Annotated in this window: 60 protein-coding genes (1 of these 60 only partly in view); 36 read left to right on the forward strand and 24 right to left on the reverse strand. The window is 53.6% G+C overall.

From position 1 onward, the window contains the following. The 7 genes from pdhA to FKW19_RS06690 all read left to right on the forward strand — a co-directional run. Positions 1-841, forward strand: an 841-nt coding sequence (gene pdhA, locus FKW19_RS06660) for a pyruvate dehydrogenase (acetyl-transferring) E1 component subunit alpha (RefSeq protein WP_150395941.1), incomplete at its 5' end; no start/stop codon positions are given. 8 nt (positions 842-849) lie between these two features. Then, positions 850-2,199, forward strand: a complete 1,350-nt coding sequence (locus FKW19_RS06665; protein ID WP_089178949.1) for a pyruvate dehydrogenase complex E1 component subunit beta — start codon at positions 850-852, stop codon at positions 2,197-2,199. 11 nt (positions 2,200-2,210) lie between these two features. Further along, positions 2,211-3,458: a pyruvate dehydrogenase complex dihydrolipoamide acetyltransferase gene (locus tag FKW19_RS06670; protein WP_006115285.1), complete on the forward strand. Its 1,248-nt coding sequence runs from the start codon at positions 2,211-2,213 to the stop codon at positions 3,456-3,458. A 30-nt stretch (positions 3,459-3,488) separates the two neighbouring features. Beyond that, the gene (gene lpdA, locus FKW19_RS06675) at positions 3,489-4,901 is read left to right on the forward strand and encodes a dihydrolipoyl dehydrogenase (protein ID WP_089178948.1); all 1,413 of its coding nucleotides are present in this window, start codon (positions 3,489-3,491) and stop codon (positions 4,899-4,901) included. A 121-nt stretch (positions 4,902-5,022) separates the two neighbouring features. Continuing rightward, positions 5,023-6,003: a lipoyl synthase gene (gene lipA, locus FKW19_RS06680; RefSeq protein ID WP_089179914.1), complete on the forward strand. Its 981-nt coding sequence runs from the start codon at positions 5,023-5,025 to the stop codon at positions 6,001-6,003. Next, a complete protein-coding gene (locus FKW19_RS06685) occupies positions 6,003-6,491 on the forward strand; it encodes a type II toxin-antitoxin system RatA family toxin (protein ID WP_006115282.1) in 489 nt (162 codons plus the stop codon). Before lipA ends, FKW19_RS06685 begins: the two co-directional genes overlap by 1 nt. 149 nt (positions 6,492-6,640) lie before the next feature. Then, positions 6,641-7,066 carry a hypothetical protein gene (locus FKW19_RS06690; protein WP_035351380.1) on the forward strand — a complete coding sequence of 142 codons (426 nt, stop codon included), beginning with the start codon at positions 6,641-6,643 and terminating at the stop codon, positions 7,064-7,066. Positions 7,067-7,124: 58 nt separating this feature from the next. Here the strand turns inward: FKW19_RS06690 and FKW19_RS06695 are convergent, their stop codons facing one another. From FKW19_RS06695 to FKW19_RS06710, 4 genes are read right to left on the reverse strand one after another with little or no spacing between them, the layout of a single operon-like run. Then, the gene (locus FKW19_RS06695; protein WP_089178947.1) at positions 7,125-7,637 is read right to left on the reverse strand and encodes a CinA family protein; all 513 of its coding nucleotides are present in this window, start codon (positions 7,635-7,637) and stop codon (positions 7,125-7,127) included. Positions 7,638-7,655: 18 nt separating this feature from the next. Further along, positions 7,656-8,132: a phosphatidylglycerophosphatase A gene (locus tag FKW19_RS06700; protein WP_089178946.1), complete on the reverse strand. Its 477-nt coding sequence runs from the start codon at positions 8,130-8,132 to the stop codon at positions 7,656-7,658. Position 8,133: 1 nt separating this feature from the next. Further along, entirely contained in the window at positions 8,134-10,110 is a 1,977-nt protein-coding gene (locus FKW19_RS06705; RefSeq protein ID WP_089178945.1) for a lytic transglycosylase domain-containing protein, read from the reverse strand. 58 nt (positions 10,111-10,168) lie between these two features. Then, positions 10,169-10,780: a TerC family protein gene (locus FKW19_RS06710; RefSeq protein WP_089179913.1), complete on the reverse strand. Its 612-nt coding sequence runs from the start codon at positions 10,778-10,780 to the stop codon at positions 10,169-10,171. Positions 10,781-10,951: 171 nt separating this feature from the next. Here FKW19_RS06710 and purB point away from each other — a divergent pair, with 171 nt between their 5' ends. From purB to FKW19_RS06755, 9 genes are all read left to right on the forward strand, one after another. Next, entirely contained in the window at positions 10,952-12,301 is a 1,350-nt protein-coding gene (purB, locus tag FKW19_RS06715) for an adenylosuccinate lyase (protein ID WP_089178944.1), read from the forward strand. A gap of 153 nt (positions 12,302-12,454) precedes the next feature. After that, positions 12,455-13,222 carry a phosphoribosylaminoimidazolesuccinocarboxamide synthase gene (gene purC, locus FKW19_RS06720; RefSeq protein WP_089178943.1) on the forward strand — a complete coding sequence of 256 codons (768 nt, stop codon included), beginning with the start codon at positions 12,455-12,457 and terminating at the stop codon, positions 13,220-13,222. Positions 13,223-13,250: 28 nt separating this feature from the next. Beyond that, on the forward strand, positions 13,251-13,493 hold the full coding sequence (gene purS, locus FKW19_RS06725; RefSeq protein WP_063354001.1) for a phosphoribosylformylglycinamidine synthase subunit PurS: 243 nt from the start codon (positions 13,251-13,253) through the stop codon (positions 13,491-13,493). Continuing rightward, positions 13,490-13,861, forward strand: a complete 372-nt coding sequence (locus FKW19_RS06730; RefSeq protein ID WP_035351396.1) for a Rap1a/Tai family immunity protein — start codon at positions 13,490-13,492, stop codon at positions 13,859-13,861. The genes purS and FKW19_RS06730 overlap by 4 nt, the downstream gene beginning before the upstream one ends. Beyond that, entirely contained in the window at positions 13,858-14,559 is a 702-nt protein-coding gene (gene purQ / locus FKW19_RS06735; RefSeq protein ID WP_035351398.1) for a phosphoribosylformylglycinamidine synthase subunit PurQ, read from the forward strand. The genes FKW19_RS06730 and purQ overlap by 4 nt, the downstream gene beginning before the upstream one ends. Then, the gene (gene purL / locus FKW19_RS06740) at positions 14,556-16,760 is read left to right on the forward strand and encodes a phosphoribosylformylglycinamidine synthase subunit PurL (RefSeq protein WP_089178942.1); all 2,205 of its coding nucleotides are present in this window, start codon (positions 14,556-14,558) and stop codon (positions 16,758-16,760) included. The genes purQ and purL overlap by 4 nt, the downstream gene beginning before the upstream one ends. A 27-nt stretch (positions 16,761-16,787) precedes the next feature. Further along, positions 16,788-17,018, forward strand: coding sequence for a BolA/IbaG family iron-sulfur metabolism protein (locus FKW19_RS06745; RefSeq protein WP_006115272.1), 231 nt, complete (start codon positions 16,788-16,790; stop codon positions 17,016-17,018). A gap of 27 nt (positions 17,019-17,045) precedes the next feature. Beyond that, positions 17,046-17,384 (forward strand): Grx4 family monothiol glutaredoxin, encoded by a 339-nt coding sequence (gene grxD / locus FKW19_RS06750; RefSeq protein ID WP_006115271.1) that lies wholly within the window; start codon positions 17,046-17,048, stop codon positions 17,382-17,384. A gap of 72 nt (positions 17,385-17,456) precedes the next feature. Then, entirely contained in the window at positions 17,457-17,774 is a 318-nt protein-coding gene (locus FKW19_RS06755; RefSeq protein ID WP_089178941.1) for a hypothetical protein, read from the forward strand. 59 nt (positions 17,775-17,833) lie between these two features. On the opposite strand, the gene FKW19_RS06760 is transcribed toward FKW19_RS06755, so the two are convergent. Then, positions 17,834-18,283, reverse strand: coding sequence for a YraN family protein (locus FKW19_RS06760; RefSeq protein ID WP_193561075.1), 450 nt, complete (start codon positions 18,281-18,283; stop codon positions 17,834-17,836). Between FKW19_RS06760 and cls the strand changes: the two genes are divergently transcribed. Further along, positions 18,282-19,709: a cardiolipin synthase gene (gene cls / locus FKW19_RS06765; RefSeq protein ID WP_035351401.1), complete on the forward strand. Its 1,428-nt coding sequence runs from the start codon at positions 18,282-18,284 to the stop codon at positions 19,707-19,709. The genes FKW19_RS06760 and cls overlap by 2 nt on opposite strands. Before the next feature lie 3 nt (positions 19,710-19,712). Here cls and FKW19_RS06770 read toward each other — a convergent pair whose 3' ends face one another. After that, positions 19,713-20,396, reverse strand: a complete 684-nt coding sequence (locus FKW19_RS06770; RefSeq protein ID WP_006115267.1) for an endonuclease/exonuclease/phosphatase family protein — start codon at positions 20,394-20,396, stop codon at positions 19,713-19,715. Continuing rightward, positions 20,393-21,484: an AI-2E family transporter gene (locus FKW19_RS06775; RefSeq protein ID WP_006115266.1), complete on the reverse strand. Its 1,092-nt coding sequence runs from the start codon at positions 21,482-21,484 to the stop codon at positions 20,393-20,395. Before FKW19_RS06775 ends, FKW19_RS06770 begins: the two co-directional genes overlap by 4 nt. A 69-nt stretch (positions 21,485-21,553) precedes the next feature. On the opposite strand from FKW19_RS06775, the gene FKW19_RS06780 reads away from it, so the two are divergent. Together FKW19_RS06780 and metC are read left to right on the forward strand one after the other, a co-directional pair. Next, the gene (locus tag FKW19_RS06780; protein ID WP_089178939.1) at positions 21,554-22,495 is read left to right on the forward strand and encodes a sulfurtransferase; all 942 of its coding nucleotides are present in this window, start codon (positions 21,554-21,556) and stop codon (positions 22,493-22,495) included. Then, on the forward strand, positions 22,492-23,700 hold the full coding sequence (metC, locus tag FKW19_RS06785) for a cystathionine beta-lyase (protein ID WP_035351405.1): 1,209 nt from the start codon (positions 22,492-22,494) through the stop codon (positions 23,698-23,700). The genes FKW19_RS06780 and metC overlap by 4 nt, the downstream gene beginning before the upstream one ends. Before the next feature lie 30 nt (positions 23,701-23,730). Here metC and FKW19_RS06790 read toward each other — a convergent pair whose 3' ends face one another. From FKW19_RS06790 to FKW19_RS06805, 4 genes are all read right to left on the reverse strand, one after another. Then, entirely contained in the window at positions 23,731-25,242 is a 1,512-nt protein-coding gene (locus FKW19_RS06790) for a YifB family Mg chelatase-like AAA ATPase (RefSeq protein ID WP_089178938.1), read from the reverse strand. A 2-nt stretch (positions 25,243-25,244) separates the two neighbouring features. After that, positions 25,245-26,504 carry a phosphoglycerate dehydrogenase gene (gene serA, locus FKW19_RS06795; RefSeq protein ID WP_006115262.1) on the reverse strand — a complete coding sequence of 420 codons (1,260 nt, stop codon included), beginning with the start codon at positions 26,502-26,504 and terminating at the stop codon, positions 25,245-25,247. Between the two features lie 103 nt (positions 26,505-26,607). Continuing rightward, entirely contained in the window at positions 26,608-27,405 is a 798-nt protein-coding gene (locus FKW19_RS06800; protein WP_193561074.1) for an inositol monophosphatase family protein, read from the reverse strand. Continuing rightward, the gene (locus FKW19_RS06805; RefSeq protein WP_089178937.1) at positions 27,402-27,920 is read right to left on the reverse strand and encodes a cytochrome c family protein; all 519 of its coding nucleotides are present in this window, start codon (positions 27,918-27,920) and stop codon (positions 27,402-27,404) included. The genes FKW19_RS06800 and FKW19_RS06805 overlap by 4 nt, the downstream gene beginning before the upstream one ends. 107 nt (positions 27,921-28,027) lie before the next feature. Between FKW19_RS06805 and FKW19_RS06810 the strand changes: the two genes are divergently transcribed. Genes FKW19_RS06810 through smpB form a run of 4 tightly spaced genes read left to right on the forward strand, consistent with a single transcriptional unit; the run spans position 28,028 to position 31,073 of the window. Continuing rightward, positions 28,028-28,762: a 3-deoxy-manno-octulosonate cytidylyltransferase gene (locus FKW19_RS06810; protein WP_089178936.1), complete on the forward strand. Its 735-nt coding sequence runs from the start codon at positions 28,028-28,030 to the stop codon at positions 28,760-28,762. A gap of 7 nt (positions 28,763-28,769) precedes the next feature. Continuing rightward, on the forward strand, positions 28,770-29,666 hold the full coding sequence (locus tag FKW19_RS06815; RefSeq protein ID WP_089178935.1) for a prephenate dehydratase: 897 nt from the start codon (positions 28,770-28,772) through the stop codon (positions 29,664-29,666). A 10-nt stretch (positions 29,667-29,676) separates the two neighbouring features. Further along, on the forward strand, positions 29,677-30,567 hold the full coding sequence (dapA, locus tag FKW19_RS06820; protein ID WP_006115257.1) for a 4-hydroxy-tetrahydrodipicolinate synthase: 891 nt from the start codon (positions 29,677-29,679) through the stop codon (positions 30,565-30,567). Then, the gene (smpB, locus tag FKW19_RS06825; protein WP_006115256.1) at positions 30,567-31,073 is read left to right on the forward strand and encodes an SsrA-binding protein SmpB; all 507 of its coding nucleotides are present in this window, start codon (positions 30,567-30,569) and stop codon (positions 31,071-31,073) included. Before dapA ends, smpB begins: the two co-directional genes overlap by 1 nt. Before the next feature lie 107 nt (positions 31,074-31,180). Here smpB and FKW19_RS15945 read toward each other — a convergent pair whose 3' ends face one another. Then, positions 31,181-31,858 (reverse strand): cold-shock protein, encoded by a 678-nt coding sequence (locus tag FKW19_RS15945; protein ID WP_006115255.1) that lies wholly within the window; start codon positions 31,856-31,858, stop codon positions 31,181-31,183. Between the two features lie 379 nt (positions 31,859-32,237). On the opposite strand from FKW19_RS15945, the gene FKW19_RS06835 reads away from it, so the two are divergent. The 10 genes from FKW19_RS06835 to mltG all read left to right on the forward strand — a co-directional run bounded on the left by FKW19_RS06835 (position 32,238) and on the right by mltG (position 41,472). Next, the gene (locus tag FKW19_RS06835) at positions 32,238-33,299 is read left to right on the forward strand and encodes a lipid A deacylase LpxR family protein (RefSeq protein ID WP_004449120.1); all 1,062 of its coding nucleotides are present in this window, start codon (positions 32,238-32,240) and stop codon (positions 33,297-33,299) included. 213 nt (positions 33,300-33,512) lie between these two features. Further along, positions 33,513-33,875, forward strand: coding sequence for a hypothetical protein (locus FKW19_RS06840; protein WP_006115252.1), 363 nt, complete (start codon positions 33,513-33,515; stop codon positions 33,873-33,875). A 201-nt stretch (positions 33,876-34,076) separates the two neighbouring features. Then, complete coding sequence (locus tag FKW19_RS06845; RefSeq protein ID WP_089178933.1) at positions 34,077-34,826, forward strand: glycine betaine ABC transporter substrate-binding protein; 750 nt, start codon at positions 34,077-34,079, stop codon at positions 34,824-34,826. A 17-nt stretch (positions 34,827-34,843) separates the two neighbouring features. Beyond that, positions 34,844-36,103 (forward strand): bifunctional 2-polyprenyl-6-hydroxyphenol methylase/3-demethylubiquinol 3-O-methyltransferase UbiG, encoded by a 1,260-nt coding sequence (locus FKW19_RS06850; protein WP_006115249.1) that lies wholly within the window; start codon positions 34,844-34,846, stop codon positions 36,101-36,103. A 29-nt stretch (positions 36,104-36,132) separates the two neighbouring features. Further along, positions 36,133-36,648 (forward strand): YdcF family protein, encoded by a 516-nt coding sequence (locus FKW19_RS06855; RefSeq protein ID WP_089178932.1) that lies wholly within the window; start codon positions 36,133-36,135, stop codon positions 36,646-36,648. A gap of 172 nt (positions 36,649-36,820) precedes the next feature. Further along, the gene (gene fabD, locus FKW19_RS06860) at positions 36,821-37,765 is read left to right on the forward strand and encodes an ACP S-malonyltransferase (RefSeq protein ID WP_089178931.1); all 945 of its coding nucleotides are present in this window, start codon (positions 36,821-36,823) and stop codon (positions 37,763-37,765) included. A 22-nt stretch (positions 37,766-37,787) separates the two neighbouring features. Continuing rightward, complete coding sequence (fabG, locus tag FKW19_RS06865) at positions 37,788-38,531, forward strand: 3-oxoacyl-[acyl-carrier-protein] reductase (RefSeq protein ID WP_089178930.1); 744 nt, start codon at positions 37,788-37,790, stop codon at positions 38,529-38,531. A gap of 303 nt (positions 38,532-38,834) precedes the next feature. Beyond that, positions 38,835-39,074, forward strand: a complete 240-nt coding sequence (locus tag FKW19_RS06870; protein ID WP_003628807.1) for an acyl carrier protein — start codon at positions 38,835-38,837, stop codon at positions 39,072-39,074. 63 nt (positions 39,075-39,137) lie between these two features. Continuing rightward, a complete protein-coding gene (gene fabF, locus FKW19_RS06875) occupies positions 39,138-40,448 on the forward strand; it encodes a beta-ketoacyl-ACP synthase II (protein WP_006115244.1) in 1,311 nt (436 codons plus the stop codon). Next, a complete protein-coding gene (gene mltG, locus FKW19_RS06880) occupies positions 40,438-41,472 on the forward strand; it encodes an endolytic transglycosylase MltG (RefSeq protein WP_089178929.1) in 1,035 nt (344 codons plus the stop codon). The genes fabF and mltG overlap by 11 nt, the downstream gene beginning before the upstream one ends. Before the next feature lie 55 nt (positions 41,473-41,527). Here the strand turns inward: mltG and FKW19_RS06885 are convergent, their stop codons facing one another. The 12 genes from FKW19_RS06885 to FKW19_RS06940 all read right to left on the reverse strand — a co-directional run bounded on the left by FKW19_RS06885 (position 41,528) and on the right by FKW19_RS06940 (position 54,200). After that, positions 41,528-42,373, reverse strand: coding sequence for a lipid-binding SYLF domain-containing protein (locus FKW19_RS06885; RefSeq protein WP_035351421.1), 846 nt, complete (start codon positions 42,371-42,373; stop codon positions 41,528-41,530). 91 nt (positions 42,374-42,464) lie between these two features. After that, positions 42,465-43,292, reverse strand: a complete 828-nt coding sequence (locus FKW19_RS06890; RefSeq protein WP_006115241.1) for an inositol monophosphatase family protein — start codon at positions 43,290-43,292, stop codon at positions 42,465-42,467. 93 nt (positions 43,293-43,385) lie between these two features. Next, positions 43,386-44,309 carry a lysophospholipid acyltransferase family protein gene (locus tag FKW19_RS06895; protein WP_089178928.1) on the reverse strand — a complete coding sequence of 308 codons (924 nt, stop codon included), beginning with the start codon at positions 44,307-44,309 and terminating at the stop codon, positions 43,386-43,388. Continuing rightward, positions 44,306-45,301, reverse strand: a complete 996-nt coding sequence (gene lpxK / locus FKW19_RS06900; RefSeq protein ID WP_089178927.1) for a tetraacyldisaccharide 4'-kinase — start codon at positions 45,299-45,301, stop codon at positions 44,306-44,308. The genes FKW19_RS06895 and lpxK overlap by 4 nt, the downstream gene beginning before the upstream one ends. Further along, complete coding sequence (locus tag FKW19_RS06905; protein WP_193561073.1) at positions 45,295-47,319, reverse strand: glycosyltransferase N-terminal domain-containing protein; 2,025 nt, start codon at positions 47,317-47,319, stop codon at positions 45,295-45,297. Before FKW19_RS06905 ends, lpxK begins: the two co-directional genes overlap by 7 nt. Positions 47,320-47,334: 15 nt before the next feature. Next, on the reverse strand, positions 47,335-47,823 hold the full coding sequence (locus tag FKW19_RS06910; RefSeq protein ID WP_035351716.1) for a DUF934 domain-containing protein: 489 nt from the start codon (positions 47,821-47,823) through the stop codon (positions 47,335-47,337). After that, entirely contained in the window at positions 47,810-49,501 is a 1,692-nt protein-coding gene (locus FKW19_RS06915; protein ID WP_006115237.1) for a nitrite/sulfite reductase, read from the reverse strand. The genes FKW19_RS06910 and FKW19_RS06915 overlap by 14 nt, the downstream gene beginning before the upstream one ends. A gap of 33 nt (positions 49,502-49,534) precedes the next feature. Next, on the reverse strand, positions 49,535-49,876 hold the full coding sequence (locus tag FKW19_RS06920) for a DUF2849 domain-containing protein (protein WP_006115236.1): 342 nt from the start codon (positions 49,874-49,876) through the stop codon (positions 49,535-49,537). 193 nt (positions 49,877-50,069) lie between these two features. Continuing rightward, a complete protein-coding gene (gene cysC / locus FKW19_RS06925) occupies positions 50,070-51,950 on the reverse strand; it encodes an adenylyl-sulfate kinase (RefSeq protein ID WP_089178925.1) in 1,881 nt (626 codons plus the stop codon). A gap of 28 nt (positions 51,951-51,978) precedes the next feature. Beyond that, entirely contained in the window at positions 51,979-52,773 is a 795-nt protein-coding gene (cysD, locus tag FKW19_RS06930; RefSeq protein ID WP_089178924.1) for a sulfate adenylyltransferase subunit CysD, read from the reverse strand. A gap of 64 nt (positions 52,774-52,837) precedes the next feature. Next, positions 52,838-53,602 (reverse strand): phosphoadenylyl-sulfate reductase, encoded by a 765-nt coding sequence (locus FKW19_RS06935; protein ID WP_089178923.1) that lies wholly within the window; start codon positions 53,600-53,602, stop codon positions 52,838-52,840. 322 nt (positions 53,603-53,924) lie between these two features. Beyond that, complete coding sequence (locus FKW19_RS06940) at positions 53,925-54,200, reverse strand: DUF333 domain-containing protein (protein WP_081461399.1); 276 nt, start codon at positions 54,198-54,200, stop codon at positions 53,925-53,927. 224 nt (positions 54,201-54,424) lie between these two features. Between FKW19_RS06940 and bioB the strand changes: the two genes are divergently transcribed. The 3 genes in view from bioB to queC are tightly spaced (at most 3 nt apart) and all read left to right on the forward strand, a layout consistent with a single transcriptional unit that may run on beyond the window. Then, positions 54,425-55,435, forward strand: a complete 1,011-nt coding sequence (gene bioB, locus FKW19_RS06945; RefSeq protein WP_035351428.1) for a biotin synthase BioB — start codon at positions 54,425-54,427, stop codon at positions 55,433-55,435. A gap of 3 nt (positions 55,436-55,438) precedes the next feature. Then, on the forward strand, positions 55,439-56,089 hold the full coding sequence (gene queE, locus FKW19_RS06950) for a 7-carboxy-7-deazaguanine synthase (protein WP_089178922.1): 651 nt from the start codon (positions 55,439-55,441) through the stop codon (positions 56,087-56,089). A 2-nt stretch (positions 56,090-56,091) separates the two neighbouring features. After that, on the forward strand, positions 56,092-56,574 hold the 5' portion of the coding sequence (queC, locus tag FKW19_RS06955; RefSeq protein ID WP_089178921.1) for a 7-cyano-7-deazaguanine synthase QueC. 258 nt of this gene lie beyond the right edge of the window; the window shows 483 of its 741 coding nt (coding positions 1-483); it begins with the start codon at positions 56,092-56,094; the stop codon falls past the right edge of the window.

Raw genomic sequence — 56,574 nt, forward strand, 5'->3', positions numbered from 1 at the left:
CGGGCAAGAAGCTGTGGTGGTTGGTATCCAGATGAGCCTGCATGAAGGCGATAAGCTGATTACATCCTACCGAGACCACGGCCAGATGCTGGTGGCGGGCATGACCCCCCGTGGCGTGATGGCAGAACTTACGGGCCGTTCTACCGGGTATTCTCACGGTAAAGGGGGCTCCATGCATATGTTCTCCCGCGAGAAGAATTTTTACGGGGGGCATGGCATTGTCGGTGCTCAGGTTTCTTTGGGTATCGGGCTGGCGTTTGCCAACAAATATCGCAACACAGATGAAGTTTCCGTAGCTTATTTTGGTGACGGCGCCGCCAATCAGGGGCAGGTTTACGAAAGCTTTAACCTGGCCGCTCTGCTCAAACTTCCCTGTATTTTTGTAATTGAAAACAACCGTTACGGCATGGGCACCGCTGTTGAGCGGGCATCTGCATCGCACGAACTCTACAAAAATGGCGAACCATGGGGCATTCCCGGCAAACGGGTAGATGGCATGGATGTTGCCGCCGTATATGCCGCAGCAGAAGAAGCCGTAAAACATTGTCGTGAAGGCAAGGGGCCTTACCTGCTGGAAATGATGACATACCGCTACCGCGGCCATTCCATGTCAGATCCTGCCAAATACCGCACGCGGGATGAGGTGGATGAAGTCCGCAAAACGCGAGATCCCATTGAACACGTCAAACACATCCTGCTGGATTCTGGCGTGACAGAAGCAGAATTGAAAACAATGGAAACCGAGATCAAGAGCATTGTAAACGACTCTGCAGAATTTGCGCAGACCAGCCCGGAACCCGATCCGGCCGAACTTTATACGGATGTTGTTCTGGAGGCTTGAGCATAAACATGGCGACTGAAATTTTAATGCCCGCCCTTTCTCCTACCATGACAGAAGGCAAACTTGCCCGCTGGTTGAAGAAGGAAGGAGATGCCGTAAATAGCGGTGACGTTCTGGCCGAGATTGAAACCGACAAAGCCACAATGGAAGTAGAAGCCATTGAGGAAGGTATTCTGGGCCGTATTCTAACACCGGAAGGTGCAGAAGGCGTTGCCGTCAACACACCTATCGCCATTCTGGTGGAAGAAGGTGAAGCGGTGCCCGATAATATCGATACACCTAAAAACGTAGCTGTTACAGAGCCCGCCTCTGCGCCACAGCCTTCACCCTCTGTTGCCGCACCAGTTTCCACGCCGGTTGAAGAAGAAAAAGACTGGGGTGAAACGCAGGAAATCACTGTGCGTGAAGCCCTGCGTGATGCACTGGCCGCCGAATTACGGCATGATCCAGATGTCTTCCTGATGGGTGAAGAAGTAGCCCAGTATCAGGGGGCTTACAAAATCTCCCAAGGCCTGTTGCAGGAATTTGGCGATAAGCGCGTAATTGACATGCCAATTGCCGAACATGGCTTTACAGGCATGGCCGTGGGCGCAGCCCTTACTGGCCTAAAGCCTGTTGTTGAGTTCATGACCATGAACTTTTCCATGCAGGCTATTGACCATATCATCAATTCCGCAGCCAAAACGCTGTATATGTCTGGCGGCCAGATGGGGTGCCCCATTGTGTTCCGTGGGCCAAACGGCCCGGCATCTCGCGTGGGTGCGCAGCATTCTCAGTGTTACGGTAGCTGGTATGCCCATGTGCCGGGCCTGAAAGTGGTTGTGCCTTGGTCTTCCGCAGATGCCAAAGGCCTGTTGCGCGCTGCCATTCGTGACCCTAACCCCGTTGTGGTGCTGGAAAACGAAATTCTTTACGGGCGCAAATTCCCATGCCCGATTGATGAAGATTTCATTGTACCCATCGGTAAAGCCAAGATCGAACGCGCTGGTTCTGATGTCACCATCGTTGCGTTCTCTATAGCTGTCACCACAGCGCTGGATGCTGCTGCCGAGCTGGCCAAGCAGGGGATTGAGGCAGAAGTTATCAACCTGCGCAGCCTGCGTCCGCTGGATACAGACACAATTGTAGAAAGCGTTAAAAAAACCAGCCGCTTGGTAACGGTGGAAGAAGGCTGGCCATTTGCAGGTATTGGCGCAGAAGTTGCCATGCAGGTGATCGAGCATGCGTTTGATTGGCTGGATGCTCCACCAGCCCGTGTAACGGGTGTGGATGTGCCGATGCCATTTGCCGCCAATCTGGAAAAATTGGCCCTGCCACAGCCTGAAGATGTGGTTAAAGCCGCACTCGGCCTGATGTGAGGGAATGACAGATGGCGACTGAAATTTTAATGCCCGCCCTTTCTCCTACCATGACAGAAGGCAAACTCGCCCGCTGGTTGAAGAAGGAAGGAGATGCCGTAAATAGCGGCGATGTTCTGGCCGAGATTGAAACCGACAAAGCCACAATGGAAGTAGAAGCCATTGAGGAAGGTATTCTGGGCCGTATTCTTGTTCAAGAAGGTGCAGAAGGTGTTGCCGTCAACACACCTATCGCCATTCTGGTAGAAGAAGGCGAGGCGGTACCAGACAATATCGACACGCCTAATAACGTGGCATCTGCCGCCCCCGCAACGGCATCACAGCCTGCGGCTGCTTCTGCTCCTATAGCAACACAGGCAGCACCAGCACAGCGGGCAGACAAGCCTGTTGGCCGGGTTGTGGCCTCTCCGCTTGCGCGCCGCATTGCGCGCCAGAAAAACATTGATTTGGCAGCCCTTAAAGGCACGGGGCCAAATGGCCGTATTGTCAAACGGGATGTAGAAGCGGCTCTTAACAAAGCCCCAGACGCAGGGCAGGTGGCTTCTGCCCCGACAGCATCTGGTGGTAGCCGTGCTGTGCCGCACACTACCATGCGCAAGGTTATTGCGCGCCGCCTGAGTGAATCCAAATCCACTATTCCGCACTTCTATGTCTCCATAGATGTGGAGCTAGATGCGCTGTTGGCTTTGCGTTCACAGCTTAATGCCATGTCTCCGGCAGAAGGGGCTGATGCCTTTAAGCTATCTGTGAATGACATGCTCATTAAGGCTTCTGCTGTTGCCCTTAAGCAGGTACCGGAAGTGAATGCTTCCTACACCGAAGATGCTATGATCCTGCATGAAGATGCAGATATCTCGGTTGCGGTTTCTCTGGATGATGGGTTGATCACGCCTATCGTCAAACAAGCAGACCGCAAGAGCCTGAAAGACATCAGCCAAGAAGCCAAGGATCTGATTTCCCGCGCCCGCGCAGGCAAATTGAAGCCAGAAGAATTTCAGGGCGGTACATTCTCCATCTCCAACATGGGTATGTATGGCGTGAAAGACTTTGCCGCCATTGTTAACCCGCCGCAGGCTGCCATTCTGGCTATTGCAGCGGGTAAAAAACAGGCCGTGGTAAAAGGAAATGAACTGGCTATTGCCACTGTTATGACCGTTACCCTCTCGGTTGATCATCGCGTGGTGGATGGTGCTGCGGCAGCCCGCTGGCTTTCTGCTTTCCGTGCAGCGGTTGAATCTCCGCTCTCACTCGTTCTCTAACCGCATGGCTTTCTGAGGATCAGGCATATTATGAGCCAGACTGATTTTGATATCATCGTTGTTGGCGGTGGGCCGGGTGGTTATGTGGCGGCACTTCGGGCAGCGCAGCTTAAGCTTTCTGTTGCTGTGGTGGAAGCCAACCACCTTGGGGGTATCTGCCTGAACTGGGGCTGTATCCCCACCAAGGCATTGCTGCGTGCTTCCGAGATCAACCATCTATTGCATGACCTTGGCACATATGGGTTTAAGGCGGATGGTGTAAGCTTTGATTTTAAAGCAATTGTTGCCCGTTCACGCGCCGTTTCCAAACAGCTTGCCTCTGGTGTTCAGCACCTGCTCAAAAAAGCCAACGTTCCTGTTTTTAAAGGATTTGGTAAGCTGGATGGCGTTGCTGCCGGTAGTAAACGCAAAGTATTGGTGCAGCCAGAAAGTGGTGCGCCGCTAACCCTCACAGCCAAACACGTTATTCTGGCCACAGGAGCACGCGCACGTGCGCTGCCGGGGCTGGAAGCAGACGGCAAACTTGTCTGGTCTTATCGGGAAGCCTTGGTGCCAGATGAACTGCCCAAACGGCTACTGGTCATTGGGTCTGGCGCTATCGGCACAGAATTTGCCTCGTTCTACCGCAATATGGGTTCTGAAGTTACGCTGGTGGAGGTTGCGCCGCGCATTCTGCCCGTAGAAGATGAAGAAATCAGCGCCTTGGCGCGTAAGGAGTTTGAAAAACAGGGCATGCGTGTTCTTACCAGCGCCAAGGTTGGAGCGCTGAAAAAGGGCAAGAACGATGTTACTGTGCCAGTAGAGGTGGGCGGCAAAACGGAAACCATTACCGTGGACCGCGTTATTTCTGCTGTAGGCATTGTGGGCAATGTTGAAAACATCGGGCTGGAAGGCACCAAGATCAAAGTAGACCGCACACATGTGGTAACGGATGATCTGTGCCGCACGGGTGAGCCCGGTGTTTACGCCATTGGTGACTTGGCAGGTGCCCCGTGGCTTGCGCACAAAGCCAGCCATGAAGCTGTTATGTGCGTTGAAGCTATTGCTGGCAAAACCGTGCATCCTATTGATATTACAAAAATTCCCGGCTGCACATACTGCCGCCCACAGGTGGCTTCTGTTGGTTATACGGAAGCACGCGCAAAGGAAGCGGGCTATAAAGTGCGGGTTGGCAAGTTCCCGCTTATGGCAAACGGAAAAGCACTTGCTATGGGTGAACCAGAAGGCATGGTGAAAACTGTATTTGATGCCCAGACAGGTGAGCTGCTGGGTGCACATATGATTGGTGCGGAAGTTACGGAAATGATCCAAGGCTTTGTTATTGCCCGCACAGCAGAGCTGACCGAAGCCGAGCTGATGGAAACCATTTTCCCACATCCCACCATTTCTGAATCCATGCACGAAGCTGTTCTGGCCGCTTATGATGGAGCGCTTCACTTCTAGTTTTGGTGTATCATCTCAAGGGTTTGATGTTGCCAGAACACTATATGGCGCGTTCCTGCCTTGACGCCACGGCAGGAGCGTTCCAGTTCTGTGGTAACCCTTGGCAAAAGCGGGCAAAGATATGTCTATTCGCGTTGTGATTGATCATCGAACAGGAGGCAGCAGCCCCAACAAGCTGCGTCATCCAGAAAAAGCACATCGGCCAGACAACCCCATAGCCCGCAAACCGGACTGGATACGCGTTAAGGCGCCCAATCACCCCATTTACCACGAAACACGTGCTCTTATGCGCAGCAACAAACTGGTAACTGTGTGTGAGGAAGCCGCATGCCCCAACATTGGGGAATGCTGGTCTCAACGCCATGCCACCATGATGATCATGGGGGAAATCTGCACCCGGGCCTGTGCATTTTGCAATGTTACTACCGGCCTGCCGCATGCGTTGGATGCGGATGAACCCGCCCGTGTGGCAGAAGCGGTGGCACGCCTTGGGTTGCGGCATGTGGTTATTACATCGGTAGATCGGGATGATTTGGAAGATGGGGGCGCGCACCATTTTGCCCGCGTTATTCATGCTATTCGTGCGGCGGCGCCAGATACAACCATCGAAATCCTGACACCTGATTTTTTGCGTAAAAAGAATGCCTTAGAAGTGGTTGTTGAAGCACGGCCTGATGTTTTCAACCACAATTTGGAAACTGTGCCACGCTTGTATCCGACCATTCGGCCGGGGGCGCGTTACTACCAATCTTTGCGCTTATTGGATCGGGTTAAACAGCTTGATGCGTCCATCTTTACCAAATCTGGGCTCATGCTTGGTTTGGGGGAAGAAAAGATGGAACTCGCTCAGGTCATGGATGATCTGCGCGTGGCAGATGTAGATTTTATTACAATGGGCCAGTATCTCCAACCAACAGCCAAACATGCCCCAGTTGCACGTTTTGTTACCCCGGCAGAGTTTGAGGACTACGGCACAATGGCACGCGTAAAAGGCTTTTTGCAGGTAAGTTCCAGCCCACTTACGCGCTCCTCCTACCATGCCGATGCCGACTTTGCCGCACTGCGTGAAACACGCAATGCCCGCCTGAAGGAGGATCAGTAATGCCACAGCACGCAGAAAAGCGTGTTTTACCTTATCGCCCGGATCAGATTTTTGATCTTGTTGCCGATGTTGGTCATTATCCCAAGTTTCTGCCTTGGTGCGTTGCAGCCAAAGTGCGCACGCGCACCGCTACAGAATTGGTTGCGGACTTAACCATTGGTTTTGGCCCATTCCGGGAAAGTTTTACATCGCGCGTTACGCTAGACCGCCCATCATCCATTACTGTTCGGTATGAGCGCGGGCCTTTTAGGTATTTGCGCAATATCTGGAAATTCACTGCAACGCCCGAAGGTTGCCTTGTAGAATTTTTTGTAGATTTTGAATTCCGTTCGCGCATTTTGCAGGCCGCTATTGGCGTGGTGTTTACAGAAGCCACACGGTTGATGGTTTCTGCCTTTATCAAACGCGCGCGCGAAGTATATGGGCCGCCACAAACGCCCATCACCAACACAACAACAACCTGTACCAGTGAACACCCTGCCACCTGAAAGCAGAGTGGATATTTTCTTTGGTTTATATCCTTTGTTTCGGTTGAAACCCTGCTTATGATGCACGCAGGCAATTTTCTGTAACCTATTGTGGAATATGGGAATTGCCTGTGAAAAGGCGATTCAACCTTATTAAGGAATATATCCATATGAAAAAACTTTTCGCAGCAGCTCTGCTGGCCTCTTCTGCAACTCTGGCTGTTGCGCCAGCTCTGGCTGCTGAAACCGCAACGCATCACGGCATGCATGCACATCACCATCATGAACATTGCCTAAAAGGCAAATGTGCCGCGGGTGAAAAATCTGCACAGAACAATGGTGATGCTGAAACAGCTGATCTAAATGCCAAAAGCCTGGCTGCGGCACAAAATAATCAGGTTCCGGCCATTGCTGGCGCAGCACCTGCCGTAACGGCGCCATCCGCACCTGTGCTTACAGCACCTAGTGTGTCTGCTCCTGGTATTCCGGCTCCGGTGGCTGCTGGCACAGGCGTCAAAGCACCAGCTCTGCCTACAGCTCCTACAGCTACGGTTCCAACAAATGCCCCACTACCGGCACCTGTTCCGGTTCAGTAATGTGAACATAGATACTGCTGCCGACATCTGTTTCGGCAGCAGTATTTTTTTGCAAATTTCAGCTCAAACGCTGCAAAATCAACTCAAACGCATGCTGTGCCGCTTGCGCTCTGACATCTTCCCGGCTGCCAGAAAAAACCTGCTTATCCGAGATAACAGCGCCATTTTTCATGGCCGTTGCAAACCATACAAGCCCTACGGGTTTTTCTGCTGATCCCCCATCTGGCCCAGCTATACCGGAAATAGCAACCGAGATAGAAGCAATAGGTGAAGCCTTTAAGGCGCCTTCGGCCATTTTTTCCACAGTTTGCGCGCTTACGGCTCCGTGCTTTTCCAATACTTTGGCCGGAACCCCCAGCACCTTTTGCTTCATGGCGTTGGAATACGTTACAAACCCACCTTCCGTTACATCGGAAGAACCGGGAAAATGCGTCAACATTGCTGCAACCAAACCGCCAGTGCAGCTTTCCGCTGTAACCATATGCCCATCTACCTGCCGCAAGCGAAAGAGGGTGCGCTCAGCAGCCGCCAGTACAGAAAACTCTGAAAAAGAAGCATTAGTCGCAGACATTACCAAAAAACCTTCCGCTTAGTATGATGCGCGCCCCACAACTGCACGCACGCCTCTTACACATAACGCGGCCATGGCGCCTGCAATCACGTCATCCCCCATCACACCTATGGCATCATGCCGTCTATCCAGCACGCCAACCGGGCCGGGCTTTGTAATGTCAAACAAGCGGAAAAAGGCAAACGCCAGCAAAGGATACATCCAGAACCATTTTTCACGGGCCTGTTCCTCTGTTTTTGGCAGGCAGGCTAGCAAGGCTATCCACATTCCGGCCACTTCATCAATTACAATCCAACTGTGATCTTCGCCTTTGCCGCTGCGTTTTGTGGCGCACCAGCCCACCACAGTTACCGCAACAATACCTGCCACCAAAAGGCGAGGGCGCTTTAGCAAAGGCAACCCCACCACTAATGCCGCCAAGGAACCAACCGTACCCGGCGCCCGGGGTGAAAGCCCGCAACCACCAAATGTTGCAATCAGCCGTGCGATGTCCATTTTACTTGTTCCCCAATGCCACATAGATGGTCATGTTTTCCCACACACGCTGCACGTAATTCCGTGTTTCGGAATAGGGAATGCTCTCAATCCAATCGATCATCTCTTCGGCAGAAGCGCCGTTCTGGACTGGGTTACCGGCTGTGTTTAACCAACGCGCCAAACGGGTAGGCCCACCATTATAGGCTGCGGCCATATACGGCACCACCGCCCCAAAACGAGACTGAATGTGCTCCAGATAAGCTGTGCCCAACTTCATGTTGTTTTCTGGGTCATGCAGCCCGGCAGCCGTTGCTGCAGAGGCAGGTAGGCCCGTTACGCGCAGCATATCTCCCGCAGTGGACGGTTTAAGCTGCATAAGCCCAATAGCATTGGAAGGGCTAATGGCATCAGGATTAAAGTTACTTTCCTGCCGCATCAGACCGAGCGCCACACCGGCGGGCAAAGTGCTGGATGGCGGCGTATAAGGAAGTGGCCAACCAGAGCGCAGCAGAAAGACACCATCGCGCCCCGCATGGCGGGAGACTGTTACAGCGATATCCGGCAATCCCAACTGAGCAGATAAAGAGGAAAGCGCCAGACGCTGCGGCGTGCTTGTAACCTGCTGTTCAAGCATGTTCATGAAGTCTCGCGCATGTGGGCGATCTCCCCATGAAACAAGGATTTGTGCAGCCTGCGCCAGTTCACTGCCAGAAACGTAAACATCTTCCGATGTGGTTGTTTCTGGGTCACGCTCCGCTTTAAGGCGTGTGCGCGTTTCCTCTGGCACATTGGCTGGGTCTAGCAGCACGTTATTGCGGCCTTCCAACGCAGCCGCAGCCATTTGCCCATAAAATGTTCCGGGCAGGGCAGCCGCCTGCTGCCAATTTGCATGGGCTGAAGTGGAATCCCCCGCTGCGGCACGTGCACGCCCAAGCCAGTAAAAGCCACGGCTCCGTGTAATAAGCGCAGTGGACTGAGCCAGTGGACGGAAAAAAGTTTCTGCCGTTGCAGGATCATGCTGAAGGCGCAGGGCAATCCACCCGGCAAGAAACTGTGCATCTAGCCTGTTTGTTGGTGTTGTGGCTGTATCATTTGCTACAGCAAAAGCATCTGCGGCACGCCCAGCCTGAATCAATTCACGCGCCAGCGTATCCCGCTCTCGCCAGAATGAGGCACCATGTGTGCTGCGTTCAGCCTCTGCCCCAGCGCTTTTCCATAGTGCCACGGCTTCATCATAACGCTGTTGTTTGCGCAGCCAGCGCGCATGATCGAGAATAAGGTACGGATCAGACCGCTGGTTAGCGGGTAGGGCAGCGGCCAGTGTTTCTGCTGCCGGGTCATCTGCACGGAAAGCTAAGCGGGCCTGTGCCAGTGGCTGTTTTTGGGCAGAAAGATAGGGCAAGGTTTGCTTGGCAGCCGCTACCAGCCCATTTTTTTCTTCACGATCAAACCGCAACCAAGAACGTTCTGGCGTGATGGCAGATGCAAAATTGCTTTGCAAAGCGGTGGCTGCGGAACTGGCATCGTTGCCATTTGCCCATGCCTGTGCGGCTTCTGTATTCAAACGTTTGCTTAAATCTGCCGAAGCCGGAACCTGTGTGGCACATTGCGCAAGCGCTGGGCCGTATGTCAGATTTTGCGAAGCGCATAGCCGGGCCAGCACTGCCGGATCTGCTTCCTTGGCCAAAGCAAGTTGCATGCGCGATGTCAACAACTGCCAGCGGGGCCATACTGGACGCGTTTGCAGAAAATCAGCATAAGCCTGCACACTGTTCTGCGAGGATTTCACCAACCCCAGCCAAACAGTCAACCGGCTGGCAACATCACTTGTAGGGGGCGTGCCTTGGGCGGCCTGCTGCTCCGTTGGCCATGCCAAACGGTTTTCAGAAGCTCCTTGCTGTTCTGACGAGGGAGACGAGCAGGCGCTCAGCCCCACACACGCCAGAGAAACAGCCGCCACAAGGCGGTATCGGTAAGAAATCGCAAAACGTCTCATACCGCAGAATCAGCGCGTTTCCCGCACGTTGGCAAGTGCTTTCCGCACTGCCCAAAAATCAGTGGGGCAAATGCCCCCAAACTTCGCCACCACCTTTAACTATCAGTTCTATGGCAACAGCCAGAACAATCAGCAGGCCAACCCAGGAAATCCACTTATATTTATCCAGCAAGCGCGCAATAACAGAAGCCGCCAACCCCATAAGCAGTACGGAAAGTGCAAGACCGGCTATCAAAATAGCCGGATGCTCTCGCGCAGCACCGGCAACAGCAAGCACGTTATCCAAGCTCATGGATAAATCTGCTATCAGGATACGGAAAATAGCCTTCCCCAAACTTCCTGGGGGTGCGGGGCCTGTATCGTCATTCGCATGGTTTTCCCGCATTTCGCGGTACATGCGCCAGCATACCCAAAGCAGCAAAAAGCCACCGGCCAGCGTAAGGCCCACAATCTCCAACAGCCGCACAGCCACCAGAGCCAGCAAAATACGGATAATGGCCGCCAGCCCCACACCGGCAAGAATAGCTTTCCGCCGCTGTGCGCCAGAAAGAGACCGCACCGCCATACCAATAACAACGGCGTTATCCCCCGCCAGTGTCACATCAATCAGCACAACCTGCAAAAAGGCGACAAATGCTGTCAGGCTGAAGGAATCTAGAAAGCCGTTCACGTAAGCTCCGATTCGAAAAACAAGGGGCAAAATACGCCCGAAAAGGCGGCAGTTTCGGGAAGGAACACAAAAAGTCAAAGTTTTCCGCTTTGCGGGCAGACGAAAGGCACGAAATCCGCTAGAGAGACGCCACCTGTTGGCTTTATTTTTTTGGTTAAGGAATTCTGCGTTATGGTGCCGCGTTATACTCGCCCCGTCATGGCCGCCATCTGGTCTCCCACAAACCGCTATCGCATCTGGTTTGAAATTGAAGCGCTGGCGTGTGAAGCCATGGCTGAATATGGCACCGTGCCCAAGGAAGCCGCCAAGGTGGTGCGCGAAAAGGGCGATGCCGCAATGGCCGCTTTTTCTGATGCCGATCTGGCCCGCATTGATGAAATTGAAGCCGAAACCCGGCATGATGTTATTGCCTTTCTGACATGGCTGGCAGAAAAGGTTGGCCCCGAAAGCCGCTTTGTGCACTTGGGCATGACATCATCCGATGTGCTGGATACTTGCCTTGCCGTGCAGCTTGTGCAGGCAACAGACCTGCTGCTGAAAGATCTGGATGGTGTTTTGGACGCGTTGAAAACACGCGCTTTCGAACACAAACACACTCTCACCATTGGCCGCAGCCACGGCATTCATGCCGAACCCACATCTTTCGGGCTAAAGCTGGCTGGCCATTACGCAGAATTTGCCCGTAACAAAGAACGGCTTGAAACCGCACGCGCTGAAATTGCCACCTGTGCTATTTCTGGCGCTGTTGGCACCTATGCACATCTAGACCCGCGCGTTGAATCCTACGTGGCAGAACGCTTGGGCCTGAAACCGGAAACCGTTTCTACGCAGGTTATCCCGCGTGATCGGCATGCTGCTTATTTCTGTGCTCTGGCTGTTATTGCCAGCGGTATTGAACGTCTGGCAATTGAAGTACGCCACCTCCAGCGTTCTGAAGTGCGTGAAGCAGAAGAATTCTTCCATAAGGGCCAAAAAGGCTCTTCCGCCATGCCGCACAAGCGCAACCCGGTGCTGACCGAAAATCTTACGGGGCTGGCTCGTCTGGTACGGGCCGCCGTTATTCCGGCACTGGAAGACGTAGCACTGTGGCATGAACGCGATATCAGCCATTCTTCTGTAGAACGAAACATCTGCCCAGATGCCACAATCGGGCTGGATTTTGCCCTTGTGCGCCTGTCCGGCATGATCTCCAAAATGCTGGTGTATCCAGACCGCATGGCCGCTAACATTGAAAGCCTTGGCGGTGTGGTACATTCCGGCGAAGTGCTTCTGGCACTGGCCAAAGCTGGCCTCTCGCGGGAAGATGCCTACCGGATCGTGCAGCGTAACGCCATGGAAACATGGACCAAACTGGGCACGCCAGAATGCAAAACTTTCCGTGAAAATCTGGATGCAGATCCGGAAATTTCTGGCCGTATCTCTCCAGACGTTCTGGACGCGGCAATGGATAGCCGCCAGCACCTGAAGGCGCTGGATACCCATTACGAAAAAATCTTTGGTGAAACAGGGCCCCGCCAGTAAGCAGGCTCCCTTGTCATAGCAGGATATATCTTCCTACCCGGAAGCCTGCTATGAACCATATTTAGCATATAAGGGGCCATACTGGCTGGCCCCTTGAATAATAGCCAGTTCTGCCCGAACTGGCTTACCCTTTTTCGACAGGTAAGGATCATCATGGCCCGTCGGCGTCAGCTTTATGAAGGTAAAGCCAAAATCCTTTTTGAAGGCCCCGAACCTGGCACCCTTGTGCAATATTTCAAGGATGATGCCACAGCAGGGAACGGCGCAAAAAGCGGCGTAATTACCGGGAAAGGCGTTCTGAACAACCGTATCAGTGAATTTCTGATGCTGCGGTTGCAGGAGATTGGCATTCCCACGCACTTTATCCGCCGCATCAACATGCGTGAGCAGTTGGTGAAGGAAGTGGAAATCATTCCGCTGGAAGTGGTTGTGCGCAATATTGCCGCTGGCAGCATTTCCAAGCGCTTTGATATTCCCGAAGGTGAGCGCCTGCCACGCCCGATTGTGGAATTCTATTACAAGAATGATGCGCTGGGTGATCCTCTGGTTTCAGAAGACCACATCATCGCCTTCGGCTGGGCCTGCCCGCACGATGTGGAAGAAATTACCGGCATGGCCATGCGGGTAAATGACTTTCTGTGCGGCCTGTTCAGCGGCATTGGCATCCAGTTGGTAGACTTTAAACTGGAGTTTGGCCGTATCTGGGAAGGCGAAGATATGCAGATTGTGCTGGCGGATGAAATCTCGCCCGATAACTGCCGCCTGTGGGATATGCACACAAACGAAAAACTGGATAAAGACCGGTTCCGCCGCGATATGGGCAACGTAAAAGAAGCCTATCAGGAAGTGGCGCGCCGCATGGGTATCCTGCCAGAAAACGGGGCAGGCGGAGATATGAAAGGGCCGGAAACGGTTCAGTAACCACGCTGGTGGCAACGGGAGCTTGAAAATGAAGGTACGTGTAACCGTCATGCTAAAGGACGGTGTTCTGGATCCGCAGGGCAAGGCCATCAGCCACGCATTGCAAACACTTGGCTTTGAAGGCGTGCAGGATGTGCGCGTGGGCAAGGTGATTGAACTGGATCTGCCCGGCGCTAAAGCCGAAGAAGCCCAGAAAAAAGCCGATGCCATGGCGCGTGACCTGCTGGCCAATCTGGTGATTGAAGATTACGCTGTAGAGGTGGTGGAATGAAGCGCACCCTCCTTGTAGCACTGGCCTTGGCATGTGCGGCACCGGGCTTTGCCCATGCCCAGCGCATTGCGCCCATGAAGGCAGGTAACTTTGCCCGCCTGTGCACACGCCCCACCAGCGCTGGCATTTGCGATGCCTATATTGGTGGCCTGACGGATGGTGTCTCTCTTTCCAAAATCAATGATCGGAACGAGGGTGATCCATCCGCGCCTGCTGGTTTTTGTGTGCCTACTACAGAAACCATGCCCGTAATGCGCTCCAAGGTTCTTGCTTGGCTGAAAGCGCATTCCGAAACGCTGGACAAGCCGGTTGGTGAAAGTGTTTTTGCCGCCCTGCATGCCTCTTATCCGTGCAGTGTGAAAAAATGAAAGCAGCAATTATCGTATTCCCCGGTACGAACCGGGAGCGCGATATGGCCATTGCCCTTAAGCGTGTTACAGGGCAGGCCCCGCGCATGATCTGGCACCATGAAACAGATCTGGGAGATACCGATCTGGTCGTGTTGCCAGGTGGTTTTAGCTATGGCGATTATCTGCGCTGTGGCGCTATGGCCGCGCATTCTCCCATCATGGGGGCTATCAAAGCCCACGCCCAGAAGGGTGGCCATATTTTGGGCGTTTGCAACGGCTTCCAGATTTTAACAGAAACAGGGCTGCTGCCCGGTGCGCTGTTGCGCAACGCCAATTTGCGCTTTCTGTCTCAGGACTGCTACCTGAAGGTTGAGGCCGAAAATACGCCTTTCACCCATAAGTGGAAAAAGGGCGATGTCTTCCGCACTCCGCTGGCGCATGGTGATGGCAATTACACGGCAGATATCGCCACGCTGGAACGGCTTGAAGGCGAAGGCCTTGTGGCTTTCCGCTACGCCGATGCCAAAGGCAACGTGCAGGCTGATGATGCCGATAGTAACCCTAATGGCAGCGTTAACAGCATTGCGGGCATTCTTAGCGAAAACAAACGCATTTGCGGCATGATGCCTCATCCAGAAGATCTGGTTGATCCTCTGATGGGCGGTGAAGATGGTCTGCCGCTATTCCAAGGTCTGGTGGAGGCTGTAGTCCGGTGAATAAGCCTGTAACCGTTGATGAATCTCTTGCCCGTGAATTCGGGCTGACATCCGAGGAATACGGTCGTGTGCTGTCCATTATGGGCCGCACCCCCAGCCTGACAGAGCTGGGCGTGTTCTCCGTGATGTGGTCAGAACACTGCTCCTACAAATCCTCCCGCAAATGGCTGCGCACGCTGCCAACCAAAGCGCCGTGGGTTATTCATGGCCCCGGTGAAAATGCAGGTGTGGTAGATATTGGGCAAGGCTATGCCGCCATCTTTAAGATGGAAAGCCATAACCACCCATCCTTTATCGAGCCCTATCAGGGTGCGGCTACAGGTGTTGGTGGTATTCTGCGCGATGTGTTCACCATGGGTGCACGCCCCATTGCCAACCTGAATGCCCTGCGTTTTGGCAGCCCTGAAAACCCCGTTACCCGCCGCGTTATTGATGGTGTGGTGCGTGGTATTGGCGGCTATGGCAACTGTGTTGGCGTACCCACGGTAGGCGGGGAAATTAACTTCCATCCGGCCTATGATGGCAACCCGCTGGTAAACGCCATGACGGTTGGCTTGGCCCGTAAGGACCGCATCTTCCTTTCGGCTGCGGCTGGTGTTGGCAACCCGGTTGTTTACGTGGGCTCCCGCACAGGGCGTGATGGTATTCATGGCGCCACCATGTCTTCCGCTGAGTTTGATGAAGATGCACTTTCCAAACGCCCCACAGTGCAGGTGGGTGACCCCTTCATTGAAAAGCTGCTGATTGAAGCCTGTCTGGAACTGATGGCAACAGATGCCATTGTAGCTATTCAGGACATGGGCGCTGCTGGTCTGACATCTTCTTCCGTAGAAATGGCAGGCAAGGGCGGCGTGGGTATCGAGCTTGATCTGGATGCCGTACCGCAGCGTGAGCCGAACATGACGGCTTATGAAATGATGCTGTCTGAAAGCCAGGAACGCATGCTGATGGTGCTGCGCCCTGATCGGACAGACGTGGCACGCAAGATCTTTGAAAAATGGGAACTGGATTTTGCCATTATCGGGCATCTGACAGACACCGGCCACATCGTCGTTAAACACAAAGGGGAGCTGGAAGCTGATATTCCGCTAGACCCATTGGCAGAACAGGCCCCCATTTACGATCGCCCAGCAACACCGCCCAAGGCACCAGCTCCGCTGGAAGGCGTGCATGCACCTCTTTCTTTGGATGCCACGCTGCTCAAGCTGGTGGGTTCGCCAGATCTGGCCTCCCGCGCATGGGTATGGAACCAGTATGACAGCACCGTAGGGGGGCAAACAGTCCGCCGTCCGGGCGCTGCTGATGCAGCTATTGTAAAGGTGGAAGAGACAGACATTGGTCTGGCCATTACCACCGATTGCACGCCGCGCTACTGTCAGGCAGACCCTAAAACAGGTGGTGCACAGGCTGTTGCAGAAGCATGGCGTAACCTTACAGCCACCGGCGCACGCCCCTTGGCCGTAACGGATAACCTAAACTTTGCTAACCCAGAAAAACCCGAAATCATGGGCCAGTTTGTGGCTGCGGTTGAAGGTATGGGGGAAGCCTGCTCAGCGCTGGACTTCCCGGTCGTCAGCGGTAACGTGTCTCTTTATAACGAAACACGTAACCCAGATGGCTCCACCACCGCCATTCTGCCCACACCCGCCATTGGTGCGTTGGGCGTTCTGGATGATGTGAACAAGGCTGTTGGCCTTGGTATGCAACCAGAATCTGATGTGGTGCTAATTGGTGAAACCAAAGGTGAACTCGGCCAGACCATCTGGCTGCGTGAAATCCTTGGGCAGGAAGCTGGCGCGCCGCCGCCGGTCGATCTGGCTGCTGAAAAACGCAATGGTGACTTTGTGCGCAGCGCCATTCTGGATGGCACCATTACCGCATGCCATGACATTGCTGATGGTGGCATTATGGTTGCCGCCGCAGAAATGGTGATGGCAAGCGGCATTGGGTGTGAACTGGAAAGCCCAGATTCCGGCATCCGGCCAGAAGCTTTCTGGTTTGGGGAAGATCAGGCCCGTTATCTGGCATGTGTGGCAGATGGCAAAGCCCTGTGTGAACGCGCCAAGGCTGCCGGGGTGCCTGCACGTATTATTGCGCGCTCAGGCGGAAATGATTTGATTCTGCCAAGCGGCGTCACCATATCCGCAGCACGCCTAAAAACAGCCCATGAAGCGTTTTTCCCGACGCTGATGAGCAACTAACAAAACAAGCGGGAAGGAAGCAGACCGATGGCAATGTCCGCCACAGAACTCGAAACCTATATCCGGCAGGCTTTTCCGGATGCCCAGATCAAGATTGATGATCTGGCAGGGGATGGTGACCATTATGCCTGTTCCGTGGTGAGCGAAGCCTTCCGGGGTCTTTCACGCGTGCGGCAGCATCAGCTTGTCTATCAGGCCCTGCAGGGCCACATGGGCGGCAAGCTGCATGCGCTGGCGCTTACAACTTCTGCTCCCTAATCACTTAGCTTTTAAGGATATCAGACCATGACAGACACAGCACAGCAGCGCATCAAGCAGGATATTGAAGCCAACCCCGTCATGCTGTTCATGAAAGGGGATGCTGATTTCCCTCAGTGTGGTTTTTCTGCGCGCGTAGTGCAGATTCTCCAGCACCTTGGCGTTCCCTTCAAAACCGAAAATGTTCTGGCTGATCCGGGCATCCGTCAGGGTATTAAAGATTTCTCAAACTGGCCGACAATTCCGCAGCTTTACGTAAAAGGGGAATTCATTGGCGGGTGTGATATTGTTACCGAAATGTATCAGTCCGGCGAACTCCAAAACCTGTTCAAGGAAAAAAACATTCCTTGTAACGCCCCAGCCTGATTTTTAGGTTGTCAAGTGGGGAAGGGGCTGTATAGTTCCTGAAGAAAAGAGAAACAGGTTGGGATCAGATTAATGAAACGAGTTGCGGTTGTACGTGGCGCTCTTGCTCTTACAGCACTTGGCGTAGGGTTAGTCACCACATCTTCCTCTGCTCGGGCAGAACGCATTATTTCTGATCTGGAAGCCAGTAAGCTGACTTTTGCGGCGCTTACAGCAGCGCCGCCGCCAGTTGTGCATCATGTGCGGCACGTTGCTGCAGCCAAGTCTTCACACCGTGTTGTTCTGGCCGCTGCGCAGCATGGTAAAGCCCATAGCATGGTGCGCCTTGTAAGCTACCATCCTGCGCATGCCGTTTCTGCACATAGTGTAAAGCGCCGCCACCGCACCTAATCTTTTCTCTTTTACACCCACTTACGTTTTAAAGGCGTTCCTATTTCAGGAGCGCCTTTTTACATTTGGCGGATAATATCTTCCAACCGTTCCATTCTGCCTGCATCATCCAATACAAAAAGATCAAAACGCATTTCTTCGTATTGCCAATACGGATGTTTTTGCAGCAGGCATTCCGCAGCGCGGAACAAACGCCGCTGTTGCGCTGGTTGTAAACTTACCAACGCGTCTTCTATAGAACGCCGTTTTTTTACTTCCACAAAACACAGAACTGCTGCTTTACTGGCCACAATATCAATTTCGCCGCGGTGGGTGCGGGCTCTGCGCAAAAGCACAGTCCATCCGTCCTGCTCTAGCCAGTCGCAGGCTTGCTGTTCAGCAGCTACGCCTTGCATGTAAGCAACACTGCCGCTTCTTTGTTTCTGTAAAAATGCTGGTCCCTGTTTTGCAGCTACTTTGTTCGGTATCTTATAGCCCAGCCCATTTTGTGTGAGCATTTTACCTATCATGTTGCCAGACTTGTCCATTTCACCCTTTACGCTTGCGCTTACAGTTATCAGGTTTGTGCTGGTTGTTTCTGTCGGGTTGCACATTCTACTTACAAAACGCAACACGGCATCCGCTATTGGGTGGATAGGTGCATGTGTTTTTATGCCGCTGTTGGGCACAACACTTTATCTAATGTTCGGCATCAACCGCGTTACCCGCTTGGCCAAAAAACTGGTAGGAGATCGCTCCCCCCGGCGGTTGGAAACAGAGCAACCTTCATCTTGGAACAGAGAGCTGGAAGGGCAGTTTGCCCCATTGGCGCTTATGGTGGGCAAGCTCAGCAGTCGCGCTTTGGTAGGGGGCAACTCCATTATTCCGCTACATGATGGAGATGGCGCATACCCGCATATGCTGGATGCCATAGAACACGCCAGCAAGAGCATACTGCTGTGTTCCTATATTTTCAGAGATGACAAAGTGGGCGGCCTGTTTGCAGATAAACTGGTTGCAGCCCATAAACGCGGCGTACAGGTGCGTGTGCTGGTTGATGGCATCGGCAGCGGCTATTTTCTTTCACCGCTTTATCATCGGTTACGCCGGGCAGGGGTACCGTGCGCACGCTTTATGCATTCTCTGCTGCCGTGGCGGATGCCTTTTATCAATTTGCGAGATCACCGCAAAATTCTGGTGGTAGATGGGCGTATTGGCTTTCTGGGCGGCCTAAATATTGCCGATGAAAACATGGTCTCCCGCAAACCCAAGCACCCAGTATCAGACACGCATTTTAAAGTAGAAGGCCCGGTTGTGCGCCAGTTGGCCGAAGCTGCCGCATGGGATTGGTATTTTACCACGCAGGAGCGCCTACATGGCGATCTATATTTTCAGGAGCATAAAAGTACGGGCGAATCACTGGCGCGTATTGTAACGGCCGGGCCAGATACGGATCTGGAAAAAATAGAATACACCATGTTGCAGGCCATTACGCTGGCCCGCAAAAACGTAAGGTTGATGACCCCTTATTTTCTACCGGGCCAACGCCTGATGTCCGAACTGGGCCTAGCGGCCCTACGGGGCGTGCAGGTTGATTTGGTTATACCCCGCCAGAGCAATCATCTCCCGCTGGACTGGGCCTGTGCAGCCAATATTGCACCTTTGCTGAACGCAGGGGTGCGGGTATGGCTGGCAAATCCGCCTTTCAATCACTCCAAACTGATGGTGGTGGATAGAGCATGGTCTTTTGTAGGCAGTTCCAACCTTGATATTCGCAGCCTGAGGCTGAATTTTGAAATCAATATGGAAATATACGATACCATATTGGCTGAAATGCTGGATGACTTCATTACCAAGCACCGCAACAAACGGCTTACACATTATGATCTGGATAACCGCAACAAAATCATCCAGATCCGCGATGCGTTTGCCAGATTGTTCATGCCTTATCTGTAAAAGTTACAACCCGATCAAAGGTCGCAAAGTAACTGCAATAGGCCGATGATCCGAGGCAAAAACCGGCAGAACACGCGCGCTTAAACACTGCATGCCTTCCACCAAACACCGGTCAATTCTGATAGGCAGAAGATCTACCATCCGATGCGTAGGAGCCTTTGGGCCTACATCCTTAAAGCCCGGCACCAATGTTGGGCCTAACAGGTTGAAGTCCCCCAGAATGGCACATGGGGGAGAAAGCAGTGTGGCCAAGCGCCGCAACTGCTTACGGTTCAACATCTGCCCATGAGACAGATGTACATTGGCCAAAGAAAAATTTTCATACTCAATAATCTGGGCATGGCGCTTAAACAGTGGGCCAGAAGGAATGGTGCAAGCTCTGGGCGCACGCGCAAACGGAATACGGCTCCAGCACGCCACACCATGAATACGCCCCGGTTGCGGATTACGCGCATAGTGGCCACCAATAACATCTGGCAGCACATCTATTTCTATTGTGGCCTCTTGCATAAGCAGCACATCGGGCTTTTCGGCCTCAATAAGGGCGGCAATGTCATGCACTGTTGCCCCGGTACGCCGCAACAGATTCCAACTGATAATCCGCACGCCCTCCATATCACAGGACACAAAGGAATGGGCTGACTTGCGACGCGCAAACTCAACCAGCCGAGAGAGTGGACGCCTCATGATGTCAGAGTCCTTTTTTCATCCTGCGCAAGAGGTTGCGCGGCTTCATCCGCTGCAAATTCTGTTGTGAGTGTAAAGCCTATAGCCAGCAGAATTGGCCCCAGAAAAATGCCTACACCACCAAAGGCCAGTAGGCCGCCAATAACGCCCAGCACTGTCAGCAAATAAGGAAGCTTACTGCCGCGTGCAATAAACAGCGGGCGAATAAGGTGATCTGCCCCTGATATAATCAAAACACCATAAAGCAGCAGTAAAATGCCTTTTCCTGGGTGGTGCATACCAAACAGCCATAGCGCGGCAGGTATCCACACCAAAGGAGCACCTATGGGAAAAACCGCCAGAAATGCCGCCAGCACACCCAAAATAACGGCTTCTCCAACTCCTAGCAGCCACAGGCCCAAACCTGTGAGAATACCCTGTATGATCGCGGTGCCTAAAATGCCATACACTGTTCCGCGTACTGTGCTGCCCACTATATGCAGATGCCGCCCAGCTTGATGCCCTGCAATACGCACCATAACGGCTTGCACCGTATCCCATAACATGGGGCCGCTCAGCCAGAAAAAGAAGGCAATAAACAGCGCCATAACCAGATGCAGGGCTCCATTGGCCATGCGCATCAACACTTCAAGGAGAGATTGAATAATCTCACCCGCATAAGGGCGCAGCTCATCCCCCACAGAGCTGATGTTGCGGCTCCAGCGTTCCCAATGATGGCTGATATCAGGCCCAAATGCGGGCAGCGATGTTATCCAATGGGGGAGGGGGGGCAGTTCATGAATAGTGCCAACAAACGCCATAACCTGCCGCGCCCAGCGCGGGCCAGATGATACGCAGGCAGATGCCAAAAATGCCAACGGCAACACTACGCCTACAGCGCACAGCACTGTCATAGTCAGGCTGGCCGCATTTGGCCCCATGCGCCGCCGCAAATGCTGGAACAATGGCCACGTTGTATAGGCCAGCACGCCCGCCCATAACAGGGCGGAAGAAAAGGGTGCAAGCACCAGCACGCACCCATACGTAATGCCGCCCAAAAGCAGCAGCCGCATGATGCGTTCGGTAGAAGCGGGCTGACCAGTTGCCATTCCGCCATTAAATCATGAAATCCGGTTTTTGTCTGGTGTGAAAACAAAACTTCTTTATGCACAGCCAACATAACGCACCATGATGTTTTGTTTGCCAGCCAGACAGGGCTGTGTGATCTTGACCGTAGAATATTCAAAATCACAATGGGTCAGGCAGCCGATATGTCACCTCTTATTTCCACACAAAAACTGGCAGAAATGCTTGGTACGCCCGGTGTGCATCTGCTGGATGCCACAGCTCTGTTGCCCGGAGAAACCATTAACCCGCAGCAAAGCTTTGCTTCAGCGCATATTCCCGGCAGCCGGTATTTTGATATCGAGCTGTTTTCTGACCCAGAAAGCGCATTGCCGCATACAGCCCCTTCTGCTGCGCGGTTTAGCCACCTGTTCGGCAGGCTGGGCGTAACCGCGCAAGATACAGTGGTTTTTTATGATCAGGGCAATGTTGCATCGGCTTGCCGCGGGTGGTGGCTCACACGCCTGTTTGGGCATGAACGCAGCTTTATTCTTGATGGTGGGTTGCCAGCATGGGTACGTGGTGGGCACCCAACAGAAGCAGCAGCCCCTAGCGCAGCGTTGCCTGCGCCCTATCAGCCACGCACATGCTATACGCGTATTGTAGGGTTAGGAGACGTGCTGAATGTTGTAAAACACAATACACGTCCTATTCTGGATGCCCGCAGCGCTGCCCGTTTTTATGGTGAAACCCCAGAACCACGGCCCAATGTTGCCTCTGGCCACATGCCAGGCGCACGCAGCCTGCCGTATAAAAACCTGCTGAATACAAAAGGGCAGTTTTTGCCCCCAGAACAGTTGCACGCTCTATTTGCGCAAGCAGGTATTACGGAATCTGATGCCCCCATAACCACCTGTGGCTCTGGTATGACAGCAGCAGTGCTCACGGCAGGTCTGGCTATCGCCGGGCTTAATATGGGCGCCTTGTATGATGGATCTTGGGCAGAATGGGGCAGCTTCCCCAATGCGCCCGTAACAGTGGAACGCACAGCATGACAGACGAAAACAGGGTTTCCGCCGGTTGGCTGAAATTGGCATCCTCCCTCAGCCATGTTGCCCGCCCACAAGCGGCAGAGGCAGGAACTTATGTAAACCTGCCGCTGGAACGTGGCTCTACCGTTGTGTTTCCGTCCTTGGACGCCATGCAGCAAACAGGCCGCAAACGGTATGAGCATGTGAGTATTTATGGGGCTATGGGCTCTCCCACCCAGCACGCGTTGGAAAAGGCTATTGCAACCATAGAAGGCGGTACAGATACACAAATTGTCTGCTCTGGCTTGGCTGCCTGCACCACACCGCTTCTGGCTTTTCTAAAAGCAGGAGATCACTGCCTGCTGGCCGATAACGTATATGGCCCAACCCGACGCTTTGCAGAAAACATGCTCAAGCGCTTTGGTGTGGAAATTTCCTATTTTCCACCTTGCGCGGATGCCGCAACCATAACCGCCCTGATGCGCCCCAATACACGCGTGGTGTTTACAGAAAGCCCCGGCAGCCACACGTTTGAGGTGCAGGACGTTGCCATGTTGGCAGAAATTGCCCATGCGCATGGGGCCTTGCTATTTTTTGATAATACATGGGGCTTTGGCATTTTTGCGCCATTCAAGCATGGTGTAGATGTTTCCATTCAGGCGCTTACAAAATACCCGGCAGGCCATTCAGATGTCATTGCAGGGGCCATTACCGTTGCGGACACGCGCCTGTGGCATACCTTGCGCGATGCGGCCATTCAGATGGGGCAAGTGGCCGGGCCAGATGAATGTTGGCTTACGCTACGCGGCCTTCGCACTATGGGCGTGCGGTTGGCCCAGCAGGCAAAATCTGCCTTGCAGATTGCCAAATGGCTGCAAACCCGGCCGGAAGTGGCCCGCGTGCTGCACCCCGCATTACCAGAATGCCCCGGCCATACATATTGGAAACGCGATTTTACCGGAGCAGGCAGCCTATTTGGCGTTGTGCTGAAAGCCGATTACACAGCACAGGATATGCAGCGCATGATTGATGCCTTGAATATGTATGGCATTGGCGCCTCTTGGGGCGGGTATGAAAGCCTGATTCTGCCGACTACTGGCGGCATTACCCGAAGCAGTGAATCCCCCGTGCAGGACGGCCCCGCCTTCCGCCTTCAGATTGGATTGGAAAGCCCGGATGATCTGATTGCTGATCTGGAACAAGGCCTGCAAGTGCTACCCGGTAAGTAACCAAGAAAACCATAGCCATCACAGCCGGGGTTAATGAGCAGAACTCCGGCTGCGATAGGTAGCTGCTTCTGCCACATGCTGAGGCTGAATATCTGCTTCAGCAGCAAGATCAGCAATGCTGCGCGCCACGCGTAACATGCGCGTATAGCCGCGTGCTGAAAAACGAAATCTGGCCGCTATAGCTTGCGCCATATTCTGCGCTTCTGCCGATACGCACAAATCTTCCAAAGCGGCTTCTGCGTTTTTGCGCGCACCTTGCCGCTCTGCCTGCATCTGGCGGGCACACCGCACTCGCTCTGCTACTGTTGCGCTGTTTTCTCCCGGAGGACCGGCCATATATCCCAACGGTTCATAGGGCTGCATAGCAAGATGCATGTCTATTCTGTCCAACAATGGGCCAGAAAGACGGTTCATGTAATCCTCACCACAGCGCGGGGCTTTTCTGCATTCCCGGCTGGCATCACCCAGATAACCGCAACGGCAGGGGTTCATGGCCGCAATAAGCTGAAAGCGGGCAGGGTAGGTGACATGCACGGCAGCACGTGCAATGCTGATCTGGCCAGTTTCCAACGGTTGCCGCAGTGCTTCCAAAGCAGAACGAGAAAACTCTGGCAATTCGTCCAGAAACAGCACACCCCGATGCGCCAAACTAATTTCGCCCGGCCGCGCACGCGCCCCTCCGCCTACCAAAGCAGGCAGGCTGGCTGAATGATGCGGATCACGAAATGGAGGACGTCTGATAGGCCGACCGCCTATCAGCAAGCCCGCCGCGCTATAAATACGCGAGACATCCAAACTTTCCGCCACAGAAATATCTGGCAACAGGCTAGGCAAACGCGCTGCCAGCATGGATTTACCCGCACCCGGCGGCCCGCTTAACAAGAGGGAATGTCCGCCTGCCGCTGCAATTTCCAGCGCGCGACGGCCTGTTTCCATCCCACGTATATCTGACAGATCGGGTTCAGATACTGGCTCATCTTCCTGCGCGGAAAATATTGGGGGAGATAAAACCTGTAGCCCGTTAAAATGGTTGATAAGCGCCAGCAAATCTGGTGCGGCCAGAATGGAAATATCTCCACCACACAGGGCTTCCTGCCCCTGCGCCGCAGGGCACACCAAACCCAGATTCATGGAAGATGCTTCCAGAGAAGCAGAAAGCACACCCGCAACAGGGTTAAGCCGTCCATCTAGGGAAAGTTCACCTAAAGCGGCATAACGCGCCACTTCCTCACCCGGTATCACACCCATGGCGGTAAGCAATGCCAACGCAATGGGAAGATCGAAATGAGATCCTTCCTTGGGAATATCCGCTGGAACCAGATTAACCAGAATACGCTTGGCGGGCAGCGCAAGCCCAATGGAAGTAAGTGCCGCACGCACACGCTCGCGCGCTTCTGCCACGGCTTTATCCGGCAGACCAACCATTAAAAAGGCTGGCAAACCGCTGGAAATTTGCACTTCCACCCAAACGGGGCGGGCTTCTATGCCGCAAAAAGCAAAGCTTCGGATGCGGGAATTGAGTATTCCCGCCCCGATAGACACGCTTATTTACCTTTGTAAATCAAGCGTGCGCGGATTGTGCCTTCCAGCCCACGCAATGCCTGCAAAAGACGATCATCCAGTTCCGTGCTGCCGCCGGTATCGGCTTCAATCACCACGTAACCGATTTCTCCATCCGTCTGCAAAAACTGCGCCGTAACGTTGCAATCTGCATTCATGAAGATTTCGTTCAGGCGCATCATCATACCCGGCACGTTGCGATGCGCATGCATAAAGCGGGTGCCACGTGGGCTTTGCGGCAACTGTACGCCGGGGAAATTCACGGAACCAAAGGTGGATCCCACATCGGAATATTCCACCAGCTTACGCGCCACTTCCACGCCAATGCGTTCCTGCGCTTCCACGGTGGAACCACCAACATGCGGGGAAAGAATAACGTTATCCAGCCCCTGCAATGGTGTTTCCAGCTTGTCGTTCGGGCCTTTGGGTTCCTTGGGGTACACATCAATAGCGGCACCCAGCAGATGGCCGCTTTTCAGCGCTTCTGCCAAGGCATCCAGATCAACCACGTTGCCGCGTGCATTGTTGATGAGGAAAGATCCTTTCTTCATCGCCTTGATCTGGGCTTCACCCATCAGGTTCTTGGTTGTGGGCAACTGTGGCACGTGCAGGCTCACCACATCGCTCTGCCCCAGCAGGTCTTCCAGCGTTTCTACTGGTAGCGCATTGCCGTGGCCCAATTTGTCCACCACATCGTAATACACCACGCGCATGCCAAAGGCTTCTGCCAGCACAGAAAGCTGGGAGCCAATGGAGCCATAACCGACAATACCCAGCGTTTTGCCGCGCACTTCCCAGCTATTATGAGCGGATTTAGACCATTTACCCTCATGGCATTCCACAGAGCGGGGGAAAATGCGGCGCATGAGCATAACAATTTCGCCCATCACCAGTTCCGCCACGGAACGTGTGTTGCTGTAAGGTGCGTTAAAAACGGGAATACCGTTCATACGCGCGGCTTCAAGATCAACCTGATTGGTGCCGATACAGAAGCAGCCAATGGCCATAAGCCGGTCTGCGCCATCCAGCACGTCCTTTGTCAGCTGCGTACGGGAACGAATGCCGACAATATGCACACCTTCCAGCGCTTCTTTGAGGGCATCCCCCTCCAGCGCGCCTTTATGACGCACAACGTTTTCATAACCGCTGGCCTTAAGAAGGGCGACGGCACTGTCGTGGATACCCTCCAGCAGCAGAATGCGGATCTTGTCCTTGGGGAGAGACAGGTGCGTGCTTGTGCTCATGTAGAACCGACCAAATAGCTGTTGTGCCGAGCCGCAGACCTATCTCAAAAACCACAAAATTGATAGGGCTGCCGCATGAGAGATAAAGAAATGACGCCGAAATCTAGCGATCTGCCTGCAAAGTTGCCACGGCTTGCTGATGCAGGGGGGCCGAACCCGCAGCTAGAACTGTACGGTCTCCATCCATCCGCAAGGGCGTACCATCCCACGCCGTTATGGTGCCACCGGCACCTTCAATAACAGGTACAAGGGCGGCCCAATCCCACGGATTCATGTCACATTCGGCTATCAGGTCAATCTGCCCTAAAGCCAGAAGACCATAGGCGTAGCAATCCCCCCCCCATGTCATGCGTTTGGCGCAGGCTTTTAGGGTTTTCCAACCTGTATGCGGGGCCAGTTCCAGCATTTCGGGGGAGGTGCAGGACATTTCTGCTGCTTCTAACGCCACGTTCTGACGTGTAGCAGGGCGTCCGCCCAGAGGTGAAAAAAACTGCGTAGGCTGGCCCTTCACGCCTAACCAGCGCTCATCCAGCACCGGCTGATCCAATAGCCCAAGCACCGGCACGCCATGATGGCAAAGGGCAATAAGCGTACCAAACATGGGCCGCCCCGTTACAAAGGATCGCGTACCATCAACTGGGTCCAGCAGCCATTGCCACGGAGCCGCTGCGTTTTCATGGCCAAACTCCTCACCAAACACGCCATGATCTGGCAAGCGCTCGGCCAGAATGGCGCGCATCACCCGTTCCGCACTGCGATCCGCAATGGTTACGGGGCTTTCATCCTTTTTATCGTCCACCGCCACATCCCGTCGGAACCACGGGCGAACAACCGTGCGGGCGGCATCTGCCATCATGGTTGCTACATCTGTAAAAAGGCCGAGTTCTTCCGAATGTATCATGGTGTGCATCCTGCCTGTGCGGGCGCAGCCTGCCCGCCGAGAGTATGAAGAAATGCAATAACATCTGCCCGCTGGGCGGGATCAGGTATGCCGGTGAGTGACATACGTGTACCGGGCGCAAAGCGGGCAGGGGCCATAAGCCAATCTGCCAGCATCTGGTCTGTCCAGTGTTGGCCTGCATGCTGCTGCAAAGCCGTAGAATAGGTGTAGCCAGCGCAGGATGCCACAGCACGCCCTGCAACACTGGCCAGAGGTGGTCCGGCGTTTTCCGCAGATCCACCAGCCAAAGCATGGCACTGTGCGCAAACCTGCCTTACGGTTGCGCCACCACGTTGCACATTGGCCTGCGCCATAAACGGAGCGATAGGTACAGGCTCCAACCCCGGCAAGGAAAAAGCAGGGCGGGCAGGGGTTGTATCTGGCACAGTACTGCGAGCGGCAAACACACATGTTGCCAACACTCCCGCACTTAATAAGGCGGAAACCGCTATTCTGTTCAGAAACCTACCATCCATGCCGGGAGGCACCTCACTTTCTGCCGGTTGCGTTTACCGTGCAGCTTTCATAAACTGCGCGCCGCTTTCAACCGGCTATAAGACGAGCCGCTTTTCGGAGCAAGCTGATGGTTTCTTCTCTTGTTGTCATACCTGCTCGGCTTGCTTCCACACGCCTGCCGGGAAAGCCGCTGGCAGACATTGCTGGCCGCCCCATGGTTCTGCGTGTGTGGGATGCCGCCATGGCCGCCAATATTGGCCCGGTTGTGGTGGCCGCAGCGGATCAGGAAATTTATGATGCCGTCACCGCAGCAGGTGGCACCGCGATTCTAACAGATCCTGACCTCCCCTCCGGGTCAGACAGAGTATGGCAGGCCACTCAGGCCTTTGACCCCGATGGCAAATATGATGTGCTGCTGAACCTGCAAGGTGATCTGCCGACATTTGAACCGCAAGCCCTACACGCCGTTATGAGCGTTATGGCCAACCCGATGTACGATGTTGGCACATTGGTCGCACCTGTAACATCGGATGCAGAAAAAAACGCGGCTTCTGTGGTAAAGGTCGCCTGTGATTTTTCAGGGGATGCACAAATAGCGCCCGCTCTTTATTTTTCCCGCCAACCAATTCCATGGGGTGATGGGCCGCTATGGCACCATATTGGTGTTTATGGGTGGCGCAGAGCAGCTTTGGCACAATTTGTAGCCCTCCCACCATCCGGTTTGGAAAAGCGGGAAAGTCTGGAACAGCTCCGTGCATTGGAAGCTGGCATGCGTATTGGCTGCACACGCCTTGCATCAGCACCATTTGGGGTGGATACACCAGAAGATCTGGAACGTGCACGCCGTGCATTTGGAGCATAATTGAGGCATGACACAAAAGGTTATCGCCTTTCAGGGCACACCGGGCGCGTATTCTGATCTGGCCTGCCGTAATGCCAAGCCGGGATGGAAAACCCTGCCATGCCGTACCTTTGCCGATACTATTGATGCCGTGCATCAGGGCCGGGCAGAACTGGCCATGCTGGCGTGCGAAAACAGCTTGGCCGGACGTGTGCCTGATATTCATTCCCTATTGCCTGCTTCTGGCCTGCAAATTGTGGGAGAGCACTTTCAAAGGGTAGAACACTGCCTGCTGGTTGTGCCTGGCACGCGTATGGAGCAGGTGCGGCGTGTACATACCCACCCGGTAGCTTTAGGACAAATCCGAAACCTGATTCGTGATTACAATTTGGAACCTGTGGCCGAGTTTGATACGGCAGGAGCTGCGGAACTGGTAGCCCTATGGAAAAAACCGGAAGAAGCTGCTGTGGCATCTGCTCTGGCAGCAGAACTCTACGGGCTGGACATTCTTAAAAAGAATGTAGAAGACGCAGACCACAACACCACCCGTTTTTACATTACCTCCCGCACGGCAGATCGTCCGCCGGTTGAAACCCCTAATGTGATGACGACACTCATCTTCAGTGTCAAAAACCAGCCCGGCGCGTTGTATAAAGTACTGGGCGGTTTTGCCACCAACGGCGTTAACATGACCCGGCTGGAAAGCTACATGTCTGGTGAAACCTTTGCCGCCTCCCGCTTTTTGTTGGATGTTGATGGACATCCAGATGATATACGCTTGAGTAAAGCACTGGCTGAGCTTGATTTTTTTGCACAGAACACCACAATTCTAGGTGTCTACCCTCAATCGCCCTTCCGCCAGCATACCTCTGCCGAAGGGCAGGACACGCCGCGCAGTATGCCGGTACATGCCATTTCAGGATAAGTGACTGCCCATGTCTGATACCTTTTTCTCCGGGTCTATTACCGCGCTGATTACCCCCATGAACCGGGACGGCAGTCTGGATTTTGCCTCGTTCGAAAAACTGGTGGACTGGCAGATCCGTGAGGGAACATCTGCCTTATGCGCCGTTGGCACAACGGGAGAAAGCCCAACCCTTTCTCATGCTGAACACCACGCGGTTGTAGAACGCACCATTAAAGTATCAGCGGGCCGCGTTCCTGTTATTGCGGGTGCGGGATCAAACAGCACATCCGAAGCCGTAGATCTGGCTCAGTACGCAGAAAAAGCTGGAGCAAGCGCTGTATTGGTAGTGGCGCCTTATTATAACAAACCCACGCAGGAAGGGCTTTACCGGCATTACATGGCTATTGCGGATGCCATTTCTATTCCGGTTATTCTTTACAATATTCCGGGCCGTTCCATTGTTGATATCAGCGTAGAAACAATGGCGCGTCTGGCACGGCACCCAAATATTATTGGTGTAAAAGATGCCACAGCCAACCTTCTGCGCCCATTGCAGGTGCGCCGCGCCGTAGAAAAGCGCTTTAACCAGCTTTCTGGGGAAGATGGTACCGCTGTGGCGTTTTTGGCTGCCGGGGGCGATGGCTGCATTAGTGTAACCGCCAATGTTGCGCCTGCTTTGTGTGCCAATGTGCAAAAAGCATGGCAGGAAGGCCGCGTGCAGGATGCCATTGCTATTCAGGATAAGCTTTTGCCTTTGCATGATACGCTTTTTTGTGAAAGCAATCCGGCTCCGGCCAAATACGCCGCCAGCCTGTTAGGGCTGGCTGGTGAAACCTGCCGCCTACCGCTTGCCCCCCTCACCGAACCTTCTCGCGAGAAGGTTCGTGCGGCCCTTGTTGATATCGGGCTACTAAACTGATGAGTTCAAAATCGGGAAAATCTGCCAAAAGTTCCATGATCTCTCATGGCATGGTGGCGCAAAACCGTAAGGCGCGCTTCAATTATAATATTCTGGAAACCATTGAAGCTGGGCTTGTACTAAGAGGTGCCGAGGTTAAAAGCCTGCGCCTTGGCCGTGCCACCATTAACGAAGCCTTTGCTGGTGAACGGGATGGATCACTATGGCTGTTTAACAGCTATATTCCTGAATATCAGGGGGGCGTTCTTTCCCGTTTTGATACGCGTGCACCACGTAAATTACTGATGCACCGGAAGGAAATGCGCAAGTTTATAGGCGCCATTGCCAAACAGGGCGCAACTTTGGTGCCATTGAATGTGCATTTTAATGAGAGAGGCTTGGCTAAAGTTACGCTTGGCTTAGGCGTTGGCAAAAAAACCCACGACAAGCGGCAGAGCATTGCAGACAGAGATTGGCAGCGTGATAAAGCGCGCTTAATCCGAAATAAGGGGAAAGGGGACTACTAAACGTTCCCGTCCACTTTATAAAAACGGACACAATCTCAAGCTAGAACCCATAAAAAAACCCCGGCATAACCGGGGTTTTTTCTTGAAACCTAATTCTAAAATCAGGATCAGGCCGGAGAAACTTCAGCAGCTTCTGGGCCTTTCTGGCCCTGAACCACCTTTACGTTTACACCCTGACCTTCGTTCAGTGCGCTCAGGCCAGACCGTTCAAGAGCAGAAGCGTGAACAAAAATGTCCTTACCGCCGCTTTCCGGTGTGATGAAGCCAAAACCTTTGACAGAGTTGTACCATTTTACGGTACCACGTGTGTCTTCAGCCATGGACAGATCCGGGGCAGGGCGGCCAGCCGGACGGCTGCCAAAACCGGGGCGCGGTGCACGGGGGCGTTCTGGCTGGGCGGTGCTTTCGTCAACGGAAATAACTTCCGCAACCTGGCGACCTTTTGGGCCCTGGCCAATCCGTACAACCAGTGTCGCACCCGGGCTTACACCCTGATGGCCTGCCTGAGAGAGTGCATTGGCGTGCAGGAATACATCACCGGTGCCATCTGCCAGTTCAACAAAGCCGAAGCCTTTTTCGCTGTTGAACCATTTAACAGTTGCACCAACTTCCGGCCCGGAAGCCACAACCTGCGGACCACCAGCGCCACGGCGCGGTGCAAATCCACCACGGTCACCGCCACCAAAAGCAGGGCGCTCACCAAAGGAAGGCATGGACATGTAATCGTCATCAAATCCGCCGCGGCGAGGAAAACGAGAGCTGCGGTCGGTCCTGTTACTTTTCAACGGTCTTGATCCTGGAGTACGGAGAAGGCTGAAGCTTCTCCCGATATTGAAAAACGGGCAGTTTGCCGGAATGGGTTGACAGGTTTACGTAATTTGAAGAAAACGCCACCGTTCCCGTTCCTGAAAGCTGCAAATGCGCCCACTGTTTCCGTAGCACAGCCAACAGCGTGCGACTATAGGAAAGCATGAAATTGGCGGGAGTTTCACACACTTTTCTTGATCTCACAGTTATGTGATACCTCTGCGCCCATAGAGGTCTGACGTTGGCATGATAGCCACAGCCAGACAGGATAAGGGGAAACGGGCTTTCTTGTGCGGGTATTATCCATTAAGAACAGCCTAGACTCATGCCCGCACATGGCCAAATGGAAGAAAAAGCATGCCCGTAGTTTTAAAACGGCTTCGCGCACGGCGCCTTGCCCTTGCGTCTCTTATGCTGGCAGGGGCATCCGTGTGTTCTCTTTCTTCCGCCAAAGCGACTCCTGCCTCTGACAACAAAGGCACATGGACCCTTCAGGGTGAGAACGATGCCATCACCACCCTAAAGGGCACATCGGACCAATATTATACCAGTGGCCTGCGTTTTAACTGGACATCTGGCACCAATACGCTGCCCACCCCCATTGCCGCCATTAACAAGGCCATTTGGGGGGAAGGCGTGCAGCGTATTAGCATTGGCCTGCAACAGCTTATCTTCACGCCACGCAATACACAGGTTTCCAGCCCGTGGGCTCCGGGGCAGGCGCAAACTGCACGTATTAATGACAGGCCTTATTCCAGCCTGCTGCTGGGCACCGTAAATCTTATTAATGATACGGACAGAACCCGCAGCGTATTTGGCATTCAGTTTGGTATTATGGGGCCGGGCGGCTTGGGCGAGCAGCTCCAGAATGGATTCCACGGCCTGATTGGTGATACCAAAAACCAGGGCTGGTCTCATCAGCTTAAAAATCAGCCCATCTTTCAGGTGCAAGGCGGGCGTATCTGGCGTTTGCCTCTGGCGCATGTGTTTGGCGTGGAGTTTGACATGCTGCCATCTGCCGCCGCCGCCATTGGTGATTATCAGATTTATGGCCGCATTGGTGATGTGTTCCGGATCGGGCAGGGGCTGGATAGTGATTTCGGCACCCCCACCATTCAGGCTTCCGGCACAGATGGTACGGATGCCTATAAATCGCGGCGTCCCTTTTCATGGTACATCTTTGGTGGCGTAACGGGTGAAGCCGTTGGGTATGATGCCTCATTGCAAGGCAACACCATGCGCAGCAATTCCCTACACGTGATTAAAAAGTGGGATGTGGGTGAAATTCATGCCGGTTTGGCCTTCATGTTCTGCGGTTTGCGCATTTCCTACAGCCAGGTTTGGCAGACGCAGCAGTTCACCACAGCCAAGTCTGGCCTGTTTAACTATGGTTCATTAATGGTTTCGGCAAAGTTCTGATTCTTTTTCCTGCACCACAGAAAGTCATTTGCACAAAAAACAGGCATAAAAATTGTGCGCTTTGTGTGCGTTTGTGTTTTTTTCGTCACGAAGCCTCAAACCTGCCTGCTTTTAAGGCGTTAATATTCGTTTTCTCATAGCGTAGCGCGCTGCAGCTCTTTTACACTCCAAACATCAAGACCGAACCGGGATTGTCAGGGGATAAAAGAAACCATGCCGCGCACAACAGCATCTTCTCAGCAACACACCTGCCAGATCATTCCATTCCAGATGGAAATCACATCCCGCCAGCAGGCTTACCTTACCCGTTGGGTGCAGGCTGCTCAGCCCATGGGCATTTGCGATGCAGATGTTTTTGTGTCTGAACAGAAGCAGGCCGGCATTTCTGCTGGTTACGTTGTGGTATGGGTGCGCGAAACTCCAGATCCTGCTTACCAGATTTACTGCCACGGCAACCGCTGGATTGTTATGGATGCTATCCGTGATAATAAACTGGGCAGCTTCAACACTTTTGCAGATGCCTTGAACATGATCCGCCCCGTCATGCCGCGCGAACAGGGCATTGTTGCTGCTTAAACACCCCTGTTTAAGTTATGCATTCCGGTTGGCCGCCTTCTTCCCTTCCAAGGGAAGGGCGGCTTTTTTTTGCCCTCAGCCTTGCACCAAATCATTAAGAAATCCTGTTATTTCCATTTCAGGGATTGCCTCATGGGTTTCTCCTGCTGCAAGGACTACGCAGACCATCACCAGTTCGAGTAGATCTGAAAGGATCCTGAGATGACAAGCCTGACCCTCGCATACCCCGAAACCACCGTGCATGAGGCTACGGCAGCAGCAATCATCCGCGTTCTGGAAGCCAATGATGTAGAGCCGGATATTGTAACCGGCCCCAAAGACGTGCTGACAGACATGCTCAAAAAGGGTGAGGTTGATTTTTACGTTTCTGCATGGCTGCCGGATGAAGATGCGGGCATGCTGGCCCCCGGTATTCTTCCGCTTGGCAATCTGTTTCGTCCCGCAGCTCATTGCTGCATTTCTGCAGAAGATACGCCGCTGACATCTTTGGATGATGTGGCACAGGCTGGGCCAGAACTTTCCCGCACGATTATCACGCCTGTATCTTTGCAAAAACACATGGAAAAAGTGTTGCAGCAGTATGGGCTGGATACCGCCGGCTTCAGCCTGAAAGTGTTACCGGATGAAGAAGCACTGGCAGAACTGAACGCTGCCCTCAAGCGGGAAGAACTGGTGCTGATGCCACTGTTTCAGCCTTGCTTTCTGTTCCACATTGGCGGTTTCCGTATTCTGAACGATCCCAAAAATGCATTGGGGGGCGAACAGGACGCGCGCATTCTGATCCGTGCAGAAATCAAGGATGAAATGGAGCAGGATCTTCTGGACGAATTGGATGAGCTGATGCTCAGCGCCAAAATTATCAGCGCCATGGATTACGCCATGCGTGTTGAAGGCATGACAGCCGATGAAGCAGCAGAAGCCTGGCAGCGCGGCAAACTACTGCCCCGCTAAGGAAAGGCCGCGCCAGCATGACAGATCAATCCCCCGCCGATACGCGCGATTCCAGCCTAGCCGCCCAATATGAGGTGTATCCATACCCAGAAAGAAACCCGCAGGATGAGGCCAAGCGCCTTTTAATAGGCAGCCCCAGCCATTTGCGGGAAATTGACTACTGGGTTTTTGGCGCCAAACGGCCGCAAAGCCAGCCTTTGCGGGCACTGGTGGCAGGGTGCGGCACCGGGGATGGTGCCATTATGCTGGCAACACACCTGCAACGTGCCGGACGCCCCGGTGAGGTTGTATGTGTAGATCGCTCCCAAAAGGCGCTTTCCATTGCGCAAGCGCGGGCGCAAACGCGGGAGCTGGCAAATATCCGCTTCATTCAGGGCTCTCTGACAGAACTGGATGCGCTGGATCTGGGCCTTTTTGATTATATTGATTGCTGTGGCGTACTGCATCATCTCCCAGATCCTGATGCCGCATTAGCCATGTTAGAAAAACACCTCGCACCCGGTGGTGGCATGGGGCTGATGGTCTATGCACCTTATGGGCGCACAGGTGTTTACATGGTGCAGGATGCGCTGGAAAAAATTGCGCCTCATTCCGAATCTCCTCAAACACGGCTCGATATGGCACGCCGCGTGATGCGCACGCTGCCTGCCACTGCGTGGTTGCGGCAGAACGGCAACTTTGGAGATCACCTTTCTGGCGGTGATGCAGGCTTATACGATCTGCTGCTAAACCCCAGAGACCGCGCTTATACCGTTACAGAGTTTTTAGATTTTCTGGGCAAAGCCGGGCTGGAACCTTCCTGCTTAATGGAACCGGCACGATATGATCCAACCCTGTTTTTGCCAGATCCACGCCTGCGCGCGCGCATAAGCAGCCTGCCGTGGCAACAGCAGGCTGCCATAGCGGAAGACCTTGCAGGTAATATGCCCACTCATGTTGCTTATGTTGTCCGCAAGGGCGCACGCATTACGCCGCCAGACCCCATGGATTTTTCTGCCGTGCCAATCATGCGTGAAATACCGGGGGTAGAATTGGCCAAGCAGATGCAGCCAGACCACACGCTGCCTTTTGCTTTTGGCACATTGGTTGTGCCCATTCCCTTGCCACCACAAATGCGCGGCATCCTGCCCCTGATTGATGGTGAACGTACTGTTGGTGCTTTGGCAGAAGCCGTGGCACCTCGCGGTATTTCAGAAAACAAATTTCGCAAAGTGTGGGCAGAAGGTTTTACTACCTTGGAACGGCTGAACCGCGTGCTCTTACGTCCACCGGCTTAAAAACATTCTCTGCGGGAAAGAGATTTGAAATGTCAGCACTGCCCGTCATTATTTTTGGTGCAGCCCTCAACCCGGATGGCAGCCCGTCTGTTGCGCTGTTAAACAGAGTGCATTCTGCGCTTATGTTTGGCGCTACGCATGGGCCTGTTATGTATATTCCTACAGGTGGCGTGCCACAAAATGGCCAGACGGAAGCAGACGTTATGGCCGCCTGCCTGTTAAAGGCTGGTATTGCTCCAAAATATATTCTGCCCGAGCCCACGGCAGGAGATACGTTTGATTCCGCTGTTGCTTGCACGCATCTGCTACGCCGGGCAGGCTATCTTACGGCTCAGCCCATAGCGGTTGTTTCCAGCCCTTTGCACCTACCGCGCTGTGTTTTGCTCATGCGTCTTGCGGGGTGGAAAGTGCAGCCCGTGCCATTTTTACGTGCTCAGCCGCATGTTCCCAACATGCGCAAAAAACTCCTACGTATCGCGCATGAATGCCTTGCCCTGCCTTGGGATGCACTGCTTGTTCTGGGCTGGCGTATTGTGCGGCGTTAAACTGCGCCGTATTCTGCCCCCGATTTCCTGCCGGTCTGCGTTTTGCGTGGCTTCCTTTTTATGGGCCGCCATATTGCGCAAAGCATAGAAAGCAGCCCGTGCAGTTCATGATCTTGCCAAAGCAGGTGGCTTCCATCCGTTTGGCAAGGAAAAATTTGGAACAGTGAGTATCATGGCCGTTTACGCATTTGTTTTTCCCGGACAGGGCAGCCAGTCTGTTGGCATGGGGCAGGAGCTTGCAGAGGCTTTTCCTGCGGCGCGTTCTGTTTTTGAAGAAGTTGATGACGCCCTGGGCGAAAAACTCTCCAAAATCATTTTTGAAGGCCCGATAGAAAGCCTTACCAGCACAGAAAACGCTCAGCCTGCGCTTATGGCTGTGTCCATGGCTGTTCTGCGCGTTCTGGAACAGGATGGCGGTTTGGATCTTGCTGGCAAAGTTACGTTGCTTGCTGGGCATTCTCTGGGGGAATACTCTGCTCTGGCCGCGGGGCGTGCCTTTGGTGTGGCAGAAGCCGCACGCCTGCTACGGCTGCGCGGGCAGGCCATGCAGAAAGCCGTTCCCGCTGGGGAAGGCGGCATGGCGGCCCTGATTGGCGTAACATTGGCACAGGCAGAAGATATCTGCACCAAAGCCTCTGCCAAAGGCGATGTAGAAATTGCCAATGATAACGGCGGCGGCCAGATTGTTATTTCCGGCAAGATTGCAGGTATTGATGAAGCCATTGCTATCGCCAAAGAATTGAAGATCAAGCGCGCACTCAAGCTGCCGGTTTCTGCACCATTCCATTCTTCGCTCATGAAGCCAGCAGAAGATGTGATGGCCGAAGCATTAGCCAAAGCTGACATTACCGCCCCGATTGTGCCCGTAATTGCCAACGTAACAGCCGAGCGCGAAACGGATACCGATACGATTCGGCAAAATCTGGTGCGTCAGGTTACTGGCCGTGTGCGCTGGCGGGAAAGTGTGGCCGCTATGGTCGGCATGGGTGTGGATACATTTGTAGAAATTGGTGCAGGCAAGGTGCTTTCTGGCTTGGTGCGGCGCATTGATTCCGAAGTATCTGGCCTTTCTGTGGGCACGCCAGCCGATATCGAATCTTTCCTGAAAACTTTGTAAAAACAGCGGGTAAACAAAAATTATGTTCAAACTGGACGGAAAAACCGCACTGGTTACAGGCGCAACAGGCGGTATTGGCAGCGCCATTGCGCGTTTGCTGCACGCACAGGGTGCAAAGGTTGTGCTGTCTGGCACGCGTGAAGCCGTGTTGCAGAAGCAGGCGGAAGAACTGGGGGAAGGGCGTGCATTTTACGTGGCTGCCAACCTTTCTGATCCAACAGAAGCCGATGGCCTTATTGCCAAAGCGGAAGAAGCAGCTGGGACGCCTGTTGATATTCTCGTCAACAACGCGGGCCTTACGCGCGATATGCTGGCCCTACGCATGAAAGATGAAGACTGGGATCAGGTTCTAAACGTTGATCTGTCCTCTCCTTTCCGGCTGTGCCGTGCCGCACTTAAGGGCATGCTGCGCCGCCGGGCAGGGCGTATTATCAATATTTCCTCGGTTATCGGTTCCACCGGCAATGCTGGGCAGGCCAACTATGCGGCTGCAAAAGCAGGCATTGTGGGCATGAGCAAATCCTTGGCGCAGGAAGCCGGTTCGCGTGGCGTTACGGTAAATGTTGTGGCCCCAGGCTTTATTGTTACCCCCATGACAGACGTTCTGCCCGATGCGCAAAAAGAAAAACTGCTGGGTGCGATTCCACTGGGCCGCCTAGGCCAGCCAGAAGATGTGGCTTCTGCCGTGCTCTATCTGGCATCAAACGAAGCCGCATGGATTACAGGCACCACGCTGCACGTAAACGGCGGTATGGCAATGGTTTAAGGGAGTTCTCCCTTAAATTTGGCCTCTAGAATGTCTGCGCAGAAGAGAGGGTGCAAAATACTTTCAGATGTGGCAGACAGACTATGCAAACACGCGCATAATCAAGGGGGCGGAAGAAAGACTTTTCCGGTTTGCCTTGGCTTGTGATGGAAAAACGTGCTAAGCGCCCGCAACCCCTGTTGCTGGGGAAGAATAACGGAAGCAGTGCTGTTTTCTATTCTTCCACCAATAGGGATTGTGGTAGAGCAGGCACCAGAACAACCTGCCCGCATGTAAAACCGGGCCTATGGGATACAAAGACAGATGAGCGAAATCGCTGATAAGGTTAAGAAAATCGTGGTCGAGCATCTCGGCGTCGAGGAAAGCAAGGTCACACCGGATGCATCGTTCATCGATGATCTGGGCGCTGACAGCCTTGATACCGTTGAGCTGGTGATGGCGTTTGAAGAAGCCTTCAATGTCGAAATCCCGGAAGATGCAGCGGAAAAAATCACCACCGTTAAAGATGCTATCGATTACATCGAAAAGCAAAAAGCTGCCTGATTTTCAGGTAATTTTGCGTTTAACGGAACTGTGGGTCCCTCTACTATTTGAGGGACCATATACGTGCAGAACAGGGAGCGGGCTGGTTTGTTGCAGTCGGCCGGAGTAAATTCTGGACGGAGACGGGTAGTCGTCACCGGAATGGGCATCGTCGGACCTCTGGGTCTGGGTGTTGAAAACGTATGGTCACGTCTGATTGCAGGCGAAAGCGGGATTGGTAGAATCACGCAGTTCGACCCAAGCGATCTGCCGGCCCATGTGGCTGGGGAAGTGCCGGAAGGGCCGACCGCAGAAGGAAAGCTTACACTTTCCGAGTGGATTTCCCCCAAAGACCAGCGCAAAATGGACCGCTTCATTCACATGGGGTTGGTGGCAGCAACGGAAGCGGTGGAGGATTCCGGTTGGAAACCCGAAACCGAAGAAGATAAATGCCGCACCGGTGTAATGATTGGCTCTGGCATTGGTGGTCTTCAAACCATCTATGATGCCTCCATTACCGTGCATGAAGGTCGGGCGCGGCGTCTTTCGCCGTTCTTTATCCCGTCCGCTCTCATCAATCTGGTTTCTGGCCATGTTTCCATCAAATATGGTTTTCAGGGGCCAAATCATTCAGTTGTTACGGCTTGCGCTACCGGCGTGCATGCCATTGGTGATGCCGCGCGCATTATCATGTTTGGTGATGCCGACGTAATGGTAGCTGGTGGTGCAGAAGCAACCGTTTGCCCGTTGGGCATTGCTGGCTTTTGCTCAGCCCGTGCGCTATCTACCGGCTTTAATGACACCCCCGGAAAAGCCTCCCGCCCATGGGATAAAGACCGTGATGGTTTTGTAATGGGTGAAGGTTCCGGCGTTGTGGTGCTGGAAGAATATGAACACGCCAAAGCCCGTGGCGCCAAAATTTATGGCGAAATTATCGGCTATGGCATGTCTGGTGATGCATACCACATTACCGCACCGGCAGAAGGCCATTACGGGGCATACCGTGCCATGCGCGCTGCACTGAAAAGTGCAGATCTTACCCCGGCAGACATCAACTATGTTAACGCCCACGGCACCTCCACCATGGCGGATGACCTTGAGCTGGAAGCTGTTGAACGCCTGTTTGGTGATGATGCTCGTAAGCTGGCCATGTCTTCCACCAAATCGGCCACAGGCCATTTGCTTGGCGCGGCTGGTGCAGTAGAAGCCATTTTCTCCATTCTGGCTATTCGGGACAACGTGGCGCCGCCTACGCTGAACTTGGATAACCCATCGCGCGAAAGCGTGATTGACCGCATTGCCCATACAGCGCAGCAGCGGGAAATCAACGTGGCTCTTTCTAACAGCTTTGGATTTGGCGGCACAAATGCCAGCCTGATTGTGCGTGGCGTCTAAACCAAAAAGAAAGCCTGCAAAACAGCCTACCAAAAAAGGTCGTGCTGCCCTGAAATGGCTAGGGGGCCTGTTTCTTCTTTCTGCATTAGCAGGGGGAGGAACAGGTTTTTTTGCATGGTATAGCTATATAAAATCGGGGCTTTTGCCAGAAGCTACGGATGTTGTTGTGCCACACGGTGGTTACGCCAGCACCTTAAATGCACTGCAACACGCGCAGGTGCTGCCATCTGGCTGGTTCACAGATAAGCTGTTTGTCGCGGCCATTTCTCTTACACGTAAAAGCGGCCAGCTACACGCGGCAGAACTGCATTTTCCGCAGCATGTTTCCATGCAGGATGTGCTGTTTATTCTGCGGCATGGTAAACCTGTTTTACATAAGCTGACCATTCCTGAAGGGCTTTCTGCCCGTCAGATCCAAGCTGTTATTGCCTCTGCTCCTTTTTTAGAGGGCGAAACACCCTTGCCCACAGAAGGCAGCACATTACCGCAAACCTATAATTACCTGCGAAATAGCGAACGTGCGGATATTGTAAAACGTGCGCAAAACGCCATGCAAACGGCGCTAGATACTGTCTGGCAAAAGCATGATCCAGCCCTTGATGGCATGATACCATCCCCACAGCTTCTGCTTATTCTGGCATCCCTGATAGAAAAAGAAACAGCCTTACCTGCAGAAAGGCCCATGGTTGCACGTGTTTTTCTAAACCGCTTGCAAAAAGGCATGAAATTGCAAACAGATCCAACCGTGATTTATGCCATAACACATGGTAACCCGCCGTTGGGCCGCGCACTTACGCGCACTGATCTTGCTACGCCAGACGCATATAATACATATGTTGTTACAGGGTTGCCTCCCGGGCCTATCTGCTCGCCCGGCATGTCCGCATTAGAAGCGGCAGCACATCCTGCCAGTGGAGATGCGCTTTTCTTTGTGGCCAATGGCAATGGTGGGCATAATTTTTCCACCACTCTGGCTGAACATAATCGGAATGTTTCTGCTTTTCGGCAGCATAATACGCATTAAGCGCCTTCTACCCCATAAGGGCAGAAAGCGCTTAATTTTTTAACCTAGAAAAAACTTATCTAGACGGGCTCAGGCTTTCCTGCTTGATACCACCACCGCCAGATGCCCCAACGGTATCTGCTGCCAGAGCATCTGCATCGCTCTGAGAAACCGTGTTGCTGTTAGATGCGCGTGAGGATGTAGAAGATGCACTTACGTTTTTTGCCATGGCTGCATAACGCATCAGCACACTCCTCAGGGGGTCTGCATCCGGGTTATTCACACGCATGCTCACCACAATATCTTCCGGCCCAACACTCTGCTTGTAGTATTCACGGTTAGCATCACTGTTCACTGTCAGCTTGCTGCCTCCCAGAGAAGCACCGGCAAATACACCCTGAGATTTCTGGGCAATCAGAATATCCGTGTTGCGTGCACCCGCATTCCCTTTAGCAACTGCCGTGCTCATGCTGGCAAAAGAGGCGCCTGCATTGGAAGAAAACTGGAACTGGCTATCCAGCAGAGCCTGCAAGCCGCGATCCGTCATGACAAAGAAAACTATCTCGGAACTCTGCACCCCAAATTGCAAACCGAACGATGCGGTGCTGAGGGTGTAAAATGCCGGATCAGACCACGAGCCGCGCGCATCACGCGCCAGCAGCAGGCAGCCACCATGTGCGCCGCCAAATGCAATAGACATGCGGAACATATCTGGGCACACCATGACAGCACGCGCTTTAGCCAGATTGGTTACCATCGGACTTCGGCTGGTTGCACCTACAAAAACATCCTGCACGCTCAGGGCTGCCTTATCAACCAGTGCCTGCGGCTTATCAGCCGCCTGAGCCGGCGCTGCAACACACAGAGAAAATGCTGCGGCCAAAGCCAAAGAAGCAGAAGAAAGATGAGTAACCAGACGCATGCCGGAATTCTCCACAATAAGCCGGTAAATATGATCTGCTAGAAAGCACGCTTTTGTGGCCGCAGAAAGGCCCTGCGTGCATGTTTTTCATTTATGCCAGCGGAATGGACACGGCCTCGGAAAGAGCCTGCGCAATATGCGGGTTTGCTGCCATAATTGTAGCTGGCCCTGTCAGCCCGCCTTCCTGCAGAAAAGGTGAAACTCGTGCGCCAGCTTCTGCCAGCAAGGGCAGGGCGGCAGCCACATCCCACAGGTTAATAACGATTTCAATATAGCCATCCAGCCGCCCGCTTGCCACGTCAGCCAGCGCCAGCGCACCACATCCGCCAGAACGCGGCATGGTGCCCATTGCCATAATGGCATCCATTTTTTCCATGAACACAGGTTTGGGCACTCTGTTGCTCCAGCCCATTTCAATCATGGAACTGGCGGGGTCCTTCACCGGAGAAGCCTGAATGCGCTTGCCATTCAAAAACGCGCCATATCCACGCAGGGCAGTATAGACTTCGCCCAAAGCGGGAGCATCAATCACACCCGCAACGGGTTCATCTCCATCCAGCAAGCCAAGAGAAATACACCACCGACAGCGACCGCGTGCATAGTTGGATGTGCCATCAATAGGGTCCACCACCCAGCGCAGGCTGCCTGTGCGTGCCACGCCGCCTTCTTCCCCCTGGAAGCCATCATCGGGGAAAAGCGCTTTCATGCGGTTGGCAATAAAGGCTTCTACTGCACCGTCTGTTTCTGTCAGCCAGTCCTGTGCAGATTTTTGCGATGCCTGCGGCCCACCCGGTGGCGGACGCATAGCCATGGCCATCTGTGCGGCATCATGCACCACAGCCCGCGCGGCTTCCAAACGTGTGGCAAGGGCAGGGCTGGGTGAAGACATATTGCTGTAACTCCTGATAAAATAAGGCATTAAAGGCTGAACACATCATACGCCTTTACAGGCAGCAAGACGAGCGCGCAGGCCTGCATTCGGCCTATGCCTTGCATGCACATGCCCAAAACACTAGGCTTTGCGCTTATAAAGTTCCTTGGGCCAACGCCGGTGTAACCACAGCCAGCTTTCTGGCTTGCGCCTTATCCATGTTTCAAGGCGATCATTAATCATCTGCGCTAATATGTGCAGATCCTGCTTGCGGTCTCCCGTATCTGGCAGGTCCAACGGTGGCTCAACCACAATACGCAACCGGGCTGGGCCAAGGCGCTCTACATAGCCGGGAATAACAGGGCAGCGATAACGTAGCGCCATAGCGGCAAGGGCAGGGGCTGTCATTGCGGGGTGGCCGAAGAATGAGACCTCAATGCCATCATTCATTTTCTGGTCAACCAGCATACCCAGCCTGCCACCCTTGGAGACGTAGGAAAGCGCCTCCCGCGCGCCTTTGGCACCTTTGGCAAATAGCGGCACAGGCGTGTTGCCCATGGCTTTATCACGCAACCGGCGGATCATGCCATCTATTAGCGGGTTGCCTGCTGCGCGGTAAAAAGAGGCAAAAGGCGTGCCATGCCGTGCAACACCGGGGGGCAGCATTTCCCAATTTCCGATATGGCCAGACACAAACAGAACAGATCCACCTTTGCGGGCCTGTTCTTCCAGATATTCTGCACCCTTAACCTCAAAACCGGGGCCAGAGCGCGTGTTTTCCTTCAAGGCCGCTATATGAGGCAGCTCTCCAACCGTGCGGCCGAGATTTTCCCACACACCATGCACAATCTGGCGCCGCTGTTGTGGGTTTAGCTCTGGCATAGCTAGTTCCAGATTGCGATATGCCACCCCAGAAACCGGCAGTTTAGGGCCAATAAAACGGCAGACACGCCCGGCAACATTGGAAGCGGCAGAAGGGCCAAGCCATGTAAGAAACTTTAGCAGACCGCTTGCCAGAAGAGCTTCTGCCTGCATCAAAGTGGCTGTAAGGGCTTTGCTGCTCATCCTGCTGATCCATTCAAAAACTGGTTCAGCAAGGCCTCAGGCGCGGCTGGGTTCTGCCACACCATATCCACCCCTACGGTAAGTACTTTCTGACGGAAATATTCAGGCAAACGCACGGCATCCTTGGGGGTTGTCACCAAACACGCCTGCAGAGAGACAGCCATATCTGTCAGACGCTTTAAATCTTTTTGTTTATAAAAATAATGATCAGGAAAGGCTACGGTCTGCGCTAATGTGATGTTGCAGTTTTTAAGCCCTTCAAAAAATTTTTCTGGCCGCCCCAGCCCCGCAAAAGCTACGCAACGCTGCCCTTGTAACGCGCTGACAGTATCGGACTGTTGAAGTTCTGCCTGCATAACATGTGGCGCCACGTGCCCGAACCGCGCCAGAAATTCTGTTTTATCTGGCCCGATCAAAACTGTGGCCTGTGCACGCGCAAAAGCCTGCGCTGGCTGCTCTCTTAACGGGCCGGCGGGCAATACGTAACCATTGCCCAAGCCTACGCCACCATCCACCACCAGCAAGGACAGATTTTTGTAGAGGGATGGATTTTGAAACCCATCATCCATCAACAAGCAATCTGCGCCATGAGCCACAGCCATACGGGCGGAAGCCGCACGATCTGCGCCAACCCATACAGGGCAAAGCTGTGCCAGCAGCAAGGGTTCATCCCCCACATCCTGCGCGGTGTGCTGTGCCGGGTTTACTTGTGTTGTTGTACGTAGGCGTCCGCCATATCCTCGCGTGAGAATGTGGGGCTTTTTACCACGGCGGAGCAGACGGGCAGCTAAATCCAATACAACTGTGGTTTTGCCTGCGCCACCTACAGAAATATTTCCGCAGCACAGCACGGGCACCGGAGCAGTCCAGCCCTGCTGGTGCTGCTTGCGTGCCGTTATTGCCGCTACAATGCCCGCAAATGGAGATAACAGAAGCGGCCTTATTTTTGCAGAAGGCTGGCTCCAAAACGCGGGAGCGCGCAGCTTTACCATATTTGCGCTAGAATATGCTTGGCCAGACGTTCCGGCAGATCTGCGTTGGCTGTCGCAATGTGCTGCACATTCTCACCCAGTTGTTGGCGCTTGGAAGGGTTTGCGAACATGTCCCGCGCCCATACCGCCAGCTCCTGCGCGTTGCTTACAATCGTAACGCCTGCCGCCATGTGCTGGAAGGCATCTGTAAAGTTCTGCACCAATGGGCCAGATGCAATGGCACACCCCAGCCGAGCGGGCTCGAACGGATTATGCCCACCGCCGCCGCCCAGCACGCCGGGCAGGCTGTTGCCAATAAACACACAGGGCGCCAAACGGAAAAATAGCCCTAACTCACCCAACGTATCACACACCCAAAGCAGATCATCTTCTGTCGGAATCTGGCCAGCCCCACGGCGTGGCACATACCCCAGCATTACGCTTAAGTCTGCCCCACGCTCTGGGTGGCGTGGAATAACCAGCACCAACACATCCGGGTAATCACGCCGGATAAGCTTGGCTGCCTGCGCAATCTGCTGCTCTTCACCTGGATGCGTGGAAACCGCAGCCAAAATTCTGCGTCCTGCCAAACATTCTTTCAGGCGTGCCAGTTCGGCTTTATCTACTGGCAAGGGTGGGGCGGCTATTTTTAGGTCTCCCGTTTCAAGCAGCTTGGTGGCGCCAAGTTGTTGCAGCCGCTGTGCATCTTCATCAGAGCGGGCAGAAACCCACGCAAAACGCTCCAACATGCGCCGTGCCACTCCCCCCATACGCTGCCATCCTTTAAAGGAAGATGCAGACATGCGGCCATTAACCAGCATGACAGGAACATTACGCGTATGGCATAGCCCCAGCATGTTGGGCCACAATTCGCTTTCTGTAAAAACAGCGACTTTTGGCTGCCAGTAATCTAAAAAGCGTCTGCCCCAACGCGGCACATCCAAAGGCATAAACTGGTGTACAACGCGCGGATTTACAACGCGCTGTGCCAATAAACGTGCAGCCGTTACCGTGCCTGTTGTGACCAATACCTGAAGATCAGCTTTTTGCGCCAAACACACGGCAACAAGCGGCAGGATGGAAACGGTTTCTCCCACACTGGCGGCATGGAACCAAACCAGATTTCCGCCGCCCCGAGGCAGTGAAGGAAAACCCATTTTTTCCCGCACACGGGCTGGAATTTCTTTTCCTTTGGTTTGCCGCCATCTCAGAAAAAAGGGCAAAGCGGGAGAAAGAACAGAGGCTGCCACCTGCCACACGCGCGAAGGTATAAGAGAAAGTGGGCTAAGGGCTACTTTTTCTTGCGAATAACCTGCGGGAGAAGACATGCTGGAAGGCTGTTGCGCTAGGTGCATCATATTATCCAGCGCGTGTTCCAACTGTTGGGTAAAAGTTTCGCCGCCTCTGCTTTCTTCCTGATTATGCCGCCGCATATCTATGGGTGGAGCACATGCCATAGTGCCATGACCAAAAGGCAGCGGAAAAATCATCCGATCCCATGTTTTCAGCCGTATGCCGGTGCATGTTGCGCCCACCAGCACAATGGGTTTACCCGCCAGCTTGGCAAGAGCCAGTGTACCTTGCTGTGCCTGCCTGCGTGGGCCACGCGGCCCATCCGGCGTGATGGCAACAAGGGTGGCATTGCGCAAGCTTGCACGCATCCGCCTAAGCGCCGCAGCACCACCTTTGTTTTTTCCTTTGGAATCTGATGATCCGGCAATGGACCAGATACGCCACGGGGCCACCACATCTGCAATCATGCGGCCATCACGGTTGCGGCTTATCAGCACACGCAGGCGGATATGAGGGTTCTGAGGCTCGGCCCACCACCATAAAGCTGGCGTAAGGGGCAGTATTTCGTGCCAGAAAGCCACGACTGCTGTTTGCCCATTCTGGCTGGTTAACAGCGGCCACGCCTGTTCGTTTACCCGAAACGTCCAGCGCGTGGTTTTAAGTGCAAATCCCAAGTACTGGCGTAAACTCCATACGCCAGCCTTGCGGGCCAATATTTTACAGTCTGTTTTCAGGGTGCGCAGCATAATCACGCAGCCTGATTAGGAGAGAAATCTCCTGAACGCAAAACCTTCCGGCTTTTCGGTCAACACAGAAGGCTGATAGGCGATGGTAAAGCGATGATGTGCTTTTTCCCACACATCAAGTTTGCTGCCTTCAGGAATAACCACCTGATCAACCCCGCAACGCAGCAAAAACTCGTATTGATCCGGCAGGAAATGCCCAGTTACACGGATTTTGCCAGCATAGTGCAGGTGTTCACGCAGGGTACGTGCCTGCGTAAATGCCCGACCATCCCGGAAAATAGGGAATGTGAGGCACACAACATCAAGCCGGGGCAGGGCGGTTTTAAGGTTTTCCACCTGCTCATCCTGTTTGAGCAAAACGCCCAAACGCCCATTGCCATTACGGCCCAGCCCTTCAGCCAAACGCGCCAACGGCACCAGCACATCACCTTCCGGCAAAGGCTGACCATCCTGTGCAATCAGCCATGTGTCTTCAATAATCTGGCCGTTTTCAAACAGGGGCATAAGCTGCATCCTTGAAGGGGGCTGTGCCAAGGCGGCGGCACGTATCAATAAACCGTTCTCCGGCATCACGCTGGGCCAGATATGTATCTATGATGCGCGCCACGGCATCAACCGTTTCATCTTCAGAAAGTGCAGACCCCAGAATCTGCCCAACAGAGGCATCTTCCATCGCGCTGCCGCCCAGAGTAATCTGGAACGCTTCCTCACCCCGTTTATCAACACCCAGAATACCAATATGGCCTGCATGATGATGCCCACAAGCATTGATGCAGCCAGAGATATTCAGCCGTAGGCTACCAATTTCCTGCTGGAGTGTGGCATCGCCAAAGCGTTCGCTCAGCTTTTGCGCAATGGGAATAGAACGGGCATTAGCCAGCGCGCAATAATCCAGACCGGGGCAGGCAATAATGTCTGTCACCATCTCGATATTGGCCGTGCCTAGCCCATTTGCTTTAAGAATCTGCCACAGCTCATGCAGAGCATCCTGCCGCACATGCCCCAACACCACGTTTTGCAAATGCGTAATGCGCAGTTCGCCAAAGCTGTATTTATCTGCCAGATCAGCAAGCAGATCCATCTGGGCGGATGTAACATCCCCCGGAATACCGCCAACCGGCTTGCAGGATATAGTAACGCATGCATAGCCCGGTTGTTTGTGGGCATGCGTGTTGGTGCGTACCCATGTATCAAATGCCGCATCTGCTTTTTGTTGAGCAGCCAGCGCATCAGCCGCGCCATTTTCTGACTGAAACTCCGGCGTGCCAAAGCGAGCCTGAATGGCTGCAACAATTTCTGGTGGCAGGCGATAGCGCGCCCGATCCATAGCTGCAAATTCTGCGTTCACCTTAGCCAGAAAAGCTTCTGCGCCCAAAGCCTGCACCAGTATTTTAATACGAGCTTTGTACATGTTATCGCGCCGCCCGTATTCATTATAAACACGCAGCACGGCTTCCAGATAGGCAATCAGATCTTCTTCTGGCAGGTCATCTCGTAGCTTTACACCCACAATAGGGGTACGGCCCAAGCCACCACCAACATACACCTCAAACACGGCACGGCCATTTTCACCCTTGCGGGCCAGCAGGCCGATATCATGAAAGCGCGCGGCAACACGATCTTGCTTGCTGCCGGAAATGGCAATCTTGAACTTACGTGGCAAAAACGTAAATTCCGGGTGCAGGGTGGACCACTGGCGCAGGATTTCAGCATGCACGCGCGGATCCAGAACCTCATCCGCCGCAGCACCAGCAAACTGGTCTGATGTAACGTTACGAATGCAGTTACCACTTGTTTGAATGGCGTGCATTTCTGCATCGGCCAGCACGTTCAGAATATCTGGCGTATCTTCCAGCTTGATCCAGTTGAACTGGATATTCTGCCGCGTTGTAAAGTGCCCGTAATCCCGGTCATACGTTCTGGCGATATGTGCCAAAGCGCGCATTTGGGAAGAACTGAGCGTGCCATACGGAATGGCCACACGCAGCATATAAGCATGCAACTGAAGGTACAGGCCGTTCATCAACCGCAGGGGTTTGAACTCTTCTTCGGTCAGCTCACCAGCGATACGGCGCTGAACCTGATCCCGAAACTGCTCAACACGCTGCTTAAGAAACGTACGATCAACATCATCATACGCGTAACGGCCAACCGAAAGGGCAGGCTGGGTGGAATAAGACATGGCTTTAACTGTGTCCGTCTTGCTCTGCTGGTATCAGGCGCTGGCGTGTTGCGCAGCCTGCCATGCAGGTGTGAACTCGGCATGAACGCTTGGCCCAAGGGCACGAATACGCTCCCGCGTGGTTATGGGCAGCAGGCCAGACGATGTTTGCGCAACCTGCACACCATACACCCCAACCACTTCATCCGCAGCCGCTTTTGCGTTCTGGCGGGCCAGAATCTGTTCCATTTCCGCATTGGGGAAAGGGTGCGCATGCTGGATAAAAAGCTGCCATTCTCCTTGCGCATCCAACCACACAATGCGCCCATCAAGCAGACGGTTGGCTGTTACAACGCTCAGCCCTTGTTCATCCCGCCGATTATTTCTCCGATCCAACGCTTAATCCCTTTCTGCCCCCGTGTGCAGGTTGAGAATTACACAACAGATGCGAGAATATCAATATACCACCAATTAATAACGTATCTTGAAGCATCCCCGGCACCTCAAAATACACATATGCTTTTAACAACCACCCGCAAGGGGAAATAAGGCGGGTATTTTACACCCGCCTTATCAAGCCAGAGCGCAATCAGGACTGCGCACGCGCACCCGCTTTGTTACGCACGGCGTCTTCCACAAAAGTCACCAGCGTTTTTGTGGCAGCCTCTACACTATCCTTACCTGTTATCAGGTGCAGGGCAGGCTTGGCAGGGGCTTCATACGGGGCATCAATGCCCGTAAAGCCACTGATTTTTCCTGCACGTGCTGCGGCATACAGCCCCTTGGGGTCACGCTGTTCACAGGTGCCCAGATCAGCATCTACAAACACTTCCTCAAACCCATCGCCAATAATCTGGCGGGCCAGATCACGATCGGAACGCAGAGGAGAGATCAAGGCCACGATAACAACCTGACCGGCATCACGCAGCAGGCGAGCCACTTCCGCAGCACGGCGTACGTTTTCGGTTCGGTCTGCTTCAGAGAAGCCCAAATCCTTGCACAGACCAGCGCGCAGTGTATCACCATCCAGCACTGTTACATCCACACCATCTGCAAACAGACGGGTTTCTGCCGCACGGGCCAGCGTGCTTTTGCCAGAGCCAGACAGACCAGTCAGCCAGAACACAGAGCCTTTATGGCCTTTAGCGCGTTCACGATCCTGCACGGTAACGGTGCTGGCGCTTGGATGAATAACCTTTTCACCATCTGCAATATTGGCCGGGCCAATAATGGGTGCCCCCCCCACAATACGCTGCTGGCGGTCAACCAACACACCACGGCCATCCGTTGTGCCGGGTGTGAACGGGTCAAACTGAATGTTTTCTGCCGCAGACAACACAATTTCCGCAAAGCCTTCGGGCGGAACTTCCGTGCCGGGGTGTTCTGTCAGATCATCCAGATCCACCACTTTATCAATGGCGGTAACGGTAACGGCGTGTTCTGCCGTAGCCAAACGCAGGCGGAAATGCTCACCCACACGCAGCGGCTCCTGACGCAACCAGAACAGACGCGCCCGCACGCGGGAAGCTTCCATTGGACGTGCATCCGCATGATGCAGCAGATCCCCACGATCAGGAATCACGTCTGGTTCCAGCGTGACTGCGATGGACTGCCCAGCAGAAGCAGAAACATGCGGCGCTGTATGCCAGCTTTCAATCGATGCAATGCGGGCAGGGGTTTTCTGTGTGCCGATAATAACGGTATCGCCCACGCGCACCCGGCCACGCTCAACACGGCCTGCCACATAACGGGTGTTATCAAAACGGTACACGTCCTGCACGGGCAGACGAAGCGCCAGCTCGGAGCGGGAAGCAGGAGAGGGCACGCTGGCCAGAGCTTCTGTTAGCGTGGGGCCTTTATACCACGGAGAGCGCTCTGAGCGGCTGGCAATGTTATCACCATCACGCGCAGAAGCCGGAACAAACAGGGCCGCTTCCAGCCCCAACTTGTTCAGCAGTTCCGTTACGGATTTTTCGACTGCCTCAACCTTAGCCTGATCGAAATCAAGCAGATCCACTTTGTTCAGCAGCACAATAACGTGGCGAATACCGATAAGGTGCAGCAGCATGGCGTGGCGGCGTGTCTGTTCACGCGCACCTTCCTGTGCATCCACCACCAGTACTGCGGCTTCTGCATCGGCGGCACCTGTAATCATGTTGCGTAGGAACTGGCGGTGTCCTGGTGCATCCACAATCACAAATTCGCGCTGCCCCAAGCGGAACGGAATACGGGTGGAATCAACAGTTACGCCCTGATCGCGTTCAATCTGAAGGGAGTCCAGCAGGAAGCTCCACTCAATCTTCAGGCCGCGCTTTTTGGATGATTCAATAATCTGGGCAACCTTGCCATCCTGAAGGCTGTCCGTATCGTGCAGCAAGCGCCCGATAAGGGTGGATTTGCCGTGGTCAACATGCCCCACAATCACGATTGGCGTGGCGGCATCCTGAGATGAATAAATTTTTTCGCTCATGATATTTTATTTCCAGTCCACGCCGTAATCAGAGGTAACCCGCCACACGCAGGCGTTCAAAAGCATCTTCGGATTCATGATCCATTGCGCGGCCTGCGCGTTCAGATGTTTTGGTTGTTTCCAGCTCTTCAATCACTTCCGCCAAGGTGGAAGCATTGCTTTCTACCGGGAAAGTGATGTCTGAATCACCCAAGGAACGATAGCGCTTGCCATTTTTGGAGAAATACAGATCAACCAGCGGAATGCCTTCACGCTCAATATAACGCCAGATATCAATTTCACGCCAAGCCAGCAGCGGATGCACACGAATATGCATGCCTTCTTCGTGTGGGGTTGCGTACTGGTCCCAGAATTCGGGCGGCTGATTGCGGATATCCCACTTATGGCTGGCACCACGGGGGCTGAAAACACGTTCCTTGGCGCGCGCTCCCTGCTCATCACGGCGGATACCGGCAATAACACCCTGTAGCTTATGCTTTTCGATCATAGCGGCAAGGCCTGCTGTTTTACGCGCAGCAGAACGGGCGGCAGGCGGAAGGGAGGGATCCATATCCTCTACCGGCGGGCACTCACCCAACAGCAGATTGAGATCCCACTTTTTGGCGTATTCATCCCGAAATTTGTACATTTCCGGGAACTTCTTGCCGGTATCAACATGCATGACAGGGAAGGGAACCCGGCCCAGAAACGCCTTTTTGGCCAGCCAGACCATAACATTGGAATCTTTACCCAAAGACCACAGCATGGCCAGAGGTTTGAGCTTTCTGTAGGCTTCTCTCAGAATAAAAACGCTCTGAGCTTCGAGTTGATCAAGATGATCCATGTTTCCGTTTCCGTAACCCTGTGTATGACACAATGTGGCTGAGGGTAAAATCAGCCAGAACCCGTTAGTGTTTAATGTGGATACCGCATTCGGTTTTGTTCAACCCGGCCCAACGCCCGGCCCGCGCATCCTGATCACCATTGACTGGTTGCGTGCATGGGGCGCAGCCGATGGAAAGATAGCCTTCCGCCACCAACGGATGAGGAGGCAGCCCCCGGCGCTGCATTTCCTGCGTGATGTCTTCCGCACTCCAAAATGCAAGAGGGTTCAGCCGCAGTTGCCCATCTTCTCGTAATTCCACAATTTCCAGCGTAGATCTTGTGGCGGCCTGCCCACGTTTACGCCCAGTAACCAGAGCCTCATAGGGCAGAGAAGCCACTTTTAGGGGCTCTACCTTACGCAAGGCGCAGCAGGCATCGGGATCAAACGCCCACAATTCTCCCGTAGGGTCTCGATTTTCCACCTGCTGGGGTTGTGGCGCAATGTCCTGAACGTTGGAAAGATGCAGAAAATCCGCCAAATTCCGCCGATATTCAAGAGTTTGTGGAAAGTGTTTCCCGGTATTCAGAAACAGCACTTTCATAGCCGGATCAGCCTCTGCCACCATTGCCAGAAGCAATGCAGATTCCGCCCCAAAAGAGGAGAGGACAGCCAACCGATCACCCAAAAGCTCACTTGCCTTGCGCAGCAGAAGAACGGGGTTCTCCTGCATGGGCACAAGCTGCTTTGCTATGGTTACTGTATCATCAGAAAGAGCGGTCACTACACACAAACCCGTATGACAGAAAATGTAATTAACGACGTGATACAGATATAATAAGGAACTCACAACCTAAAGTTCAACGCTGCAAGGGTCACATTCCTCAATTAACCATCATAATGAATAGTTATATACACGATCCCTCATGCATTCATGTTTTATAGTCAATTTTGTTGGCATAATATATCTTATACAATTTATGGCCGTTTGAAAAATATCCTGATCCATCAATCACATCAGCGCCACGTCCTTTCGCATGCTCATTCTGGCGCCCTAAAATCCTAAAATCGATCTACCCTACCGCCTAAAGCGCTCAAAATGCCCGATGCAAAGCCCCCTCACGAGTTAAAACGCCCTGCATCAGGCCAAAATTCATGTTCGATCGATCACATTACTTTTTGGGCATCGGATTATCCCTACGGAACAGTTCCCATTCTTCCATCACGCTGCCGTCTGGCAGATGGCAGTAGCTGATCTGCCCCTTGTCTGTGCTTTCGGTGCTCAGCGTGCCACCTTTTTTAATACAATAGACTGCGGCCGGATTAGGCATCCGCAACGGCCGCACAGCACGGTTGGCATTTTCTTCATGTTGATCATGGCAGCCCCCCAGAATACCGGTGATTGCTACAGCAAGGATCGCGCCGGAAACGCCTTTTTTTGCAGACATTTTGTTCTCCTTCATTCCAGCCGCATCGTGACAAGCTGAATTATAAACATTTAGTTTTGTTCTCCTTCATTCCAGCCGCATCGTGACAAGCTGAATTATAAACATTTAGTATGGCGCATAGCCCTGAATATGTCTTTAACAAGCAACGTGAAAACTGGCCTTGCGTCGATAAAAAGGCTATAAATCACTTTCCTTCTCTATAAATCTGGTTCGGTTTGCACTCCATGCCTGATGGTTCTTCCCCGCTTGCTCACTCTTCTGTCTCATCCTCTTCGGAAGTCCGCCATGATTGGACGGTCGCAGAAGTTCAGGCCTTGCTTGACCTGCCATTTCCTGAACTGATGTTCAGGGCGCAAACGCTGCATCGTGCTACGTTTGACCCCACGGAAATCCAGATTTCCACGCTGCTTTCCATTAAAACTGGCGGCTGCCCGGAAGATTGCGCCTACTGCCCCCAAAGCGCCAAGCATGAACAAGGCGTAAAGGCAGATAAGTTGATGGCCGTGGAAGCTGTATTAACCGAGGCAAAAAAAGCCAAGGCCGCTGGTGCCAGCCGTTTTTGCATGGGGGCTGCGTGGCGCTCTCCCAAGGAGCGCGATCTGGATACCGTGTGCGCCATGATTGAAGGCGTAAAGCAGCTTGGCATGGAAACCTGCGTAACACTAGGTATGCTGGATAACACACAAGCCCACAAACTGCATGATGCCGGGCTGGATTACTACAACCATAATCTGGATACTTCGCCGGAATATTATGGAGAAATCATCAGCACCCGCACCTATCAGGAACGGCTGGATACACTTTCTAACGTGCGAGACGCAGGCATTAATGTGTGCTGTGGCGGCATTGTGGGCTTGGGTGAAAATGAAACAGACCGTGCGGGCCTGATTACAGCACTTGCCACCCTGCCCGCACACCCTGAAAGCGTGCCGATCAATCTGTTGGTCAAAGTGGAAGGCACGCCGCTGGCCAAAGCAGATGAAGTGGAACCGCTTGATTTTGTGCGCATGATTGCCGCCGCCCGCATTACCATGCCCAAAAGCCGTGTACGCTTGGCCGCTGGCCGCGAAAACATGAGTGATGAAACGCAAGCTCTCTGCTTTTTGGCCGGTGCCAACTCTATTTTCTATGGTGAACGTTTGTTGACCACCCCTAACCCACAAGCCACGCGTGACAGAGCTTTGCTGGATAAGCTTGGCATGCACACAACAGGCATTGGCCTGCCTTCTGCATAATTCATGACGTATTCGGTTAAAGAAATTTTCCTTACCCTTCAGGGTGAAGGCGGACAAGCGGGCCGCGCGGCGGTTTTCTGCCGCTTTGCGGGCTGCAACCTATGGTCTGGGCGGGAGGAAGATCGGGCTACAGCCACCTGTCAGTTTTGCGATACCGATTTTATCGGCACGGATGGCATAAACGGTGGCAAGTTTGAAAACGCAGCAGATCTGGCGGCAACCATTGCCAGTTTTTGGCCACAGCCCACGCAGGATGTAAAAGCAACTGGCCAAAAACTAGTTGTTTTTACGGGGGGTGAACCCCTGCTCCAGCTTGATACCGCCCTGATAAATGCTATGCACGCCCAAGGCTTTACCATTGCGGTGGAAAGCAATGGCACAATAGCCGCCCCTAAAGGCATAGACTGGTTGTGCATTAGCCCAAAAGCCGGGTCTGAACTGGTGCAAAAAGCAGGAACCGAGCTAAAACTCGTATTCCCTCAGCCGGGCATTGACCCAGCCTCTGTGGAAAATCTTGATTTCCAACATTTCTGGCTTCAGCCTATGGATGGCCCGCAGCAGGCAGCCAACACGCAGGCTGCTATTGAATACTGTCTGGAACACCCTTTATGGGGGCTTTCGCTCCAGACCCACAAGCTTATCGGAATACCTTAATCATGCCTCTTCCCGCCCGTGATAAACAGGAATCTGCCCTCGTTCTTTTCTCTGGTGGCCAAGATTCCGCAACCTGTCTGGCATGGGCGCTGGAACGCTATGGGCGCGTAGAAACGCTGGGTTTTGATTACGGCCAACGCCATGCGGTTGAACTGGAATGCCGTGCCAGTATTCGCCAAGGACTTGTCAATCAGAATCCCACATGGGCAAGCCGCTTGGGGGATGACCACACCCTGCCCTTGCACGCACTGGGCGAGGTTTCCGAAACGTCCTTAACGCGAGATGCTGAAATCAGCATGGCGGAAAATGGCCTGCCCAATACGTTTGTACCAGGCCGAAACCTTATTTTTCTAACTTTTGCGGCTGCTTTAGCTGCACGGCGCGACATTAAGCACATTGTTACAGGTGTATGCGAAACAGATTACTCGGGATACCCGGATTGCCGGGATGATACCATCAAGGCTCTACAGGTTGCGCTCAACCTT

Origin of the sequence: Acetobacter sp. DmW_125128 (assembly GCF_008704325.1) — a bacterium.
Classification (GTDB): domain Bacteria; phylum Pseudomonadota; class Alphaproteobacteria; order Acetobacterales; family Acetobacteraceae; genus Acetobacter; species Acetobacter oryzifermentans.

Coding starts and splice junctions, on each gene's coding strand:
- FKW19_RS06745 (WP_006115272.1), top strand. CDS start 16,788: ATGGCAATGTCCGCCACAGAACTCGAAACCTATATCCGGCAGGCTTTT.
- lpdA (WP_089178948.1), top strand. CDS start 3,489: ATGAGCCAGACTGATTTTGATATCATCGTTGTTGGCGGTGGGCCGGGT.
- lipA (WP_089179914.1), top strand. CDS start 5,023: ATGTCTATTCGCGTTGTGATTGATCATCGAACAGGAGGCAGCAGCCCC.
- FKW19_RS06905 (WP_193561073.1), bottom strand. CDS start 47,319: ATGCTGCGCACCCTGAAAACAGACTGTAAAATATTGGCCCGCAAGGCT.
- bioB (WP_035351428.1), top strand. CDS start 54,425: ATGCCTGATGGTTCTTCCCCGCTTGCTCACTCTTCTGTCTCATCCTCT.
- metC (WP_035351405.1), top strand. CDS start 22,492: ATGACAGACGAAAACAGGGTTTCCGCCGGTTGGCTGAAATTGGCATCC.
- queE (WP_089178922.1), top strand. CDS start 55,439: ATGACGTATTCGGTTAAAGAAATTTTCCTTACCCTTCAGGGTGAAGGC.
- grxD (WP_006115271.1), top strand. CDS start 17,046: ATGACAGACACAGCACAGCAGCGCATCAAGCAGGATATTGAAGCCAAC.
- FKW19_RS06850 (WP_006115249.1), top strand. CDS start 34,844: ATGACAGATCAATCCCCCGCCGATACGCGCGATTCCAGCCTAGCCGCC.
- dapA (WP_006115257.1), top strand. CDS start 29,677: ATGTCTGATACCTTTTTCTCCGGGTCTATTACCGCGCTGATTACCCCC.
- FKW19_RS06670 (WP_006115285.1), top strand. CDS start 2,211: ATGGCGACTGAAATTTTAATGCCCGCCCTTTCTCCTACCATGACAGAA.
- FKW19_RS06685 (WP_006115282.1), top strand. CDS start 6,003: ATGCCACAGCACGCAGAAAAGCGTGTTTTACCTTATCGCCCGGATCAG.
- cysD (WP_089178924.1), bottom strand. CDS start 52,773: ATGGATCATCTTGATCAACTCGAAGCTCAGAGCGTTTTTATTCTGAGA.
- cysC (WP_089178925.1), bottom strand. CDS start 51,950: ATGAGCGAAAAAATTTATTCATCTCAGGATGCCGCCACGCCAATCGTG.
- FKW19_RS06700 (WP_089178946.1), bottom strand. CDS start 8,132: ATGGACATCGCACGGCTGATTGCAACATTTGGTGGTTGCGGGCTTTCA.
- FKW19_RS06755 (WP_089178941.1), top strand. CDS start 17,457: ATGAAACGAGTTGCGGTTGTACGTGGCGCTCTTGCTCTTACAGCACTT.
- FKW19_RS06910 (WP_035351716.1), bottom strand. CDS start 47,823: ATGCCCCTGTTTGAAAACGGCCAGATTATTGAAGACACATGGCTGATT.
- FKW19_RS06695 (WP_089178947.1), bottom strand. CDS start 7,637: ATGTCTGCGACTAATGCTTCTTTTTCAGAGTTTTCTGTACTGGCGGCT.
- FKW19_RS06940 (WP_081461399.1), bottom strand. CDS start 54,200: ATGTCTGCAAAAAAAGGCGTTTCCGGCGCGATCCTTGCTGTAGCAATC.
- FKW19_RS06885 (WP_035351421.1), bottom strand. CDS start 42,373: ATGCGTCTGGTTACTCATCTTTCTTCTGCTTCTTTGGCTTTGGCCGCA.
- purC (WP_089178943.1), top strand. CDS start 12,455: ATGGCCCGTCGGCGTCAGCTTTATGAAGGTAAAGCCAAAATCCTTTTT.
- purS (WP_063354001.1), top strand. CDS start 13,251: ATGAAGGTACGTGTAACCGTCATGCTAAAGGACGGTGTTCTGGATCCG.
- FKW19_RS06775 (WP_006115266.1), bottom strand. CDS start 21,484: ATGGCAACTGGTCAGCCCGCTTCTACCGAACGCATCATGCGGCTGCTG.
- FKW19_RS06730 (WP_035351396.1), top strand. CDS start 13,490: ATGAAGCGCACCCTCCTTGTAGCACTGGCCTTGGCATGTGCGGCACCG.
- smpB (WP_006115256.1), top strand. CDS start 30,567: ATGAGTTCAAAATCGGGAAAATCTGCCAAAAGTTCCATGATCTCTCAT.
- FKW19_RS06870 (WP_003628807.1), top strand. CDS start 38,835: ATGAGCGAAATCGCTGATAAGGTTAAGAAAATCGTGGTCGAGCATCTC.
- lpxK (WP_089178927.1), bottom strand. CDS start 45,301: ATGGTAAAGCTGCGCGCTCCCGCGTTTTGGAGCCAGCCTTCTGCAAAA.
- FKW19_RS06855 (WP_089178932.1), top strand. CDS start 36,133: ATGTCAGCACTGCCCGTCATTATTTTTGGTGCAGCCCTCAACCCGGAT.
- FKW19_RS06800 (WP_193561074.1), bottom strand. CDS start 27,405: ATGATACATTCGGAAGAACTCGGCCTTTTTACAGATGTAGCAACCATG.
- FKW19_RS06845 (WP_089178933.1), top strand. CDS start 34,077: ATGACAAGCCTGACCCTCGCATACCCCGAAACCACCGTGCATGAGGCT.
- FKW19_RS06805 (WP_089178937.1), bottom strand. CDS start 27,920: ATGGATGGTAGGTTTCTGAACAGAATAGCGGTTTCCGCCTTATTAAGT.
- purB (WP_089178944.1), top strand. CDS start 10,952: ATGGTGCCGCGTTATACTCGCCCCGTCATGGCCGCCATCTGGTCTCCC.
- FKW19_RS06890 (WP_006115241.1), bottom strand. CDS start 43,292: ATGCCTTATTTTATCAGGAGTTACAGCAATATGTCTTCACCCAGCCCT.
- FKW19_RS06835 (WP_004449120.1), top strand. CDS start 32,238: ATGCCCGTAGTTTTAAAACGGCTTCGCGCACGGCGCCTTGCCCTTGCG.
- FKW19_RS06770 (WP_006115267.1), bottom strand. CDS start 20,396: ATGAGGCGTCCACTCTCTCGGCTGGTTGAGTTTGCGCGTCGCAAGTCA.
- FKW19_RS06840 (WP_006115252.1), top strand. CDS start 33,513: ATGCCGCGCACAACAGCATCTTCTCAGCAACACACCTGCCAGATCATT.
- fabG (WP_089178930.1), top strand. CDS start 37,788: ATGTTCAAACTGGACGGAAAAACCGCACTGGTTACAGGCGCAACAGGC.
- FKW19_RS06815 (WP_089178935.1), top strand. CDS start 28,770: ATGACACAAAAGGTTATCGCCTTTCAGGGCACACCGGGCGCGTATTCT.
- FKW19_RS06760 (WP_193561075.1), bottom strand. CDS start 18,283: ATGATAGGTAAAATGCTCACACAAAATGGGCTGGGCTATAAGATACCG.
- purQ (WP_035351398.1), top strand. CDS start 13,858: ATGAAAGCAGCAATTATCGTATTCCCCGGTACGAACCGGGAGCGCGAT.
- FKW19_RS06665 (WP_089178949.1), top strand. CDS start 850: ATGGCGACTGAAATTTTAATGCCCGCCCTTTCTCCTACCATGACAGAA.
- FKW19_RS06705 (WP_089178945.1), bottom strand. CDS start 10,110: ATGAGACGTTTTGCGATTTCTTACCGATACCGCCTTGTGGCGGCTGTT.
- FKW19_RS06895 (WP_089178928.1), bottom strand. CDS start 44,309: ATGAGCAGCAAAGCCCTTACAGCCACTTTGATGCAGGCAGAAGCTCTT.
- FKW19_RS06915 (WP_006115237.1), bottom strand. CDS start 49,501: ATGTCTTATTCCACCCAGCCTGCCCTTTCGGTTGGCCGTTACGCGTAT.
- cls (WP_035351401.1), top strand. CDS start 18,282: ATGTTGCCAGACTTGTCCATTTCACCCTTTACGCTTGCGCTTACAGTT.
- FKW19_RS06690 (WP_035351380.1), top strand. CDS start 6,641: ATGAAAAAACTTTTCGCAGCAGCTCTGCTGGCCTCTTCTGCAACTCTG.
- FKW19_RS06810 (WP_089178936.1), top strand. CDS start 28,028: ATGGTTTCTTCTCTTGTTGTCATACCTGCTCGGCTTGCTTCCACACGC.
- serA (WP_006115262.1), bottom strand. CDS start 26,504: ATGAGCACAAGCACGCACCTGTCTCTCCCCAAGGACAAGATCCGCATT.
- fabD (WP_089178931.1), top strand. CDS start 36,821: ATGGCCGTTTACGCATTTGTTTTTCCCGGACAGGGCAGCCAGTCTGTT.